Below are 57,494 nucleotides of genomic sequence, written 5' to 3'. Positions count from 1 at the left end.
GGATGACTCACCAGCGCAAGAAGCCGGTCAAGGTGAGTGAGAATTCGAAACGCCAGTGCCAGGTCGGCGTACTGGCGGCGGATAGCCTTCGGGGTCGACGCCAAACGGGAAAATCCGCTGTAGGTGGTCGCATCACCGGATTGGGCTTCATTGTCGAAATGACAATCGAGAAGGTCGCCGACAAACTCGTTGTCCTCGACGATCACCGAGCAAAGCGCGTAAACCGGATTTGCGGAGTAGCTCACGTGAAACAGATCTCGCGTTCGGCTACGCCGCATCAGCGTGCGGAGCTTGAGCACCTCAGTGCAGACGCGCCGGGGCATGCCCCTGCTGCGAGCGCGAAGCCGCACCAACTCCGGGTCCGTCAGGGCACGTCGATCGCGCCATCTGCCGCCACTAAACACACTCGGGTCGGCATCGTCGGGGCACAGCTGCGGCCGCACAACCGACGGCAGATACGCATTGCGCGTTTCAGTGTCGTCCTCGAAGCGTTCCTTCAGCATTTCGTCCGCGTCCTTGTCCGACGTGTCTGGATCGCCGTCCCAGTACCAGCAAGAAAACTCGTACATGAACCAGTCTGGCAAACGGATGAACATCGTCCGAGCCGATGCGCCGCACAACGCGGACATCACCGTCCGGAAGAGCAAGGGATGGACCGACCGAAGTGTCTCGATCGCTCCTTCAAGTGAGTACACCCACTCATCCTCAAGACCGAACCCGAAGAACAGCGGCGTCGGGTCGTCATCGTTGTTCCCGTTACCGATGCCACCGAGAACATCGCGAACCGCATGCGCGTCGAACAGGTGCGGCGTGAATCGGAGCCGGAAAAACCGCCCATACTGGCGTTGCATCCATGCATGAAAGGCCTGCTGAAACGCGTCGCCGGCGTCGGCCGGATCATGAACGTCACCTGCACGCAACGGCCCGTACTGGAAATGCTTCAGCACCAGATCCGACAGGTGCACGTCTTCACGCCACTTCAACCGCACCGCCCCCGGCACCTCCACAGAGAAGGACGGAAGCGTCAGAAGATCAGCGGCAGGTCGACGTCGGGCAGCGGCAGCGCGTGGCGGTTGCCAGGTCGCGGCCGAGCCAGCTGCGACGCTTGAATCAGGGAGTGCAGGATCGAAGAACATTTCCGAATTTCCTCGTCATATAAAAAAACCGGCCTTTCGGCCGGTTCCTGTTGGTTGAAGCCACCATCCGGATCGGACAGGGCTTTGAGCAGAGCGTCCTTACGCATGGGCGCCTTTGGCGCCAGCCGCGCGAACGAACGTGTAGGACATGACCTCGCCCTTGATTTGCGGGCCGTCGACGGCGGCCGTCGTCAGCTCCGGATACTGGGCGGTGTACAGATCCCGCACCTGATCGGGCGAGAACGCCGCGCCGGGATCCATCAAGGCCATGCCGTTGTAGAGGAATTCGCGAACGACCGCTGCGATGCTGATCGACATGAGATATCTCCTTAAATGAGCAAGGACGCGAGATCGGTGCCTGCCGGCTTCGACTCAGCCACGGAATCCTGCGGCACGGACGGTGCCGGCTGATCGCCGTCGTCGTCGTTGTCGTTGTCGTCGTCATTGGCACCGCCTGCTGCGCCGGCCGCCGGCACCTTCGAACCCTTGGTCAGGGCCTTCTGCGCCTTCGTCACCTGCGTAGCCTTCTGCTCGTCCAGGATCGCGTTCGTTGCCGCCACCTGCTCCTCGAGCGACTTATGCGCCGTCGAGTAGGAGGTGACCGCCGCGGCGAACCCTTCGTCCAGCTCCGCAGCCGGCGCCTTCAGGATGAGCGGTTGACGCAGCGTGGCGTCCTTCCCACCTTGCGGCGTCAGGAACACCACCACGTTGTCGCCGTCCATCGCGAGTGACAGCGTCAACTTTCCAGCCGAACGAATCAGCGGTTCAAGTGCTTGAAACATGGAAATCTCCGGAAAATGAAAAAGCGCCGCACGATGGCGGCGCAAATGAAGGACGGGAACGGCGCACGGCCGCCCCGCATGTCAGAACTTGAGGACCTTCGGAATCTTGCCGGCGTAGTCGAAACCGCTGACATTAAGCAGCGCCTCGATTACTTCCGACTTCGACTTCGAGAACACCTTCTTGAAGTCGTCGCCCATCGCAATGCGCAGCCCGATTTCGTCAGCCACGACCATCATCTCGGCCTTGGTCAACAGTTCGAGGAAGGTCTTGTCGAGCTTCCAATGCTTCGCCAGATCCAGTTTGTGTTGCTTGCAAAGCTGGGTCAGGTACAGCACGTCGAGACCTTCGATCGCGGAAAGCAGCATGCCGGTCACGAGATCCACCTGTTGCTGCTCGCTCGTCGCTTGCACCAGATCGATCGCCTTCGCGAGATCGCCAGACGGTACCTTCTCCTCGGTCATCTTCTCGAACACGAGCCGGAAGGTGTCATCCTTGATCTGCCGGGCGTATCCGGCCAGGACGATCGCGATCAGGTACTGGCGTGCGAGCAAGCCGTTTGTCCCGATATCGCGGCGAAGTGCCTTGCGCCAGACGGCGACACGGTATTGCTTCACCTTGTCGGATTCCGCGACGACCGTGACGGCTGCCGGCTCGGACTTCGAGCCGCTCGCCTTCGCGGCGCCCTTGTCGGTCGCAGCCCCCGCATTCGCGGTTGCCGCAGGCTGCTTCGCCGCCTTCGCCGCTTGAATCCGTGCCGCAACCTTCTTCATGTTGCACACGGTATCGAAGCATTGGCCGCGAAACACCTTGCCGATCGAATCCGGCAACGCACTCACCGCGGCGCCATAGTTCTGGCACGAGTGACAAGCCTTCGCCTGGTCTTCGCCCACACCATTGGGTCCATCGACCGCAATTTGCACGCGGGTGTGGTTGTCGCCGGGACGCACGATCCGAACGAGCGGAAACTCGTCGCGAATGCCGGAGGCGATCACTTCGAGTTGCTTCTCGGACTTTTCGTTGTAGCAGCCGCGGTTGGTGCAGTTGCCGTCCGCGATCGACTCGCCAAACAGTGCAGACTGCGTGGACGAGTTGTGCGGGCAGCTGGTGCACTGTTCCTTGTCGAAGATCGCCGCGTTCAGCGAGCACGACACGGACTCGACCAGCTTCTTCACGTCGGCGACCGTCCGCTTCTCATCGACAATGACGGGCAACACCTTGTCCTGATTTTCTTTCGAAATGGCCGCGAGCAGCTCGGCGTGGCCGAGATTGATCTTCCGCGTATTGAGCGCTTCCAGCACGCTCGCGCTGCAGTTCATGAGCGCGAGCCGGCTGTTGAGCGTCGGAAGGCTCCAGCCGATGCGACGGGCGGCGTCTTCCCGGTCGCCCTTGCAGCGGCCGACCATCTTGGCCGCGGCGACCGCCTCTTCGCCAGGTGACATGTCCGCACGCTGGATGTTTTCCACCAGCGCGATTTCCTCGGCCTCGATCTCGTCGACGTACTTGATCGACACCGGCATGTCATAGGTCTCGCCGTGAACGTCCATCGCGGCCTTGTACCTGCGTCCGCCGGCGATCAGCTGAAACGTATCGTCGTCGAGCGGACGCACGAGCACGGGTGTATCGACGCCGCGCGCGCGGATGGACGCTCGCATCTCGTCCATCTCGGCGTCATCGAAGTAGGTTCGAGGGTTCGGACCGAGGACGATGCGACCGAGGGGAACGGTGGGTTGTTGAAGGTTGGCGTGTTGCATGACAGGTTCTCCAGAGTGGGAACCTGCCCCCCGTCGGAAGTGGTTCCCGATGGGGTTGATAGGCAATGAATTGCCGGCGGAGCCGGCGGGGTCGATGCGTCAGTGACGCGATAGATGGGACAACGATACCGCGCGAAATTTCAGCCGGAGACGAGAAAGCCCGGAATTTCGGCTCAGCTTTCAAAAAAAATGCCCGATCACGAGGATCGGGCTGGGTTCAAGAGATGGCCGCTAGAACAACGTCATCTGGTCGATCGCCGCAAAGATCGCGGCGGGACTCGTCTGTTCGACAGCGTCCTCGAACAGGTCGAAGATCGTCCCTCGGTCATAAGCGCGTGCTGAGATCACTTCCGGCTCGGCGACGGCGACATCACCGTCTTCGTCATCGACCAGAGGCGTCGACACGGACGACTCGATCGCGTCGATAATCTCCGGCTCAGGCTCGGGCACGCCGTCGGCGGGCGGGGTGCCCCCCATCTCCGCCCCGAGCGCACGCGCCGCTTCGGCCAGCTCGCGCTCGCGTCGACGCAGTTTCCATCGCCAGCCGCCCATGACGTGAGCCGGCGTATACCAGACGCCCCATACCTCGCCAGTGAGCGTGTTGCCGTGCACGACGATCGCGGGGATATGCAGCAACGACAGCTGCAGATAGGCCATGTGTACGCAAACCGGGTCGATGTCGACGCAGGTCGCATGCATCGTCTGCTGATAGTTGTGACCAGCGGCCGCCAGCGACTCGGCCGTCGCGATGACCATGCCGCCGGCACCACACGCCGGCTCCTGCATCCGCAGGAATCCGTGCTGCCGGATGTGCGGCTGACCGTCGCCGGTCGTCATCATCGCCATCAGGCGCGACACGTGGTACGGGGTGAAGAACTGCCCTGCCCGGGCATTCCCCAGCTCCAGCATCATGTAGGTCTCGCCGAGCACGTCGGTCATACATTCAAAGACAGGTACCGCGTCCGTCCCGGCTTTCTCCGACACCTGCATCCGATGCTCGAATGACAGCGTCAGCGCACCGAGCATGCGGGGAAACCGCTCGACGTCTTCGCGCTTGTACTTCCCGACGATTTCCAGGTAACGCTTCTCGCGCGCCTCAAACTGCGTGCGATCGACGCTGTTGCTGATCGACAGCGCGGCCAACTCGACGAAGTCGGCAAACACCGTATGCGTGTGCTGGCCGTACGAGAAAGCCTTAATCATTTGCACAAACGCGCGCTGATACGGGTCCGCGGTCTGGTCGTGCTTGCGTTCTGCGCTCTTGCGGCTCATGCGAGCACCTCGCGGGCGCAGATATACAGATGGGACATGGTGCTCTCCAGGATCAACGGGAGTGCACGCCCGACGGGAGTGGTCCCGTCTGGGTGATATGGAAGGCCGCCGGCGGCGGACTTTGGTCGATGCGTCAATGACGCGGTAGGTGGATGGATCGTATCGCGTGGTCGCCCGCCACTGGCCGGGCAATGGGCGGGATATCACATGGGCTTTTGCCAGCCGCGCGTAGGGGAACGCGAGCAAGATACTCACAATTTCCCTGAACAACGTTGTGGAAAAGTCCCGGAAGACCGCACCGGGCGTGACGGAGAGCCCCCTGCACACTTTTTAGGCAAGACGCCATCCAGCTCAACCGGTTGAGGGGGCAAACCCAGAAAGCTCGAGAAAAACGTATAGCTTTCGCAGCTTCGACGCCCTCCTATGACGGTTCCGAGAAAGCTGACCGAATTGACGTGTCTTTCCGACTGAGCACGTGGTGGCCACTGGCCAAAATCGAACTGGCGGCCTGTTGGCCCAGCGTCTCGTTCTCAGGAGCAGCCACGTTCCGTTCGATGTCGCATAGCAGGTCAACTGCGCGGTCGACGGCACGATGCAGGAGTGCAACCTCTAGACACGCAAAGACACCACATTCCTAAGCCCGGCTGGTCCTCACGCCAACCGGCTTGCCTTTGGGAACTTCCAATTCGAGCCCAAAACCTTCATGCAACGTCTTGTTCCAATCACGATCATCGTCATGCTAATCGTTGACCTTCTGATGGTCTTCACTCGGCTCAGCCCCCACACCACGATGATCTGCGGATGCGCATTGGCAGGATTGTTCGCCTGCGGGTGGGCGATCGGGGAAATTCTTCGACTCATTGGACATTGGCGCGACCAACGCGACGCCAACGAGAAAATACTGATGGAGCAGCGGTTCCCTTTTTGCCACGTCACCCGCCTGTCGAGCGGCCAATGGTTTCTGACCGAGAAGGCGACCGGTCGCGAATACAACCCGTCCGAGCCGGCCAAGCGCAATGCGCGATGACCGATTGAACTGGAGCTAAAAAAGAACCCCGCCTTGGATACCAAGTGCGGGGCGAGGTGGAGTACAACGAGGAGAAAAAATCCAATTTTCCAACCGGGTTTACGGCTTGGTATCCGGGACCTTGAGCATGCGGAACCACCGCGCGTCGCCCCGTCATTGTTCTGCCTAGGCCGCGAGCCGCTCCTGCTCACTCGGCGCCCCGGACGATTTTCGCCAATATGCATTCACCTGCGCAACGATCCGGGCCACCGTCGCGCGCGGCGCCCGTCTCAGCTGCCGATCGTAGAGCGCCAGCAACCCACCGATCGCGCCTGCCGAGGAACTCGGTGTCACCGCACCTCGTCCTGCGATCACCGCATCCGAGTCGATTTCGTTGATCGCGTCCTGCGCGCCCGCTAACGTCGCCCGACTCTCGCTTCCATCACCTACCCCCGCCTCCAACAGGAAATACGCGGCGACGAGCGCATTGGTCAGCACGGCCAGCGTATGGCGATCGCCCTGACCGGCCCGAAGCGTGCTCAGCGCGAGATAGCACTCGAGTGCGATCCCGTCACGATCCGCGGCAGGGATGGGCAACAGATCGGACTTGGATCGAATCGCGGACTTCGGCAGCTTCATGTAGGAGGCTCAAACGGTTGCAATACCCAGTGATTACGGCATTGCGACGGGCACGCTTTAGCCTACCGGCGGCGACGCACCTTGACATTGCGTAGCTGCGGGCAAGATGGATGCATGCTCAATGCCCATGGAGGCCGATATGCAAGGCAAATCACTCTTTCTCGACCGCGCCGTCTCCCGTTCCCACGACTGGGCGCCGCGCTTTCCCGCCCTGTCGATGGCATGGCGCGAAGCCGGCTCGATCTCGCGCGGCCGCCAGGTGGTAGTCGCGGCCGCCGACGATGACGGCATTCGGTGCACGTTCTTCACGAACCTCGGCGCGGTGCTGGAGTTCAGTGCGACGTGGGCCGAGTTGGAGCGGGCGCGCACCTGGTGGCATTTCGTCCGCCAGTGGAATTTCTGGATCGTCGATCAGACGGACTCGATCCACCGGATTTTCGCTCGCGCGACGAGCGACGAGCGCACCGTGGCCATCATTCCGACGACCGTTACCCGACGCGATACCGACGATTATCTTCGGTACCTGGAGCGCGTCGAAGCTGCCGCGCGCAGCACGGCCGTCTGGTCGACCGCAACCGCCTAAGAGAGCAAGTTACCGAGTCGTGAATCTAATAATGGGGACATTCTCCGTTTAATTCCCCTTTGTCTGTCACAAAAAAGCGGCAATAATGCGCCGGTCTCTACCTTATTTTTATATTACAAATGTTGGAGCAGCTTTATCCCTGCGACCACTGCGGAGGGCGGCCGACGATCGGGCGATCGCAACGGCTGATCGATTGCCGAGAGAACCGCGCGTTTGATTTCAGCCAGTTTGGGCGCTTTGGCGGACCGCCATGCCTGGGAGACGTGCTGCCGCGCCCGCCCGAAGCACCGCTGACCGAAAAGCTCGTCTGCATCCATTGCACCGGCTGCGGCTTGTCGACGCAGTGGGAACCGATCGGCGATGACGAGCTCACCGCCAAGACGCGCTGCGCGGAAACGTGGAACCGGCGCCTGAGCCGTCCGAAGGCGGACGAGAACGACCTGCAAACACTTGTCGAACGTGAGCTCGGCGCATGCGATGCGCAGTTGATCCTCGATCTGTTGTCTCGTGCTGAGGGCGACTGGGCCACGCTCGGCCCCATCTTCAAGATGCTCGCGCAACGCATCGTCGACGCTGCCGTCGTCACCATCGACACGTGGCCGATCTCCCCGGTGCTCGAAGACGCCGCGCGATACCGGAAGCTCGTCCAGCTCGCGAAGTGGGTGGAAATCGACGGCCACGACTACGTGCAGTTCCCGAAGATTGCGTCGCCCAGCGAACACATGGACTTCCTGTTCGAAGACCGGATCGCGATGGCCGTCGACGCGATGCCCGATCGGGATCGCTGGTGAAAAAAAGGTTCATCGCGGAATGCCGGGGAGGAAGGGCGGCGTTCGGCCACAAGCGGTCATTTCGAGCGCACGCGCAAATGGTCGGAGTAGCTGCCGTCGGCCTCGCCAGTGTGTAGCATCATGATGCATCTGCGTTGCTTGGGGGCGATATGACCGAACACAGGACTAAACCACTGGATCGCCAATTGTTGCTGGACGAACTCGCATGCGTGAGCAGCAAGCTAACGCAAGCTGGCATTCGTGAGGCTCAGGTAAGTTTTGGCTGGGACTGCAATCTTCCCATCGACGAAATGTGGCAGGACCACAGTGTTAAGGTCGACGAGATTCTGGAATTCGTCTGCCAGGCGGAGCGGACCGGAGTCGTCGAGATTGGCCGTGGTGACATCTTCGTCGAGTCCCAAGATTTCCGCCTCACCTTGTGCCATGAGGGAGACGCGCATGTTGCGGGCGCGGCTGACCTCGTGCGCGAGACGGTTGAGCGCTGGGAGCAGCTCGATTACGAGCCGTACGAAGTCAAGCAACAACCATAGGATGCTTTGTAGGTGAATCTGGATCGATAGGCGGCTGCAATGGGGGCGGTTTATACCCATTGCATAGCGACTCCCCCGCGACCGTCCGCTATGTGGACAGCCCAATGTCGCTTGTGGGTCGATTTCCGGCAATCGCATCGGGCGGTAGCCGGCCAGAACTTGTCATTCGACACTGCCCCCAAGATCGTCGACAATCGTACCGCCGACGCCGGTGCAACTTGGAAAACGTCCTGGGAGTCACGATAAATGCTGCGCGGATTAGGAAAATTCGCTGTCGTCGTTTTGAGTGTCATCGGAGCGCTGACCGTGCTTCAACTGTTCATGCGCGACCGATTTTCATCGCTCGCAGAACCGAATCCAGATGGTGTGCAGTCTTACACGTCCCCCGACGGACGATACCTAGCAGAGTCGCTCTCATGGGCGGGCGGAAATGCATTTGCCTCCCACTGCGATCAGGTTGTCATCGTTTTTCCTGCTTCTGTAACCCGGGAGCAGGCTCGGCGGGACAAAAGGTATGAGGTCTATTCTGGCCAATGCGACGATTTCGCCGATCACAGTCCTTCGCCGAAGATCGCTTGGCGTTCCGACCGCGCTCTAGACGTATTATTTTCGATTAACCATACTGCCGCATCGGCACGAAGTGTGACGCTGAAGAAGCTTGATTTCACCGGAAACGTAAAGCTCGAGTTCACGGCGAAGGAATAACTGTCGATCAACCGCGTGGAATGACCGCTGCAGAGATTTCTGATGTCCACTTCGGGTCGGTTGCGAAAGTTGATCGCGCGAGCAAGGTGAGCAGTCGCGCAAGCGCTGATGGCCTTCCGAGTTCGACCAGGAACCGCCGTTCGGTGCATTGCGCGAATCCGTGCCGTCCCAGTTTGATCAAACTTGTGCGACGTCGCACGCAAGACCCTCGCTCGGTCCGGATAGTATCTGCTGGTTCGCCGTGGCAGCCGGAAGACGTCAATTTGATCAACCATCGTTTTGCAACGACGGGGGAAGATGACAATGAGAAACGTGATCAGGGCCCGAGTACTCTTGACGTTACTTGTCGCCCTACCGCTGGCGCAGCAGACCTTCTCCCATACCGGCTCTGACAATTCGGCGACTGAAGTCGGCCTGTCGGCCTCGGCCTATTCTTTATCTGCGTCTGGAGCAGATGCGAACGGCTCCCTTACTGCACCGTCGTCGAAGGCAGAAGACACGCATTCAGCTGGCTCGAGAGCGACTGTTGCTCAGATCAAGCGGCTGATCGAATTCGAGCAAGCGCCCGCATTCAATCCCCCAGGTGGCAGTTCCGCCGCGAGCGTGAATACGTGCGTCGAGCATTACCTGCGTGAGGTCGATCCAAACAACCGAGACTGGAACCCCAGCGATCCACGTTGGGACAAGATGCGAGCGGTGATCTCTCAAGGCTGCACAGCGCAGGCCGACGATTACAAGGAACGGGTAGCGCCGGTTCTTCTGAACGCCTATTCCGAGGCGATTGGCAGAAGTTATGAGAACCACCTCAGCAGTGATGGTGCGGATACGCTAATCCGGTTCTACGAATCAGAAGTAGGACAGCGTTACCTCGCGTTTCAAGGGGAGTTGACGGCGGTGGGCGGACGGGGCATGGGTCGACTCTTCGCTGGGATGGCGGGTGCCGATTCTCGGGCCAGCACACCCGAAGCGACGAAGTCAAGAATGCAATTGCTGCGTCTATCGAGGACGTTTTCCATGCTGATAGTGGCGACCGAAGATGCGCGCAAGACCGGAGGTGATGCGTCTGGCGCTATGGCGATCGCAATCATGATGCATGTCACCGCTGAAACTCAGGGATACAGCTTGGACCGGATAGCACGTGAGTATTCAGCAGATTTGCCAAACTTTGTGGAATTCGCTCAGTCGCCGGCCGAAATGGAGGAACTTCGTGCACTTTTTGATGCCACTGACGCAGCGAACAAAGCCGCAGCGAAGGTTGCTGTGGAGGTCAGCCCGGAGTTGAATGGAAACCTGAATAAATGGCGGAACCTTTACCGTTCGCTGCCGCGCAATAAATAGTCTAGATTCACCACAATCGACGCACCAGCCACTGGGCATTCGCGTCGCGCCCGCTTGGTGCTTGGAAAGTGGCTTTATGCGAGCCAGCGTCGGCTGACACACCAGTCGCTTCCCCAATGCATGCAGGCCGGGCACGGGCGGTCGTTGTTGCTTTGTATCGTCGCCGATCGCACGACGGAGATTGTGCGCGGCCATAGAGGCGTTAAACGGCAATTTTTTGGCGTCATCGAATTCTTGCTGACGCTGTTCTTCGGAATCGGAGTTGCTGTGCGCAACCCATACTCGGACGAACTTAGAGGATGACGGCAATGGGGCTGCAATCCATGCCCGCTAGCGTTCCGACGTTGAACGACCGCAATCGGGTGTAACGAATGTCCCTTGTGGGTCGGCAACGGAAGTTGGCGGCTGATGCTGCGGCGCACGATCGGCAGCCAGCAGCGAACTTCCGGGTTCGACCAGGAGCAGTCCGACACAATCCGCTTGCAAAGGTCCGCTTACCAAGGGCAAGCCGTTGTCTGCGCAGTAACCGCGAGCAGCGACGCTACCGTCCGTTGTATAGAGTTATGCTGTCGGGGATACCATGTCCGCGGACGGCGAATTGCCCCCAAAGGCTGCCGCGCGACGCAGGCTGGAGCACGCGCGAATGAACAACAACGCACAATCGAAACCCGCGTCAGACGCGCTGCATAGTCTCACGCGCCGCAAGCTGCTTCAGGCCGGCATGGCCGGTATCGCTGCCGCCACGCTGCGGCCGTCGCTGTCGCGGGCTGCACCATCAGGCGTTCTCGTCAACGACGTGACGCTCCTCAACCCGATCCGCGTAGACCGCCTGCTCACCCCGCATACGACGGTGGAGGTCCAGCAGGCGCTCGCCGCATGGGCTGGGCCGGTCTGCATCGGCGGCGGGCGCTACAGCATGGGCGGACAGACTGCCACCGAGCATAGCCTGCACCTCGATATGCGTCAGTTCAATCGAGTGCTTCATTACTTGCCTGAGGACAGGGTCGTCCGCGTGCAAAGCGGGATACGGTGGCGCGAGCTGCAGTCTGTCATCGACCCCCACGACCTTTCAGTGAAAATCATGCAAAGCTATGCCAACTTCACGGTTGGCGGGGCACTGTCGGTCAATGCCCATGGACGCTACGTCAGGGCAGGCCCAGTGATCAACTCGGTGCGCGCCCTGCAACTCGTGCTCGCAGACGGCTCGGTGGTGGACGCGTCCCGCGACACCAACCCCGACCTGTTCCACGCTGCCATCGGCGGCTATGGCGCGCTAGGGGTCATCACTGAGACTGAATTGGATCTCGTGCCGAATGTCGTCATGGAGCGCCAAGTACACAGCATGCCGGTTGCCGACTACCCCAAATTTTTCAATGACCATGTACGCGGGAACGAACGGGCCGTCTTGCACAACGCCGATTTGGCGCCACCTGGCTTCGACTATGCCACTTCCGTTACTTGGCTCTCCACCGGTAAAGCCCCGACCATTTCAGACCGACTGGTTCCGCCCGGGCAATCGTACAAATTCGACCAAGCCGTTATGTGGGGCGTGGCGAAGCTTCCTGGCGGTGAGTCGTTTCGCAACGATGTGGTCGACCCGTTGCGCTACCTCAGCCACCCGGTCGTGAGACGCAATTACGAGGCGAGTCTGGACGTCGCCTCACTCGGCCCCATTGCTACCGGAAACACCACTTATGCGCTGCAGGAGTATTTTGTGCCGATAGCCCAATTCGATGCCTTCGTGCTGCGCATGGCCACCATACTGCAGACGCATCGAGCACACGCTGTCAACGTCTCCGTTCGCCATGCGCCCGCCGATCACGCCTCCTGGCTCGGCTGGGCACGCGAGGAGGTGTTTTCATTCGTACTGTATTACTGGCAACGGGTGTTCGCCGCGGATCGTGAGGAAGTTGGCATGTGGACACGCGAGCTCATCGACACCGCGCTGTCGCTCGGCGGCACCTATTACCTACCCTATCAGTTGCACGCAACGCCCGACCAGTTTGCACGTGCCTATCCCAACTCGCCGCGCCTTTTCGCGCTCAAGGCACAATTGGATCCGAGCAACCGATTTCGGAACAAACTATGGGATAAGTACTACCCCGCGTAGCGGGACGTCCATCTCATACCGACCGCGGAGCGGACACTCGTAGACTTTCGGGTCGGCAACTGCCGTCGGCGTCCGCGGCCGCCAAGGATGCGGCGCGACCTTTGACGTCGGTCCGAGATCGGCCAGAAGCCGACATCCAGAGAATGTGAGCATCCGGCTGAAAATTGTTTCGTAGCGCACGCTGATGTAGAGTTGCCCGGAATCGGCATGAGACGTTCCTTGCCGCACACTAAACCACATTCGACTTCAATGAATACATCGACCCAAACCGCACCGTCAAATCAAAATGCCCAGCCGTTTCAACACACGGACGTTGTTTTTTGGTATGGCATGTTCATGGTTACATGGTCCATTGTGGATTCGGTAGTTCAAACTGCGATCATGAAGAATCTAGGGATCGGGGCCACCGACGCAGTTATCCTTACAGGAAAAATGCAGTTCAATCCACGTGTACAACTTTTATGTGCGCTATTGAAGCGGGAGGGTGACACACACAAAGATGCAATCAAGCTTCTGAACAAGACCGAGGGGTTCGCACAGCGCAACACGCTGGTGCACGGAAACATCATAGTTGGAGTTCCAGGCGTATTGACGTTCGTCAAATACGACGGCGGGGCTAGTACAAAACAATCGTTCTCGGCCGACGACATGCTCAAGCATGTTCATGCGTTAAACACTCGCATCGTCACGCTTCAGCAACTTCTGAAAATCGCCGATGCGGACATGCAACTGATTGTCGACGCCACCCTCGCAATGGTGAATTAATTAAGCTCATGCTCGATGGACTCGAGCGGCGGATCTCGGCCACTATACGCCGGATGCATGCCAGTCAAGCTTGACCTTAGTGGGTCGCTTTGGTGCGTTCGCGGTTGGCGTTACGGCGCTGATATCGCGACGGGATCGGCTGGTGGAGAGGCTGCCTGATTGGGGTGCGTCCGCTGCTGGCAATCGAGCCCGCTCATGCTCGCCGCCTACGCCTACTGATCGAATAAGCCGCCCCAGATACTCCGGGGCTTTTTCATTCAGACGCCGCCCAACTACAGATAAAATTCACGGGACATTTTGCGCCACGCGTGGCGTTCCACGGGAGCAGGCCTTGGGCACGGAAATACATTTGGAAGTCGGCGGTGTTTCAGTTTCAGGGGCAAAGAATAACCCCGGCCCAGACTATGGCTGCCTGTTTCAAGAAGGCGACCGAACTCAACTGCGCACCGACGAGTTCGATGAACCGGATGCAGATCATATAGAACTGGTATCCGACGATGAAGAGTCGCATCGAAACGAGGCGTTAGCGCGAACGCTCGCTCGGGTGCTTCCGAGGCTAGACTTGCTCGGCCATACAATCGAGTCGGCGCGCGCCGAGTACGACGCTATTTTGGCCGAGCAACGTGAGTTTGCCGACGAAGATAGCCTCGGCACGTTCGATTTAATGTCCTTCGACGAGTTTTGTGAACTGGCTTGCCGTTATCCGCTCGCAGACCTCGACGAGACCCAAATTGACTTTGACCATCCCGATAGGGATACGATTTCCAAGGGTCGATTCCTCGCGGTCGCGGATGAAATCAAAAGGCTGCCCCCCGCGTATGACATGGAACTTTTCTGGTCCGAGAAGAGTTACTTCGAGGCGAAATTTTGTCGGCTTAGCGCTTACTCGATGCTCCAGGTCTTTGGCCTTAGCGAGCAAAACAGGAGCGAGCAAGTCACATGGGACTATGGGCCACTCGTCGAGGCTGGATGGGCGTCCGTCTCGGTATTTACTCCGGGCACGAGTCGGCGACAGACGGTATTGGTAGCGACTGAAGGATCGACGGATTCGAGCATCCTGAGATTCGCCCTTGAAGCGTTGCGTCCCGACGTCGCCGATTTCTTTCGCTTTGTCGACGTGGATGAGAAGCATCCTTTTTGGGGAACCGGAAACTTGGTCAAGTTTGCGGAAGGCCTCGTTCGCATTGATATCCAAAACAAGGTGTTGTTCATCCTCGATAACGACGCGGAAGGCTTAGATGCGTTAAGGCGTCTGGAAAGACTGAGCATGCCCGCCAACATGCGCGCGATGCTTCTACCGGACGACGAGGCGTTTTGCAGTTTCCCAGCCATCGGTCCGGAAGGAACCAAAAACTCGGATATCAACGGACGTGCCGCCGCGATTGAATGCTATCTAGATCTACGTCTGCCCACTTACCCGCCCGCGGTTGTTCGATGGAGTAACTATAAGAAAGACATCGATGCGTGGCAGGGGGCGCTTGAATTCAAGGAGACGTATATGCGTCATTTCTTTGAACAGACACCCGAGACACTCCGTAGCGGAAACTACGACATTTCAAGGTTAGAACGGTTACTAGACAAGATCATCGAGCAAGCTACTTGGTTGCAGCAATATCGAAGCGAGTGAAAGACGGTGAACTGCTCGCATAGCGCACTGCAACGACCACCGACGACAGATCGAAGCAGCGCGCGATATCGACAGTTCAACGAGCGCCATTGCCCCGCATGAACGAAAGGCGGCTGGACAGCTGGAAGCGGACGTAGCAGACCAAGGAATAGCTGACAGCAATGGGTCGGCAAGCGACGTCCATGGAAATCCACGAAGAACCCAAAAAAATGCCGGCGCGAGCCGGCTTCAAGAGAGTTCTAGCCATATCCGAGGGCCGAGCTAGAACCTGAGAGACAAGTCCATCTTACCGAACGTGCCATCCGCCCCGCAGGCATAACACGCCCTATTTCACCCCTCATTTCTCGGGCAGCTCCGCCGATTGCGGCGCCCGAAACGCTCTACCGCATGAGGCACCGACGCACCTTGTACACGCGCGCCGACGCACCCTCGGCAGAACTCCCCCCAGACGGATGTCTCGTCGACTGTCAGAGCGACGTGCACGCGATCCTTCCCAACGGTGCCCTCTTCGATGCTTACTTCCGATCCTGAGTCGATGCGAGCAACCGATAGAGCGCTGCCCTCGAAATCCCGAGCGCTGCCGCTGCATGACTTTTGTTGCCGGCGGCGGCCCGCAATGCGGCCTCAACCGCTTCCACCGTCGGCAGTTGCTTGCGCATTGCCTCCTGCCGCGCGAACGTCGACAGATAGGCATTCGCCTTCGATTCGCGGCTGTGCCCCGCGGCCGCCACGACGCGGCGCTTCGCCTCTTCGTGCGCTTGGGGATCTGGCCGGACCGACGCCCCCTTGATCGGCGCCGGGACCTCGGCAACCTGCTCGTATAGCGTCTGCAGGTATTCGTGGCGCAAGCCGTGACTCGTAATCCCTAGCCCGTTCTTCGTCACCCCATGCTTGCCGAGCACGTAGTAGTACCAGTCTCGCCATTGCTTGAGCGTGCGGCCGGCCGGAATCGTCGAGCCCGATGAACCATTACTGAACCGAGCCGCCTCTTCCAGAATCGAGATCTTCCGCTCGATCGGCACTTCACGTGGGCGACCACCCTTCGTGCCTCGCGTAACAGCCAGTGTCTGCGGATTGCGCACCACCTCGAGCGGCCGCAGCATGAAACTCTCCTCAACCCGCAACCCGAATGCCGCCTGCAGCTTGAGTTGCACCGCCGTATACGGGCAGGTCGACGCGATTTCGTCGATCTTCGCTGCAGCGTCTACATCATGCGCCACCCATGACTTGTCCTCAGTCGCCACGTAGCTACGCACCAGGCCTGCCGCTTGCCGGTCCACGTAATCGCCGAGCGTGCCGACCAGATTGGTCTTGCCCATCCACAGTGCGATTGCGCGCAAGTAGGTGAGCTTGTTCTCGATCCGACCACCCGACTGCCCCGCATCGACCCACCGCGTGACGAGATACTTCACGTGCTTCTCCTTCAGCGACCACGGGGTCTGCAACGCGAAGCCGCCTTCGCGCAGCTCAACAAACGCCTTGCAGAGCGCGGTCGCGCGGTTTTCCTGGGTCCTGATCGAGAGCGTCCGGGTGCTGATGCGTGTAGAGCTATGGATATCTGCGACGTGCGCATTAAACAGCGCGAGCAGCGCGTCCCGAAACTCGGGCGACAACCGATAGCGGCCCACGACCGCACGCACGTTGAGAATCACGGCCATGCATTTGCTCCTTGCGGCCCGCGCCGCGCCTTCGTTGATTCGTTACCGCTGCGCGTTCGCGACGCCCCTACCTGGCGCCGTGCCCCGAACCCGTTGCAGCTCATCCCGCTTCGCGCAATGCGCGGTTGCCGGATTCCGCCGGCTCGGTATTGCGTCTTCCTGTCCTTTAGCGATTTCCATCCGATCAGCCCGGTGCATGGGAAGTACATGCACGCCGACTGTCCAACCTGCTGCCTGAACAACTCGCCTCGCGCTTCGCGCAAGACGTCGCCATTCGTGCGCCCCCTCATCGGTCGCGCTGCGCGGAGAAGCTCCGCACTGGTACAGCTTCGTGGCTACCCTGCAAGCCGACGCGCTCGCGTCGCGACACCCGCCGCTCTCGCGAATGCGGACGCCGGGTTGAATGCCGGGTAATTCCTGTTGAAACCTTTCGGGTACGGCGGCTCAGACCGTTTTTTCTTCCTGTCAGGGAATCGCGATACCGAGCCTTTGCCGGTCGCATGATTTCCCCCACCCCCAAGCACACTCATGTCGGCCGCGGTGTATCGGGCTTCCTGAGTGCACCCAGCATCGATCGCTGAAAGGGCGTGTTCAGACGCGCATGAGAGCTCGTAAAGCGTCCGGTGTCTGGGGCTCCACTTGTTCTCGTGCTGTCCTGCGGCGACAAACCGTCGCCGATCGTATGGATATCGCACTGTCCAGCGGTCCTCACTGTTGACCGCTGTGTACTTGATCTGATTCAGAAAAAGGCCGCTTCGTTGTGCGGCCCGAACACTTGACTGCGTTTTGGGGCCCGTTGCGGGCCAAGAGGACGAGCGAGTGCCTTGCACTCGGTTTCGATGCGTCGATGACGCGGTAGGTGAGAAGAAGAATAGAGCGATTTGCCCCGGCTCACCGGCCGAAAGCTGACGGGAACCGGCGCGCTTTCCGAAACTTGACTTCGCGCATCGCTCGATAGACTGGGTTCAGCAATCTCGGACTTCAACTCGGAGTTGTGCGGGACGCACTGCGCAAACTCCCAGTTCAAGTCGGACTTTGGCGACGCTCATTCGACAAAGTCCGACTTCATGTCCGACTTCGCTTTCTCGCTGCGCTCAATGTCCGACTTCAAGTCCGACTTTAATTTGTGGCACCGTCCCATTCGATCCCATAGGAGTCGCCTTTGAAAACCGCAGTCTTCGCCGTCGATGTCGGCTATGGCAACACGAAATACGCTCACCGCGCCGCAAGTGGAACGATCGCGACCGGCATGTTCCCGTCGCTGACTCCCCTCGCCGCGAGCCGCACGCTATCCGGCTACGGCGAGAGCGTACTGACCGCGCGTAAGGTCTCGACGATCGTCATCGACCAGGTCGAATACGAAGTCGGGCCCGATGTGCCGCTTACCGCAGCCTACGGCAATACCGGCCGAGCACTGGCAGACGACTACGTGCTGTCCGACAACTATGCCGCCCTCTTGTTTGGCGCGATCCACTTTTCTGGCGTCACGCACATTGAACGGTTGGTGCTCGGCCTGCCTGTCCACAACATGAAAAAGTACTCAGCCGACCTGAAGGAACGATTCGCCGGGGAACTGGATTTCGGGGCGGGCCGGGTCACGGTCGACAAGGTCGTGGTGATCCCACAGCCGCTCGGCTCGCTGGTACTGGCGTCGAGCAACCGCCAGCACGAGTTCGGGCGAGACGTCGCCCACCTCGTTGTCGACGTCGGCTACTTCACGACCGACTGGGTGTATGCGAATGGCTTCACGATGGATGACAACCGCAGCGGCGGCATGCCGGGCGGCGCATCGCAGATTTACCAGCGCATCGCCAGCCTCGTCGCGCGCGACCAGGGCGACGCAGTCGAAGACATCGAACGTATCGATAAGGCCTTGCGGGAGCAGACACCGTTCTTCTTCTACGGAACCAACATTGATCTTGCGCCGTACCTCGAGCAGGCCCAACCGCTCATTTCGGGCGTCGTCAAGGAAATGCAGAACAACGTAGGCCGCTTGCCGAACGTGCGGTCGATCATTCTTTCCGGCGGCGGCGCAGCGCTCTATGCGGCGGTCATCCGACGCGCGTTTCCGCGCGTTCTCATTGAGGTGATCGACGCACCGTGCCTCGCCAACGTGCGCGGCTTCCTGATGGTCGGGGAAGCGGGCCTTGCTCGCGAACGTCGCTAAGGAGACGGCATGAGCGACAAGATCGAGATGACTGTCACGATCAATCCGCTCGTGTCGCCGCTGCTCTTCGAGCGACTGAGCGCGTGTACATCAGCCCGCCATCGCGCCACGATTCTGCGGTCGTTGGCGGAGGCAACGCTCCGTCAGGAGCTGACCGGATACGCACGCGCGCCTGCTCAGGCGACGACGCAAGCGTATTCGCCTCCTCCGGCGGCAGCGGCGCGCACGCCGGCGGCGGTCGACAACGAGGGATTCCAGGTGCTTCGGGTGGATGACTCGGGTCACGAAAGTAGTGGCTTCGGTGACGAGCTAGGCGGACAACTTGCGGGCTACTTCGAATAACAGGGCCGCCGCAGCACGCTATCGCAGCTTGACTTTGGATTGGAACTGCAAAGATGGATACATAACACCGGTGTTCATGGCGCGCATCGCGCTATGCACCGGTGCATATAGGATGCACACCATGCTGGAACTCATCGACTGGATTCGCCACGGCGAACTGATCCACAAGCTGTCGTCACCGTACCTCTGGCTCAGCTTCGTTGCAATGCGCATCGCGATCGAATACTTCTTCGCGGGGCTCGCCAAGCTGGAACATGTTTCTGGAGACCACGAATGAACAACAAGGTAATAGCGATCGCGACGGAAGCTCACCAGTTGTACAAGCGCCTGCCGTTCCTGGTCCGACGCTTCATCCTGGCATACGCCTTCGCCTTCGTCTGGCTCTTCGGCATCGTTCTACATGCGCACCACTATGGGAGTCTGGCCGAGCCGTTTCTCATCGGTGGAGCGATTGGCGCGGTGTGGGCTTCGGGCGCCTATAAGCTTTTCCTGCTGATCCTGCGGATCGTGCTGTAGGCTCCGGGAGGCCGTTGCCGATGCAGAATCCATGGACGAAAAAAAACGGCTCACCAAAATGGTGAGCCGCTTTGCTTCAAGTTCAATGTCTACGACTGGCCGCCTTTTGCGCGAGCCATGCCAAACAGAAGTCCACAGCCGGTTCGAATGGCTCGTCCCGCAACACATAGCGGGCCTCGCCCTCGCACTTCCGGTCGATGACGTCGAACGCTTCCGCTTTCGACAACACCGTCGGCTGCCTGCCATTCGCCGCACCCGTGGTCGCGACGATCTCGAACTCTCCCAGCAACATACGAAAGGCCATCATCAGTCTCCGAATGAGGCCCGGCGCAATACGGCCCGGCGGGGACGTATCCCCACCGGGCAAACAAAGCAATGCCGGCGATCGCCGGCGTTCAAGTCAAACTACACGGCACCCTCTGCTGCCATGCACGAGCGCAAGATTCCGCCGGCGCGCTTCATCACGCATCGCTCGTCTCGCGGACGCTCGCTCGTAACGTTGCGTCCTGCACTTGTACTGCTGAGCCCACACGTCGCAGAAATCCACGCCTTCGACCACCGAACGGACAATCGAGACGCGCTTTCCGACGCTACGAAGGCGATCGGCAAGGATATTGGCGTGATGCTCGCCAGGCCGATAGCCGTGGCGCGCATCGACCCGGTCACGGTCGGCGTAGATGATCACGTGGTCGTAATCGTCCCAACGGATGTCAGCACGCTCGAGGCCGCCGCAGTTCAGCAGGCTGCGGACCTCGATACGATTCTGATACCGCGCGACCACCGCGAACCCCGTCTCCGACCCCTCGACCAACGCGAGAGTCCGCGACCGGGTCGTGTTGAGCAGCACCGACGAACCAAAACTTCCGTCGGGCGCGCTCATCTCCAGCTTGGCTCGCTGCTTCCCTTTCTTCGTCAGAAAGGGAACCTTTGTGCCATCAGCCGTGAGATAGGTTCGATGAAGGCGACGCGGCTTTCCTGCCGGCGAACGCGCACGCAGCAGCATGACGGGGAACTTTCCTTGCTTCTTTCCCCATGCATCGACGTACTCCATACCAGCGTGGTAGCGCACATCCTTCCCGATCCATTCGATCCGCAGCCCGGGAATTCGCGTCGACAGATACGTCCATACCGGCGACTCCTCCGTGACCGGCCCGGCGCCATCCCATGCGACCTGCATCTCACGACACTTCTGCTCGTCGCTTTTCTCAGGCCGGACCGGGACAGGTTTCACCTTGCGCGCCACCTCGACGGGAATGCCACCGTTATAGTTTCCGGTCCTGAGCTCGTAGTAGATCTCTCGATACGGCTTGCCCGTCACCTCATGGATGAGCTGCACGCCCGTGCCGCCCTTCGTACAGCGGGCGCAGTACCAGCCGCCCTTCGGATCCTTATCTGGCGAATAGAGCCGAAACGTCTCCTCGCCATCACACAGCGGGCACGCCCACCAACGCTTATTGGCGTCCCCCAGATAACGACTGTCGAGGTAATGCGGAAAGATGTCTGACCAGTTCAGGTCCTCGAGAACCAGCTTCTTCAGCTCTCGCATGATTCAGCCTCCTTTTGCGCTCTGGCAAAAACGTAAGAAGCAGCTGCCCCATCGATCGATGGGGTAGCCAGCACCGGTGGATCAAACGCCCTCTCGCTTTTCACGCTCCCCGCAGTCGCGTCGAATCGACGTGACATGGAAAGCACTGCGCTGCGCGAAAGGTGAAACCACTTCACATTCATCAGTTGCTCTCCTGTTTGGATTGCGGTTTCGGTCGATGCCTGAGACAGGCGTGGAAACGCTTGCTCAACCAAGCCGCGCGGGGGCGTCGGCTTGGTTCAGCAACGTCGTGGGATGAACAGATGGGAGGAGAAGGTCCGCGTGTGACGTGCCGCGAGGCACATCACACGCGAAGGTGAGAAGAAACGGGAGACGTAAAGAGGATCGGTGAGGGTTTCCGGGATCAGATCGCGGCCCACGCTTTGCGCGGGTACCACGATTCGAACGGAATATCGTCGTCCATCTCGTCGAAGCCGCCACCTCCACCGTACGACCTCGTCTGATCTGCCGGGGGAGCCGCAGGCCGCGGGCCCGAGCCATTCGTGCGAGCCGGCGCGCGCGCCGCATTGGCCGGAGCCGGTCGGCGTGCGCCCTGCTCGAACCCATCGTCGTCGCCATCCCGCTGCGCGTTTCCGCCGCGGCCGCCGAGCATCTGCATCTGGTCGGCAACGATCTCGGTCGAGTAGCGGTCCTGACCGTCCTGGCCTTGCCACTTGCGCGTGCGGATGCGGCCTTCGATATAGATCGACGAACCCTTCTTCAGGTACTCGCTGACGATTTCGGCGAGGCGACCGAAGAACGACACGCGATGCCACTCGGTCATTTCCTTGTAATCACCGCTCGCCTTGTCCTTGTAGCGATCGGTCGTCGCAAGACGAATGTTCGCCACAGCGTCGCCGCTCGGCAGGTAACGGACTTCCGGGTCAGCGCCGAGATTGCCGACGAGGATGACCTTGTTGACAGATGCCATGTACAACTCCTTTATTGGGTAATCGACCAGAGCCACTTGTCCCACATGACTTGCTGGCCATTCACGATCTTGGGGGAACCGTCCGACCGCATGGCCGGGACCTTGATCTTCCTGAGACGTTTGACGCTCACGGTGTCGCCAAGGCGACACCCACATTCCGAGATCGCCTCTTTCAAGCCTTCGCCTTGCAGCGTGCGTTCGCCATACGACGTATCGAGACGGATCGCAAAGGACTTGTAGAAGCGTGAGCCGTTCGAACGACGGTCGGGGAATTCGTCCTCGCCCCACCAGGTGACGCGACCGACCACGGCCGCAGACTTGGTAGATTCGTCGCGGCGCGATCGCGCCGGACGTCGAGACGAGTCCCCCGGGCGCTCGACCTCATCGGCCGGCGCCACTTCCGTCGGCGCCGCCTCGGCTGACGACACATTGGAGACGATTGGCATTTGGACACCGGCCGCACGCCGAATGGCGGTTGCGATTGCATCCTTCAGCGCAGACCGGTGCTCAGCACGCATCGCCCAGTGCGGTTCAAGGTCCGGCAAGATCTTGAGACCGAACATCGTGTCGCCAGTGTGATCGTCGAAAGCCGGTTCGAATTCGACGATACAGTCGCCCTCGTCAACGAACAGGTGGGGAATGCCGCCAATCGTGACGTGAGTCTCGTTCGACGCGCCCTTTCCGACCACGCGCTCGCGATCCGTTGCGCACGCACCCGAAGACGACTGGTTGGTCGTCTTCCGCCCTTCGCCGGGGAACGCATTTGCGAGCACGCGCGTGATGAACATCGCTACGCTTGCCATTGCGCCTCCAGGGACAGTTGCCCGCTACACCAGCGGTTAAGCCGCATGTAGTCGAAGTTGAGCAACGGGTTATCTCGGATCACGTCCTGCATCGACCGCGACCGAATCCGGCCGAGCGAACAGACCAGCGGATACGGGATCGCACCGGACCAGAGTTCCATGATCCATCCGAGCGTCGCGTAGTAGTCGGCCTTGTCAACCGGGCGATTGCACAATCGATCCCGGAGGATCTCCGCACAATCCATCAGCGCTTCCGGCACGCTGTCGCCGTGGCGGCTGTCGACCGCGAGGAAGAACACCGCTTCGGCGAGCTGCTCGCGAACGTGAGGTGCCCACTGGGATGGGTCGGGAAGCGGGTCGGGTTTCGGTGGGGGGATAACGATCGGCGACGCGTCGCCGAACATGTCGGGCTGCCAGGCAGCCACATGCGGTTCCATGAGAATGCTCCGGTCGTGCCGGGCAACCTCATCTCCGGAAACCGGGAACGGGGTCCCGGCGGGATGAGGCGTTGACCGCGCGAATGGCTTCGCACGGTCAACGCAATGGCAGGCGCCTTACTTGGTGCCCGTCTTGATGGGAATAACGACAGCCGATTTCGCGTACTGCCGCTTCGGTGTCGATTCGGTTGCGTCGTTCGCCGCAGGTACTTTTGCGGCGCGATGCAACTGTTGAGCAGCGTCCGACGCAGCCGGACGTTCGGCAGCTTCGGGCGTTTGCGCCGCGCGGCGACGTTTGTCGAATTCCGTCTTCGCCCAATGGGCAACTACCAGCATCACAATGCCGGCGACGAAGAACGACATGGTCGCGATATACAGCACCAGGCAAAGCGCCAGCAACTTGAACGGCGATTTGAATGCGCCCTTGAACAGTAGCGTCAACATCTCTCTCTCCAGAAAAGTTATTTACAGAAGGATGTCCGGACAACGTCCGGCGGTTTCGATGCTCGAGACGAGCAAGGAAATCGGCGCGAAGCGCTTTCGTCCGCGGCCGTCGGGCCCGCGCACGAAAATGCTCGGCGTCGATCAGGAAAGATGCGGGCAGGCCGCAAGGGGCGAGACCGTTAGGTCTGGGAGGTCGATGCGTTGGGGAAACGCGTAATAGGCCTAGCGTATCGGGTTCGTACGCGGCGGGCCGCCCGAATGCTCGGCAATCGCGTACAGCTTTGGCGGACCGCGTCCAGTTCAACCGGTTGAGGGGCTTAACCCGGAAAGCTCCAGAAAATCGTATAGCTTTTGCCGGTTCCGAGGACTTGACTTCGCAAATCGCGCGGCAAACTGAAAGTGTCACTTCACTTCAAGGCGCTCATCATGTCTTCGATTCTGATCTTCGCGTTCATCGGCGGCTCGCTCTACATGGCGTTTCGCAAGCGGCGCACCACTCAACCGAGCAAGCCGCCCGTGTCGCGCAGCCATGCATCGGGCGACGCCGGCGAAGCGCGCGTGCGCACGGAACTCGAACGCGTGCTCTCGTGGCTCTGCGGCGACGATTACTACGTTTATCCGACGGCCCTGCTGCTGCATCACGCGCCGGGTACGGACTTCCCGACCGCCGAGGTCGACCATCTCGTCATCGCGCCATTCGGAATTTTCGTAGTCGAAACTAAACACTGGTCTGCTCACATCGCACCAGGCAGCGACGCGACCAAGTTGGTGTGCCATCTGCCCGGCGGCAGGCTCGAGGACCGGCGCTCGCCGCTGAGCCAGAACCGGTCGAAGGTGGCATTCCTGCGCGCCATGCTGCCCGCTATGTGGGACGTACACGGTGTGGGCGTGTTTTCCAGCGACTTCTGCACGCTGTCGCCGGCGCTGCCCATCGATCTCATTCGTGCGCAGGACTTGGGTCACTGGCTGCGCGAAAAGAAGAATCACCACGCGCTCGCCGGCCGGCCTTTGGTCAAGGTCCAGCTTGCCCAGGATGCGATTCGCCGCCTCTGCGTTGACGATCCAACGGGAGCCGCCATCGAAATCCATCGCCGCCACGTTCAGCAATCTTTATCTATTTGAGGAAATGCTCCTAATGTTTCGGTCAATTCTGCCGACAAATTCCTAATTCGTAACAATTCGAGTCCGCTTAAAAGCGGGGTGGATTCGTGCAGCTTTTCGCCGAGACCACGTGAAAACGCGGCGTATGCTGGGTTCGCCACCCGCCCAAACTACTTGTCGCCATTGACGCGCAGCCGAGGAATCCGACCTGCGCGGGCAATGGCTCCAACCGGACATTTCGGAGAGGAAACGTGTCCAAGAATCTGCCCAAACCCATCCAGTCCGACGACGACTTCAACCCGACCGTTCCAGACGACGGTCGCACTCCGGCCGACGATGCCGAATCGAGTGCTGATCTGACAGCGAACTTCGCCCACATTCCGACCCAGCTCGAGCTCGGCGCCGCCGCACGCGAGATGTTCGCCGGCCTGCCCGACTCGCTGATCCGCACGATCATCGAGGAAAGCGAGGAAGTCGCGCACTCGACACGCAAGATCCTGCTTGAGCACATGCGGATCGGCGGCAACTTCGTGCACATTCTCACGGGCGTTGTCGGTCATGAGGTGACGCACAAAGGCGACACTGTCGCCGTGCGGAACCGCGCGAAGGAACTCGTCTACGACTACCTGACGAAATTGTTTCGCAAGTCGAAGTCGTCGGTGCGGCTGTACATCCGCTGTTACGAGAAGTTCGCAAACAACATGCGCGCCGTCGAGATCCTCTCGCACAGCGACATGGCGCTGCTGGTCGGTAACGACATTGGCGACGACGTCGTCGACATGGTCATCGACGCCAGAAGCGAGAACCCGAACCTGAGCAAGCGACAAGTCGAGCAGCTGATCGCGAACTACCAGGACAAGCTCGCCGAGAAGGCCAACCAGGTTGAAATGGTCACGACCGACCTGGCGAATACCGTCGGCCGGCTTGATGACGCCCAGGCGGAAATCGATCGCCTTGCGGCGGAACTTGATCGAACCCGGCAAGAGCAGGCCCGCGAGCGAGAGAGCTCGCAAGCCACCTCCGTCGAGTTGGCAAACGTAAGCAAGCAGGTCAGCACGCTGCAACACGAACTGGCGAAGCGAGAGCATGAAGTCAAACAGATCACACACGATCTTGCCCACCTGAAGGCCAATCCGTTGAAGGAACAGATCCCGGTCCCCACGGTTCCTGACGGATTCACGAATCTCGAAGATGCGCTCGCAACCAAGCTCGCTGAAGTGAAGGAAGCCCGCGCCAGTCTCGAATCCATTCAGGCGGAAAAGCAGGCGCTCGAAGGCGAACTGCAGCAGCAAAAAGCGGCGCTCGAGGCTGGTGAGGCATTGGAAAAGAAGATCCGGGCGCTGATCGAGAAGTTCGGTGCATTCACCCAGGACTATCACAGCGCGCAGTTGCTGGCGACCGCGGACGGCCGTCCCGCGCGCTTCCAGCCGCTGTTTGTGGCGCTCGGCGACCTGATCGGCAAGTTTCACGGGGAAGTGATGGCTGCGACACGCGCGGCATGATGGTTCGGGAGCGGCCGCTCCCGAATTGGCAGGGAAACGAGAGAACTACAAATGGAAAAAAAGAATGCCCGGGAGACCTACCGGTCCGTCGAACGCCTTTACGTGCCTCAATGGCTGACGGAACGGATCCAGGTCACCAATTTCGATCTGGTCGATCACATGAAGTGGCTGCTCCAGAAAGACGGTCGGTTTAACGAGATCCTCGCGGTCGAGCGGAAGGAAATCGAGCACTTCAAGCACAACGAGTCGTCGCTGCGCAACTTGCTCCACACGCCGTTCCTGATGGTCGCGCCGACGCTGCAAACGGTGGAGGACTGGCGCTGCTTCATCGACGAGACCGCGACGACCGTCGCCGTCGACGAGCTGCGCCGCAAACTTCCAGAGTTGGATGCGCTGTCGACGTACTCGGTGCAACAGCACAACCGCATGTTCCTGGACCTCGTCACGAGCGTGATCCACATGAGTGTGCTCGCGGCGCCCCTGCTCGGCATTACGACCGAGCTGGCTGCCTACCTCGTGTCGGTGCCGACTTACAAGCTGCGCCTTGCACTTGGGCGTATGCGTGGCTTGCCACTCTTCCGCTGGCGTTTCAATGCGCCGACCTTCTGGTACCAGTTCACGGCAAGCACGTTGACGGACGAAATGGTCGCGCACCTGATAATGGAAACCTCGCCGATTCGCGTCGGGGAACTGCCCAGCAAGGCGGGTTGGAGCGAGCTGCGCCTGCCGCGCGAACGGAACGAGACCTATGCATACGCGATGATGGCCTACCGGTGCCGGGCATCGACGGCCGCGGCCCTGTTTCGCCTGAACCAGAACGCGATGCGCCAGCGCTACGTCGAGATGCACGGCGTCAGCTCTCCTTGCGGGAACGTGCCGACGTCGCTGACGTGGTTCGTCGAGACGCCGCACAACCGGCTGCATGCCACGTTCTACACGTGGCTGTACCGCGCGGGGCTCGCCGCGGGTGGGAACGCGCCGGAGGCGCTGATCGCGACAAACGACATCTACCAGCAACTGTTCGGCGGCAAGCCGGATATTTCAGCGGATCGCGGCTGCAACCTGACCCGTTCGATGGCGGCCGATTCGCGTCTCACGATTGCCCCGTGCCGCACGTGCCGAACCCACTATGTGGTCAGCAACAACGACGCCAAGATCGAGATGCACCAGAGCTTCGACTGCCCGGCCTGCAACCGGCAACTCGGCGAGAAGAAGCGTCACGCACGTGCGCGGGCCGGCCATGGAAAGTCTTGAGCAGGAACCGACGCTGCCTGCCGGCCTCGTCGTGTTCAGTGCGGACGGCCGTGCCGAGTTCGGTTGGCTGAATCCTGAAACCGAGCAGTACTTCTCCGAGGCAACCGGTGAGGTGATACGGGATGCGGTCGGCGCGGTGCCGTGGGTGGCGAATCGCGCGCACTGAAGGAGCTCTGCGATGGACGATTACGCTTATCTGGTGGCCGAAAGCAACGCCGCGTGGCTTTCCGGGCGAGGTGACGGGCGCTTCGAGCGCTACGAACAGTTCTATCGCGCGCAGGGCGGCGGCGCCGCCGACGGGTTCGATCTCGAGCGAACCAACGAGGAATATGGCGAATGGGTCCACCGCCAGCCTCCGCGTCTGCTCACGTTATTGGGCAAGCCCGTGGTCGGTAAAGTGTTCGTCGCGTTTTTCTGCGTGTACATGGCCGCCCAGTTCGTTCCGATGATGGCGGGACAGGCACCGCGCGCCAGCGGCGTACTACTCGGCGCGACCTTTGTCGGTCTTCGGATCTTCCACTGGCGACACCGCAAACGAAGATGACCGATCCAGCTGACGCCCGCCCTCGCGGCTGGCTTTTTTCTGATCGTCGAACCGGCCCCGGCCAGACCCCATGCAGATCGAGGCGAACTTCAGCCGGAAAACGCGTATATGCCGGACCCTCTGCCGATACCACGGCGGACGCAGTTCTACTGAAACGTTGGAGACCAAAAAATTGAATCGAAAACTCACGTACTTGGCATTGGGAGTCTGCCTGTTTGTAGCGCTGTCCGGCTGCAAACAGTCATCCGTCGATTCGCTTGAAGGCGAATACGCGCGTCGCTGAAAAAGGAAAGATCGTTCCGTTAATCAAGGTGGAGAAGACCGACAAGGGGTACGTCTTTGATAACTATGAGGGCGGGCGGTGGCACACCGCGACCGAAATCGCGCGGCCCATCACACCCGAGGAATTCGAGAAGATTATGGGTGTGAAGCCCCAAGGCTCGTTCGTCGGATACGCGGCAGGGCTCGCGATCGTCGCGAAAGTTCAGCCCGGTCTATCCGTCGGCGACTTCAAGACGTCGACCGGATACATGATGTTGCTTCTCGGGGGACCGATCGAACTCACAAAGATGTGACTGCAACCTTCCGCCGAGTGGGTAAGTGGCCTCCACGGTGCCCGCCTTCGACTCAACCGCACTCCCGATTCAAGTCTTGAGGGAAACGTCCGATATCAGGAACTGGCGTTCTATTGGCTCGGCCCGGCCGCACCAAACACCGACGACCGCCGGCTCAGACTTGACTTCGACCGGGGCTCGATAACATGAAATCGAGGGTATGCGCCGTGCGTACCCGACAACAAAACGAGGAAACAAACAATGAAGAAAATCACGATGATCGGCCTGTCGGCCTTTTCGGTCGCGGCGGTTCTGGCGCTCGCAGCCTGCGGCGGTGGCGGTGACGGCGGCAGCAGCTCCACGGGATCGACCGGCAGCGGTTCCGGTTCATCGGGCGGTGGATCGACGCCGGTCGCCGTTACTGGGACGCTCGCTTCGCCGCAGTATGCACAAGGCAGCGCGCAGCTCGCCGCGTTCAATCTGCTGAACCAATACCGCACGCAATGTGGCTTCCCGACCCTTCAGGACAACACTGTGCTGGACACGGCCGCACAGAACCACGCGAAGTATGAGGGTTTGAACGGGGGACTATCCGACAACGAAGTATCGGGCAACGCTGGTTTCACGGGCGTTACCTACCTCGAACGAGCAGTGCAGGTCGGATTTCCTTCAACGGCCGCTGGTTGGGGCGTTGGTGCCGGCTATGCGACGCTGACGAATGGTTTCTCCGCAAGTCAAGCCGGACAGCAATTTGTTAGTTCGCTGACCGCAGGCGTATATCACTCGGGCGCTGTCATGTATCCCGTTAACACGGTTGGCATTGGCGAATACGAAACGCAGACGACTGCGAGCGGCAATGCCTTCACTAACGCATGGGCCTCGATGAGCTTCTTGAACCCCCAGACGGTGAAGATTGCAAATGCGCCGCTCACGTTTCCGTGCCAGGGTACGACCGGCGTCCCGTACGGATCCGTTGGCGAAACGCCGATGCCGCCAAATGTCTCTGGCACCGGATGGGGCACGCCGGTCGTGGTAATGGCAAATCCGACGGACACCGTCGTACTGCAAGCGGTGTCCTATACGGGGCCGTCGGGTAATGTGGCCGTGCAGATGTTGAACTCGACAACCGACCCGAACAAACTCCTTGGGCAGTATCAAGCGGTGGCCTACCCGACTTCACCGCTCCAGCCGAACACCACGTATTCGGTATCGATCACCGGCACGGTGAACGGCATAGCGTTCTCGCGGAACTTCACCTTCACGACTGGTAACGTCCTCGGTTGATCAACCTCGGCTAAGCCCGCCACCGCATCGCGTGTGGCGGGCTTGTAGTTACGCGCTCAATGCCCGCCTCCGCACGGCCCTCCTGTTGCGTTTTGAGATTGAGATAGTATGAATCCAACAACCTGTGTCGTCCCCGGATTTAGCATACAGGCAAACACTTGGGCGCTCGTACCATAGCCGCCACTGTCGGTGCCAAAGCCGAGTTTGTATACATCGTATGGTCCGTTGGTCGGGGGCCATGATCCGTAAGCTGAACTGCCAAAGCCAGTACCCGGTGCCTCACAAATTAGCGGAGGCGGCTGCGTGTTGACGTCGTTGGCAACTTGATTAGTTGTCTCGGACTGCGGGCCGATAAACGCTGACACCGGACTAATATACTTTCCATAGCCCGCCGCTGCATTGGCGCAAGCCTGCTGCTGATCGGCCGAAGTCGCTTGCGGCGGCGGCGGAAGCGTGCAGCCAAGACCAACCCAGCTTGACCCATTCCACCACGGCGCACTTGTTTGCTGATATCCGCCCGGACACATCGGCGGCGGTTGAAAATTGCACGATGGCGCAGACCACCGAGAGCCAATCCACACCGCCGCCGCCGTGGTCGTCCAACCCGCTCCCGTCGAGCACTGCGGTTGCGGAATCGGCGCCGACGAGATGGGCGTGGTGCAGGTCGAATCCTGGTTCCCGTATGAACAACGGGCCGGCCCTGCGAAAGCCGTGCTCACGCTCACTGCCGCCGCAGACAACAGCGCCGCCCGTACCCCTGTAAGAAATACTCCCAATTTCCGCTCCTAGTAAGCGCAGTACGTCGTCGCGACGGCGGTGACCCAAATGGGACTGCCGCTACCATCGGTAATGACAACCGTCCAAGGTCCCGCGCCGTTCACATTGAAGTTCAAAGCGGCGGTCGGATCGATCTGGACGCCCTGCGGAGCGAGCAAAATCTCCGGCGTCCCGCCAGCGTTACAACTGGGCGCTGGCACCAACGTTCCATACGAGACCACATATCGCGCGTACTGTTGCCATGAGCCGCCGATCGGCAGCCACACGCGCGCGCCGCTGATCGGATCTCGTTGACAGGCAAACGGCATCCCCGACCCGTCATACGCCGATGCAAAGCCGGTGCCCACGCACGCGGCACGCGGCACCGCGACGTTCCCCGCCGTCACCGTGCCGGTGACGGTCGCGTTGCCATTGACGGTTGCCGCCCCGGTGTTGATCGGCGCTGGCGCCGTACCCGCCGCGTTCTGGACATTCAGCGTCCCCGGCGTGCGCACCGCGTTGCTGACCGCGACGTTCGAGGCCGAAAGCGTCGGTGCTGCGATCGTTCCCGTCGCGTCGATACTGTTGACGTTGTGGAGGCTGACACCATTGACGTTCTGATCGCCCGTCCACGTCAGCGAGCCATCACGCCGGATGTAGACCGCATTGCCATCCGTCGCCGGTCCATTCGTGGCCATCACGACGGCAGCCGGTGCGCCGGCTAAGGGATTCGATGCATTCCACGCGCCATTCAACCCATAGACCGTCGACGAGTTCTGTGTCTTCGAAAAGCCGAACCCGTTGCCGGCTGCCTGCGCGACGACACCTGCGCCCGCGGCATCGGGCTGCCCTTTCTTCGTGACCGGCTTGGACGGGTAAAACAGATAGGAAACCTGACACGACGATCCGCTCGTCGAGCAGCCGGCCGGCCCGACGCTCATCTGGACCATGTAGGTTCCGCCCCAGATCGGGCCCGCCGCGTAGTTGGCCTTCAGATAGCCGCCTGAATGCAGTTGCGCCAAAGTCGGCGGAGTCACTGCCGTCGGCCCCGGCGCGACCAGCTGGGCAACGAGTGCACCGTAGTTGTCCGTCACCCAGCTTCCAAGCGCGGAGTTAATGACCGCCTCATTCTGGCCTTCGGCCGTCAGCATCCCTGTTCGGCGCTTCGCCACGTCGTCCTTGATGCCCTGAATGGTCAGAAGCGCCATCGCAACGAGGACGATTGCCATCTCGATGATGCTGAACATGGGCGGTCCTTAATTGTCGTGGGTCGCGTACATCGCGATGCTCGCCGTCGCGCCAGCGGATGCACACGCCTGTCCGGCCGTCGTCCCGTTGAACGTGGTCGATGGGCCGGAGACCGTCGTGTTGTTGACCTTGACCATCGTGTACGCCCCCGCGATCGCACCTGCTGCGAGCGTACACACGGTCGCCGGCACCGGATACGTCAGCACCATTGCGTCGTTGGACGACGCGACCGTGCCAGGTGCCGCGCTCACCGAACCACCGAAGATGCCCGTCAAGGTTCCGGACGCCACATTGATCCGCGACCCTGCTGCATCAAATGCGTGGTTTTGCGCGAGCGTCGTCAGCGACTCGCCCGAAAAATCGATGTCGCCCGAGGTCGCGTCCTGAATACCGCTGCGGAACAGTTGAGCTTCGCTCTTGAACTGGTGCGCGTGGATGCGATCCATCACATAGCCTCGCCCCTGATAAACGATCAAGGCAAGCAGTGCCGCGCCGGCCATCACGGCAGCGGCTTCGATCATCGACAGCTCGCCCTTCTCCTTGCGGCGGCGGACGATACGGGGATAGGGATTCGTTCGTTGAATCGGCGTGTTCTTATTCATGGGGCTTCCTCAGAAAGATTTCGCAGCGGTTGAAGGGGCACTGTCGAAGCTCACCGCACCGGTTGCGACATACGAGCCGAGGCCGAGGGTGAGAAACGCGAGCGCGGCAAAGCCAAGCAGCACGTAGTGGGTGATCTTCGCGTTGCGGCGCACGGTCTCGACCACCCGGTTGAGCGAGTTCTGGCCGAGATCCTTGATCGACTCGACGAACTGGTCGCGCCCGGCCGCGTCGGTCATGATGTCGATCGTCGCCTCCGAGAAGATCCCGGTGTCCAGCGCCCGCATGGGCTGATCGGGATTCGCGGTGAGCCGGGCGCTCATGCGGCGCAGATGCCACCGCAGCCACGGGTCGGCCGACTTCGTCAGCCTGTCCAGCGCGGCGCGCAGCGTGAGGTTCGAATCGAACAGGCCCGCCAACGACACGATCACCAGCGCCGCACGCAGGTCGCGCCGATTGCGCCACATCAAGGGCATCGCATCGATCCGGTTGCGGACATGACCGACCCAACGCTTGAGCGTGTGGAAATAAGCGACCACCAGCCCGGCCACGATGGCACCCGTGAACCACCAGTACTGCGCGCAGAACGTGTCAATCGCGTAGATGATCTGCCCCGCGTCAGACCATTGTTCCAGCGGCTTCACGTCGCGCGCTTCCGGCAGAATTTCGGAGCCGAACAACACGCAGAACGCGTACAGATAGACGAGCAGAAAGGCGGGATAGGCCATCTGCAACGACGTGGTCGCCGCCAGCACGCCTTTCGCGTGCGCCGCCATCTCGGCCAATTCGAGTCCGCGTACCGCCGCGTCGTCGCGCGGCGATTGGCCGGCCAGATCCAGCAACACATATTCGTCGTTCGGGATAAACGACTTGATCGCGGTCGCGAAATCGTCGCCCGCCCGCATGCGCTGCGCGATCTTCTGGAACACCGGCCAGACCCAGTTCTTTCGCGCGCGGTGGCGCTGTTCGAGCGTCATCAGGCGCTCCAGCAAGGTCTCGCTGTTGCGCAGCCCTTTCTTTGCAACATCCAGCCGCGTTTCCCGATAGAACATCTCGCGCATCTTCTTGAAGCGCCATGTCGCAAGCTTCATCCGTTCACTGGCGGGCAATGCCATGAACATCGAATAGGTGATTGACTTGATCATGACGGCAGTACCCCGCCTTGATCCGCGAACACGCGGTATGTGTCGAACGCGCACATCGATTCGTCAATGAAGCGCGGATCGATGAGGCCGCACGCGGCCTTGTACAGCGCATGCTCGTAGACCGTCTTGCCGGTCATGTCCGCGTCGCCGAACGCGGTCTTCCGGCTCGTGCGGAACACTCGCTCCGCTCCGCGCCAGTCCCGCTCGACCACGCGATCCAGGAACTCGGGCGTCGGCTGATACAACTCCATCGCAAGCGTCTGCCCCTTGATCCCGGCCGCCACCTTGCCCGCGCGCGTGAGCAACCCCGGTCGGCGGCAATGCTGGCACCCTTCTTCGTCGCGGCAGGCCATGTTCGACGTGTCGAGCCCGAACTTCGTCTCGAGCGCTGCGCGCTGCCGTGGCGACAGCACGTCGCGCGCCGGCCGCTTGCAGTGCGGGCACAACTTCGGAATCAGCTTCTGGTTACCGACGGCATTGAGAAACTTCCCGGACGCCACCTCATCCATCGGCAGGTTCAGGCGCCCGCCCACCAACCGCATGACCGCGCCAATGATGTTGTCCCCGTGCAGCGTCGCGCGCACCGGGTGGCCCGTCAGCGCGAGTTCGGCAACGAGGCCAGCGAGTACCGCGTCGCGCACCTCGCCGATCGTCAGATCGTCGGGATCCATGCGCATCAGCGTGCGAATCACTTCCACGATCTTGCGGTTCGCATCTGCGTCCGTCTCGCCCGAACGCCGCTGGAGCGAAATATCGGACAACCACGGCGCCGGCACTTCAGACGGCTCGTTGACGGCGAACTGCTTTTTCAGATCACGATTGGGCAACAGATACGACAGCGCACGCAGCAGCGTCGTCTTACCGGAGCCCGTTTCCCCGGTCAGGAACGTCGCTCCACCGCTGACCTTGCCGAGCATCTCGATGATCGCCAGCTGACTCGGCTCCAGTCCCATGTCTTCCGGGAGCAGAACCTTGTAGTTCTTGAAATTGCCGTCGAGCAGGCGCAGCGCGACATCGAACCCGCCGACGAGCGGCGCGCTCTGCCAGCGAATGTTCACGATATCCATGTGTGCCACGAGCGGAATCATCGCGGACTGCGGCGCGGTCGGCTGGAACGTCTCGCCCGAATTGGTATTGCGCTGGACCAGGTCCTGATATGCGGCCGACAGTGCGCGGCGCACCAGTGCCTTTGGCATCTTGCGGTACGAGTAAAGATCACCGTCGACGCGCAGGCGCAGCTCCACATCGTCCGCGTAGTCCCGGTACTCCCAGTGAACGTCACTCGCGTCGTAGGCGTGCGCGGCCTCCAGTACATCGCGGAACGTGCCGATCGCACGGGACGACTCGGGAACCACGTTGGCCGCGCGCTGCCTCTCCTTGTCGTAGAGACCCGCGATAACGTCCTCGTCCGCGACCATTTCTTCGTGGACGGCGATATCCGCCCGCGCGAGATCCTTCAGGTAAGTCGCATACAGCTGGCTCTCATGGAAGCGCTGCGTCGTCACGACAATCGAGATCCCTGCCTGCAATTCGACGGCAATGAACTCGCGGCGCGCCGCATCGGTGATCCGGAGCGCTGCGTTCGGATCGCGCTGGCAGAGTATCCGCTTGAACGTGAGCGCCTCGGCGGAAACCAACCGCGGCAGGCCACTCGCAAGCTCCATCGCGGGGGAGTCGACCAGATCGACGCCGATGCGACGAATCGTCGGCGGCTCGTCGGCGGCGGACGTTTGGCGCTCCATCCCCGCTTCACCGGTGCGAACCGCGGTGTCTGGCGAAGACTCCGTTACGCGGTCGGTCGCGTCCACCCGATCGGCTTCGCGCGGAGCCGCTGTCGTGTCGACGGCGGCTGGCTGCGACTCCGGCGGATTGACGTTAATCGATGAAGCGCCTTCATCAGGATCGGTGCCCGTGACATCTGGAGCGCAATTCGGCTGCACGTCATCACGAGCCGGCGCAAGCGGCGCGCCCTCGACCGATCTGACGTCCTCGATTTCCGCCTGCGCCATCCGCAGACGCATGCCCATCGTCATCGGCTGGCCTTCCGCCGCCTGACGGAGATTGACTGGCTTGCTGGTCGACTTGAACCGGGGTTCCTGCGGTTCGAACGAACGCGGCGGTTCGTCAACATCCATGGGGACCTTGCCCACAATTGGCATCGCGGCAGCCGAGTTGTCCACGAAGCTAGGCTTCAACGCCTTGAGCCGACCGAACAGGCCCCGCTTGGCCGGTTCCGGCGAGTCGAGATCCGCGAACATGCTCATTGTGCACCCCCGATCGGCGTGCCGAGGATCGGGCCACCAGACGGCAAAGGCGAAGCAAGATCAATCAACGACCGGACCGAGTTCGTCGACGCGGACGGCGCCGGGGCGGCGGCACGGATCGGCTCTTTCCAGGTGTGCTTGCCTTCGGCGACCGTGACGGCGTAGCCATCAACCGCTTTCACGTTCCAGCCGTTGAGCAGCGTCGCGCCGACGCGCGCGGGGTAGATCGCATCCTGAAAGAGATACAAGACGTAGGATCCCGATTCGTCGCGCGATGCACCGAGAAACGATACCGGTTCGGCTCGCGCATGCGTCCGGGCGGCCGATTTCGCCGCTGGCTTCGCAGGTCCTGACGCAACAGCACCGCTCGCCACGATGCCGGGCTGCGGCGCTGTCATCCCGCCGATGTTCGGCGACAGCGTCGAGGAGCCCGTTGCGCCACCTGACAGCTGACGCACGACGTTGGCCCGCGCCACTTGATCGATGTCGTCGATCGACAGTCGAGGCGCCGCCGGTTCCGCATAAGCGGTCAGGGCCAGCCCGGCGCCCGCCGCGACGAGTGCGTGTTTAATCAAAAACAAAATATTTCCCCTTCGCGGTGAAATGGACGCCATAAGGCGCATCGCCCGTATCGCTGTTCGTCGTCGCCCCTGCACCCTGGTTGAGGCGCAGTTCGACCTTGAATGATTCGAGCGTCATGTTGGGCGGCAGCTTCGCGAGCAACGGCGCTTGCCATCGAAAGCCCTCGATCGTCCAGTCGCCCTGCTTGATGATTCGGGCGATGTGGCCGCCCCCTTCCCCCGCTACGGGAGCCGGGATGAGCGGGCGCGTTTCTCCCAGCGTGACGGTGTAGCCGTAGGCACGGATTTCGAACGGCTGGGATGACATGCGCTGCGGCGGCGTTTGCACCGTCTCGATGAATGTCTGTTCCGACGGCCATTGGGACGATTCCTTTGCCGAAAGCACGTCCACCTTCGGGATAGCCGGCCCGCGTGCGTTCGACGTGAGTCCGTCGCGCGAGAATGTCACCGGCCGCATTGCCTCGGTCGCCCCACTTTCAAAATCAGCAAACGTGCCGCCCTGCCGCCGAAACGTCATCGTGCAATAGCCGGACGTCGGGCAGTTCGCTTCCTTGAAGGCCCATCCCTTGCGCACCGATTCATTGCCGCCAACCGCCGTGAGCAATGCGGGCCCCAGTGCGGACGCACGCGGGAGCGAACGGGAGAACGTGCTGCGCACGGCGGCCGCGTAGCGTTCCGCATACGTCGGTACATGCGGCGGCGGTGGCGGCGGCGACAGCGCGTCCATCAGCTTCACGCCACCAAAGATGGTCGCGCCCGCGATGAACAGCAGCGGAATCGCAGCCGGGATGGAGACCGGTACCTTCGTGATGCGGCCGGCCTTGCGGTTCGCGAGTAGCTCGCTCGCCTGAAACGGCTCGTCGATGTCGCCGATCCGGTCTCCGGCGCCGAGGGTGTCGAGCGCCAGGTTGCCTTTGAGACATTCCTGCTCGATCTCGAGACGTCGGGCCTGCGCGGTTTCCGGGGACAACACCTCGTCGCTGCGCACAGCCCCCCGCACCACGAACACGGCGTGCACGCGCAGGCCATCCTGCAGCAACACCAATGCCGCGGGCCGGTTCTTGATTCGGTCATGCAGTGCGACGCGTGCCGCGCCCGAATACAGTCGCGCACCCTTGACGTCGGCCGACTCGGGCATCGCGAAGCCGCCGATCAGCTCATCGCCGACCTTGTACTCTACGAAATGCGTCGCGCCGAATGCGTCTGCGTAGCGGCGGCGCTCGGCCCGGCCACCTTTGACCGGATAGGCCCGCCAGTCGAGGCCGAAGACGAGCCGAGCGCGCTTGTCGGTCGGCAGGGGTTCCGTGATGTGCATCATCGCGTCACATCGACGGTACGACCGTCGCCTTGAGCATGATGATCTGGAACGTCTTCGACTTGTTCCATGACCCGGTGAGCCCACCAATGCCCGCATTCGTCGTGCTGTCGGCGTGATCCGTCATCGCGCCGTACAGGACAACCGTCTGCCCATCAGACAACGCGATCGTCTGATCATCCTTGGTGCCGATGGTGTGCGCCAGCTGGATCTGTTGCTGTGTCTGGCCCGAACCTACCCCCGCGCTGGTGAAGGGGCCGTTCAGCTTCGAGCTGTCTGCCCAGTACGCGAGCACGATCTGGTTGTGGTCATTGACCGCCGGCAGCACGTTGACGAAATCGCCGGTGGTGATCGTGCCAGGCGTCAAGCCCGGAACACCACCCGATGTCGCGTTCATGGTACCGGCTGACGGCGACGTCGAGCGCAGGTAGTCGTCGCTCTGGAACGACGCGACCGACACCGGCAGCCCGTTGAGCGTCATCTTGGTCATCGTGTTGTCCTGCACGGTGCGGCCGTACTTGTTCAGCGCGTTGATCGCTGCGTTCGTGCCAGTGAACGGGGCATCCGGCCGCAACACCGAGACGCCCACCGAGCCACCGCCCGTTGCAAGCGACGTCGGCGACGCGAAGCTGATCGCGTAGCGCGCGAGACCTGCATGCATCGCGTTGAATACGATATCCGCGTTCGCTCCCGCCTCGGTGCCCTTACTCAGCGAAATCTGGATCGTGCGCACCGTGACCGCGACCTGACGCGTGGAGATTGCGTTCTCGTGCTGCAACAACTTGCCGATGTTGTCCGCCGCCTCCTTCGTGTCGTACACCATCACGAGGCGACTCTGCGGGTTGACGCTGACGCGGCCCATCGGCGACTTCAGCTTGTCGATCTCGGCGGTGATCGAGGCAATCTGATCGAAGTCGCCCTCGCGACCGGTCGACGTCTGCGCAGAGAACGACCCGGTATTGCCGCCAGAACTGCCGCCGCCACTCGATTGATTGCCGGTCGACGTGTCCATGCCTTTGCTCATCGTCGACTTGATCGAGACTTTGCCGGGGATCGCGGCAATCTGATACATCCGCGTCACGAATCGCGACACGTTGATTGACCCGCCATCGAACGACCAGTCCAGGCCGAGATCGGTGGTCATGTTGCGCATGTACAGGCCGACCTTGCCGGTGAAGGGCTGCCGATAGACCGGCTCTTCGGTCTTCGCTGCGCCGTTGCGGGTCTGTGCCTTTCCGTCTCCCTGACCGGGCACCAGCGCGTCACGCGGGACGAAAACGTCCGGGCTCAGATGAACCGGATAGCCCGTCGCCGTCGAAATCAGCGTCGAGATCTGCCTGATGCCGAGGTTCGCCGGAAGCGTGACGCTTTTCTCGCGGAACACGGCCGGTAGCGTGGCCTCGTAGGCGAGCGGCACGAGCCGGTCGCCGAGGAACGCGGTCGGCACGTCTTCAACGAGTGCCATCGACTCCGGGCCCTTGGCCAGCGCGTCAGAAATCGTGCGGTGCGCGGCGTCGTAGCTGCCGTTCACGTCCTGCTGCGTCACGGCACAGCCCGAGGCCAGCACGGCGGCCGCAATCGCCACGGCGGATTTCAATGGGTGCATGCGCATGGTTCTCAGTCCTGGCAATTGCCCGCGCGCACGATCACGCGGATGACTTGATTGGTATGGCGGCACGCGCGCGTCGGCGTGCGCATGTGGTTCGTCGCCTTCATGACCTGTTGCAGCACGGACGTGAAGTCGCCGGTGAACGTCGCGTTGAATTCCAGCGGCAAATCGTCGTCGATCTTCCACGCGAGCTGCCAACCCTGCTGCTGCAGCCAACGATCGAGGGCATCGCGCAGGTTCACGTCCTGCGGCGTCACTGAAAACGTCAGCGTGCTGGGCGTCGATGGCGCGCTGGCGCCGGGCAAAACTACGGCGGGGACGTAGGTCGAAGTCGACGGGGCAACGGGCGCCGCACTCGCCACTGACGTACTCGCAGGGGTGTTGCTAGCCGCCGGCGCCTGCGGCGTGACCTTCGGAACGGAAGCCAGGATCTGCCACCCGTCGGGATCGACAGCTGCGCGGACATTCACGGTCGTCGCGACCAGGGTCGCGGCGACAAGGGCGCGCGTCAGCGCGCGGGATCGGTGGGTGATCAGCATGGTTATTGGCCCTGCATGAGGCGGCGGTAGATCGCGCTCGCATAGACGAGCTGCTTCGAAGGCGTGACCGCGTTGTACGCACCGACCGCCTTCCAGTTCGGCCCGAATTGCTTGATGTTCGCGGCGAGGATCCATGCGCCGACGTACGCGCTCACGCAGGCGTTGAACAGGTGTTCGCGACGAATCCCGTACTGCGCGAGTTTCGGCAGCCAGGACGAATTGATCTGCATGAGGCCGATGTCCTCGCTGCCATTGGAATTGCGGTTGATTGCGTCGGGACGCATGCCAGACTCGTGCTGGGCGATCGCGCGCAGCAGCCGCGGATTCAGCCGGTGGTACATGGCCGCGTCGTCGATGCAGTCGGCGCGGCACACCGCGGCCGCGCCAAACAGCACACACGCGAGAATCGAACGAAGGCCGATCACGATGCCGCCCCTCCCTTCGATTGAGCAACACTCGGTGCCGCCGCCGCCGCGGCTGCCGGAGCCGGAGCCGGAACTGCCGACGGCACCTCCCGATAGGTCACTTCGTGACGACGCTTCACGTTGACCACATTGCCGTCGGCGGTTACGACGAACTGGTCGTCCGTGCCTTCGAACATGTAATAGCGGCCCTTCTGCTCGCCCATGCCGAGATGCCGCGTGTCGGTCACGCCGACCTTCACCACGGATTCCGCGAACTTGAAATACGTGCGCCCTTCCCGATCGAACACGGCTTCGAGCCGAGCACGGTTTGGCTGGTCGAAGTCGTAGACGGTCTTCGCGTCGCGGCTGACTTCGACACGATTGGATGCGTCAGCCACGACGATGCGCTCGGCGCGATCGATCGTCATCACGTTCGTCGCGGGATCCCAGCCCGGGTGCAATGACTTGCCGCCCGGGGTCAGGAAGGTCACGTCCTTCCCCGGCCGCGCGGCGAATCGAAGCTGCGTGTGCGTATCGTCGCCATCGCGAATCGCCTGCGCGCCGAACCGTTCGGCCAGCTGCGACACCGGCGCCGGCTGCGCAGAAACGCTCGCGACGACCGCTTCCAGTCCGGCCTCGTCCGTCCGGCGCTCGCTCGCCGCATAGTTCAGAGCGGCGGACTTCGGCACGTCGCGATGCAACCGAATGTGGCGCGCACCGAAATCGACGTCGGCGTACAGACCGGTCTGCGTCAGCAGTCGATCCAGCGCCTGCAGCCAGTTCTCTCCGTCATGCGTGTCGAACGCAGCCGCGTTCGTCAGATCGACGTCCTTTTGCGCGGCACCGGTCCACCCTTGCGGTACCAGCGCCTTCACGACGTTCGCCACGGGCGTTGACGTGTGCAGAGGGCGAACGGGCTCGAGCGCACCGCGCGTGCCAATAAGCGTCAGCCGGTTGGTAAAGCCGTCAAACCCGGCCGGCTGATCGTCGTGCAGCGCGGCGAGCGGGCCGGTGCCGCCGATGAACATGTTCGCTTTCTTCCAGCGCGCGGTCGCCGCGCGCCCCGCCACCTTGTAGCTGATTGTCTGCGGCGTGCCGTCGACCACCACGTACGGTCCTTCGTTGTGGCCGCCGTCGGCGGTGATGACCTGACCGGCGCGGGGCTGGATATACGTCTTTGCGCCGTCGTTGAAGATCAATGCCGGACGCTCGGCAATGCCGCCCATGATCTCGTAATCGAAATCGAACGGATCGGTGTTTGCCCCGTGAGCGATCCCATAGGAGAGTGCGACGCATGCGCAAGCGAGGCGTGTGAGCGCGCGCTTCATTGGCTTGCCTCGATCATGGAGAGATGACGCACGAATCGCGCGAGATATGCACGGCCCGGCGTCGGGTTCGCGCTATGGTAATAGGCAATCGCCTTCTCCACGGAACCGGTGCGTTCGTAGTTGTCGTTCAGGATCTGCTCGGCCACACGCACATTGGTCGCTGGCGCGAGCGCGTCCCAGGCAGAGGCGAAGCGCTTGCCATGAAAGCACCAATTAATCTGCAACAAGCCGACGTCAAAATCGCACCGGCCCCGCGCGATCAGCATTTCGATCGCCTTGTAGGCGTCCATCCGGGATTTGAAGAACAGCCCCTGACCGGCAACGTTCAGCGTCCACGGCCAGGGCCGGCCGTTGTAGGCCGATTCGTTCAAAGCGATGCCCGCCAGTACCTTCGGGTCAACACTCGTTCGCAGCAGCTCGAACGGTGCCACGGCCGGCGCACATGCCCAGCCACCACGCCCCTCGGTCACGGCGGCTTGTGCGTCGTCGGACAGCACGGGGGGCTGCAGCCAGCCTCGATCGGCGAGCAGTTGCTCGAGCGAGACATCGCGGCCGTCGATCGTCACGGTGATTCCCGTGTCCGGCGCGCTTCGCACCGGTTGCCCGACGAGGGACACCGCCCATTCGACGAACGGTTCGAGGCCGCAGAAGAACACCGGCTTGCCGGGCAACGTGACAACCTCGCGGGCCTTGCCACTCGAGATCACGACGCTCACCGGACTGATGACCTGAGAAATCGTGGTCGCCGCGTGTGCCCTCGCGACACCGAGCGCCAGCGATGCAATGAAAAGGAGTCGCTTCATCATGGGCGGTACGGTTCCAGGACCATGTCTCGGTTGACTTTGAGCATGAAGTGGCGCTCGCCCGGGTCGGAGTTGATGGTGGGCGGGATGTTCTGGTAGCGGCCCAGCACGGATTGCGCGGTCTGCGCGGCGACCTGCCCGGCCGTACTGCCGACTTGGGTGACGCCGAGCGGGCCGGTGGTCGTGGAGGTATTGCCCCCATCGAAGCGACGTAGCAGGATGGCGGTCAGGACCGACGCACCGTAGATCTTGAGGAAGTGGTTGTTGACATGCCCGGAGAACCCAGCCGCCCCGTTGCCGTCGGCACCCTGCGCGCCGTAAAGCGGCACGTGCTTGCCGTTCGGCAGGCGCATTTCAGCGCCGGCGACAAGGATCGACTCCTGACCGGGTTGTACGTCCGAGCTGTAGGGGGCGGTAACGGTTGTACCCCACGGGATCATGAGGCAGGTGCCAGTGAGGCTGTCATAGACGTCGCGCTCGACTACGAGCGAAGCCGTGCCGGGACGATCGGAGTTGAGCGCCTCGGCCGACAGCACGGGGATTTTGGCAGGCGGCGACAACGTACAACCGCGCGACTGGCCGACGAAGCCCGTACGGGGAAAATCTCGACCGTTCTCGCTTTGCAAGGCGACGTTGCGCATGAACTCGTTATCGCGTTGCTGCGTCGTCATTGCGCCGGGCGCTTGTCCACCCTTGGCAGCGGCAGCAGCCTGTGCGATCGCGGCGTTCGTCGCTGCCTCTTGCGCGGCCGCCTGCTGCAGCATCTGCTGCGGTGTCACAACACCGTTCGGCATTTGCTGTTGCTGCTGAGCATTGGCGGCTGGCGTTTTCAGGCCATCCTTGAAAATAGGCGACGCGTAGATATTGTCCTCAGCCGTTTTCGCCTTGAGGTCCGTGTTTCCTTGATCCGGAACGAGCGAATCCGCCGAGAGATTCGGCTTCTTGTCGGCGACCGGCGCGGAAGCGGCACGCGCTGCCGCTTCGGAGGCTGCGCGGCGCGCAGCGGCCTGCTGATCGGCAATGATCTTGTCGACGTCTTCCGGACGATTGCTCTTGTCGATGCCCTCCGCCGCGCGCTCCTTCTTGAGCCGAAGCGCCTCTTCGTCCGCCTTGCGACTGTCCTGCGTCTGGTAGTAGAAGCCGATCGCGCCAATTGCGATGGCAGCGATGCTGCCCACCGCGATCAAGGCGTTACGCGGCACCTTGCCCTTGACGAGCGAGGCTTGTTCCGGCGACAACGTGTCGGTCTGTTTGGCCATGTCGCGCGCTCAGAATCCGAACAGGCCGCGGCGGCCACGCTTGATCGTGACCACTTCACCCGCGCGCGTCAGCGTGATTTCATCCGACAGCTGCTGGACAACGATGTACGGCCCTCTCCGGATAAAGTTGGGGCTGACGATGTCTCCGCCCTCTCTTACCGTGGGCACCGCGAACGGCGCGTTTTGCGGCAAGCGAATCCAGACGAACTTGCCGTCGTCGAACACGGTCTCTGGCTTGATCACGCCGGATCCGGACACGGTGTACTCGAAATTCAGCTTGTCGGGCGTCACGCCGATCGGGCCGGAGTCGGTTTGCGAAGCGACACCTGGCAGGCTGCCTTCCGCGCCGTCATTGCCGCCGCCCTCGCGCGCACGAACTTTCGCCATCAGCGAATTCGGATAGTTGAAGCGGACTGACTGATAGAACAGGCCGCCGACCGGCGATGACACGAGCGTCATGTCGTACTCGCGCATGTTGGTGGTCAAATGCAGCGTGTTCACGAGGCCGGGTTTGGTCGGCTTCACGAAAACGTGATTCGCGCCGTCGGTATCGATCATCCATTGGATGGAGTCACCGAGCGCGGGCTCCGCGGTCAGCACCTCGCCGCGCGCGAGCTCGATCGTTGTCACCTTGAGCGGTGCCGTCATGACGCGGAAGATCTGATCGCGGCTGTACGGAAACACGGCCATACGCGCATCGCCGGGCATCGTGATCGGATCCGCGCCCGAGTTGTATGGATTCACCGGACTCATCGGATCGCCGATGATCGTCGCAAGATCGAAGTTCGGGGTCGGCGGGAGAACGGGCGCTGCGGGCTTTGCGGCAAGAGCGCTGGCCGTCGCGACCATGGCGAACGCGCCGCACGCAGCAAGGGTACGGAGTCGTTTCATGCGGCGGTCTTCTGCAGTGTCCAGAACGGGTAATAGACCCCGAATGGGTTGTTACCGAGTGCGTCCTCTTGTGTCGGCGCAACGATCTGGTAGCGCACCGTGAGGGCGTAACGCACAACTACGGGCTTGTCGGACGGCGTCTGGGTGGTGGACGTGGTGAATTCAATGATCGCCGTGGAGTCCTCGAGGAGGGACACGTTGGTCACGCGGGACTCACGTACGAGCTTCGGGTTCGTAGTGATTTGCTGGAACGGCGCATCCTGCTTCAACCAGTCAGCAAACTGATTGCGGGCGTTGCCAGTCATCTGCTGCTTGACCGCGTTGATGTTCCTGGCCATGCGCGACGACTGGATGTCATCGGTCAACACAGGCTCAATCGTGAACCAGCGTTCGACGGTTTCGCGCAGGGCCTTCCGCTTTGCCTGGTCGTCTGGCTTGTACGAGGTCAGTTGCGTCACGATGGGGTTGCCGCCGGCATCTGACGAGACACCGTAAGCCTTGACCACGGAGGGCGCAGGATTGCGGGTGTACACGGCACCGCCCGCTACGATCGCGAGGAGGAAACAGAAGGTCTTCCAATGGTTGGCCTCCACGCGCAGGCGCGTGGACTGATCGAAGATGATCTGCTCAGGATCTTCGTTCGAGTAGAAGCCCGGCGCAGGCGACAAGGCGACCTGCTTCTTGCTTCGTGGGAAGAGTCGAGGGAAACGCATCGCGGAGATTCCAATTGGGCCGGTTCAATTGGAACAGCCGGGCCAGCAGCGCAACGCGGCAAAAGAGGTGCGATTTGGGAGACCTTTTTACTTGCCCGCAAACTCACCGCGAATTCGATACGCGCACGTCAACCGGTTGAGGGGGGCAGCCCGAAATGATGTGCAAAAATACCCCTCTTTTGATCCTTTCCGTCGCATCGAAGTGCAATAGACTATTTGCGAGTCGTTTCACAAATTTCACGGCAGATGAGCGTTGGCCTCCAATAACTTGATCAGAACTGACATGGAACGCGAAGAACAGCAGGCAGCTGCAATGGCGATCCATTCGACGCTTCGCAAGGGTGGTGTTTCGCCTGTAGAGCTGGGCCGGTTCTATCGAACGACCCTTGACGATGGAATCTGCTCGAATCAAGTTGAACTTGCCCGGTTGTTCTCTACGTCGACTGGAGTTGTATCGAAGGCCCTACGCGCATCTACCTTGCCTGAGCCTGTTATCACCGCATTGGGCGGTTCCGACCGAGTTACCTTCCGTGTCGCCGAGACGCTCGCAAAACTCTTGACTTCGCTCGGCAACGACGTTGTCTGCCGAAATGCCGAGAAGATTGTTGACGGCAGAACGCTCCCGATTGCGATAGTCCTCGCTGCGCTCGCCAATGAAAGCGCGAACGTACACGGTGGCCGCCTCGTATCGGTCTCGGTCGCGGCCACCGGGAGGTATTTGAAGCTCGACGTCGAACCGAGAGCTATGGCACGGATCCTGAGCCGCTTCGCCGAGTTCTCCGAGGCGATCGACACGTCGGCACGAAAGATATGTACGGTGAGCCGCTCATAACGGCTCGATAGCTTGTGTTGCAGAAATTTCGCACGGCACAGAACGACGTCGTGCGGAATGCATTGCTAATTCAACGGCTTGTATAGGGGTATTTTTAGTACCCCCCTCAACCGGTTGAGCGGCAGGGAGTTAGTCGCGATAAAGCCGGCTACCTTCGTACGGCCCAGACGACGGCTCGATCTCCATCGTGCTATCGCAATTTTCCAACGTGACTCAGCATGGACAAAGTCGAAATTTCAACCTTCCCGGATCTGAATACAGCGATGGCAGCGCATAAAGCGCTTACGGCCACTTGCGCCTCACCGGTGAGAATGGGACGGTTCTATCTGGCGGTGCTGGAACGGAAGCTGTGGCTGACGCAAGCGGCGCTTTCCAACGATCTCAAAGTCTCACCGTCGAAGGTCTCCCGATCAATCGCGGCTGCGTTGCTTCCCGCGCCAATTCTTCGATCGTTCAGTGACGAAGATCACATCACGTTCGAGACTGCCGGTGCAATCTCGAAGTTGATTCGACAGTGCGGTAAACAGTTGGTGACGAGCCGTGCTCGATCCGTGCCGCTGGGCTCATCGCCCGACGTTGTGAGGTCAATATTGTTGTCGGGGAATGGTCCGGTTGAGAGCACTCGGAATGAGGACGCGATCTCGGTCAACCTGTCAGTCTGTCGAGGTCATGGTCGGCGGTATGTGCGAATGGACTCTCCGAACATTGATCGAATCGTCCCATATCTCAGGGATCTGGAAATCCTTGTCAACACCTTCCTTCCGTCGCTGCTGAAATGTTGACAAAGTGTCGCGGGAGGAAGTATCCGGTGCACGAACGATTGGTTTGCGCCTGTGGTTCGATTGAACCTTTGCCCGCGCATTCCCCTTCCTAGTGCGGCCGGTTCGCTTGCGAACCTATAGGCGAAGCCGATCGGACAGGAAGGGGGCTAGCGGGCAGGTTTGCCTTTTGCCTTCTTTGCGGCCGACTCCCGTGCTTGCTCCTCCGTGCCCTGCGCTTCGACCTACGTGTTAGCCTCGCATCATGGAACGCCGCAAGGTCACCATCAAGCTGTCTCCGAATGCTCGTGAGGCAGAACGCCTGACGGGCTGGATTCGCTTGCACTGCGAGCTATACACGCGGCGCTCGAGGAGCGTATCGACGCCTACCGCAAGCACGGTAAGCCAGTCCGCTACTACGAGCAGCAAAACGTGCTGCCCGAGATCAAGGCGGCCCGCCCGGAGTTCGTCGATCTGGACTCTCACACGTTGCAGCAGACGTTACGCAAGCTCGATCCGGCGTTTCAGGCCTTCTTCCGGCGGGTCAAGGTAGGACAGACGCCGGGTTTCCCGAGGTTCAAGGCCAGCAAGCGGTTCGCTGGCTTCTGCTATCCCGATCCCGCTGGCTGGAAACTCATGCAGCACGGCGGACGCGGTGCAACGCTGCGAATCGGTAGCGGCAAGGCAGCCATGTCGATCCGCGCGCGCGGCCAGCATCGGTTCGGTAATGGCGCAAAGCCCAACGATCTGACCATTACGCGCAAGCATGGGGAGTGGTTCGCCTCCGTGACGTTACGAGTCTCGAAGGATGCATGTGCGCGCGCCCGTAGCGATGACGCGCATCGCGGCGTGGACTTCGGCCTCAATGATTGGGCCACGTTCGACGACTGCGAGACGATCGCCAATCCGAGATTCGTTCGCAACGAGATGCCACGCATGGCCGACCTTCAGCGCCAACAGGCACGCAAGAAACGCAGCTCCATTCGGTACAGGCGCCTCGGCGCACAGGTAGCGAAGCTGCACGAGCGCATCGGCAACCTGCGTCGCGAGTTCCTGCACAAGGAAACGACGCGCATGGTGACGGCGTGTGCAGTGCTTGCCACGGAGGAACTGCGCACGCAGAACATGAGCCGTTCGGCCAAAGGCACGCAGGACAAGCCCGGCCGGATGGTCAAACATAAAGCTGGGCTGAATCGCGAGATTCTGTCCGCGGGATTGAGCATGGCGCATCAGATGCTCGCGTACAAAGTGGTGGAGACTGGTACGCGACTGCACGTGGCGAACACGCGTCAGTTAAAACCATCGCAGCGTTGCGCCGCGTGCTGGGAGATCGTTCACAAGACGCTCAGCCACCGCAGGCATGTGTGCCCGTATTGCGGGCACACCGCGCAACGCGATCAGAAGGCAGCGTCGGTCGTCCTGATCGATGCGCACACGCCTGGAACGGGCGTGGCGGCGAGACGGAAACCTCTGTCGAGGCAACGCGCCAAGTCCAAGTCTGTGACCCGCGAAACCCCCACTACAGCGTCGTAAGACGCTTAGCGGTGGGAGAGTTCATTCTTAAGGTTCACGTTTGTGGTTCTCCGATAGGACTGCAGTGGCTGCGACGTCACCCCGAGTCTTGAGGCAATGGCTGGTTCCACATGAGCAAGGCTCCGTAGGTGAACGTCAACGGATCCATATAGTGGCGGGGCACAATGGGTGAATTTCTATGGTTCCGTCTGCCAGCCACGCGCGATGGGTGAACATCCATGGTTCCGTATGCTAGCCGCGCTCAGTGGGTGAACGTCTATGGTTCCGCATGCTAGCCGAGCTCAGTAGGGTGAACGTCTATGGTTCCGTATGCCAGCCGAGCTCAGTGGGTGAACGTCTATGGTTCTGTATGCCAGCCGAGCTTAGTGGGTGAACATCTATGGTTCCGTACGCCAGCTGCGTCCGACGGGTAAACGTCTATGGTTCCATGTATCAGTCGCTCGCCATGGGTAAAAGGCTCTGGTTCTCTATCTTGGAGCACGGGGACGTTTACGTGTTTTCGATAAACACTTTCAACCTTTTAACTACGTTTACGTTGGACGAAATCCTTACCCGATAAGGCTTTCAAGAGGGTCGGGTCTATCGTTATGGTTCCTTGGGTACATTCCTGTGGTTCTATAGGTCGAAGGATATGGTTCCGACCGGTCATACCTATGGTTCCAGAGGTAAATGGATATGGGGCATGGGTGCATCTATATGGTCCATCCGTCAAAGTTGCCCGTGCTGACATCGCCCGATGGCTGTTGGTAGACGTCTATGGTTCCTCATGTATATGAGGAGTCACTTGATGTTCTGTCTACAAGTGTATGATTTAAAACAGTTTTGATTCAGGATCGCCCGGCGCGGGTTCATGTTTATGGTACCCATCTAGCCCTCGAAAACGGGGACTGGTCATGGCTCCTGAGCCGAGGCCTGTAGACCTGGGCGATCAAGAACAGCTTTAAGGTGCATATCTATGGTTCGAACAGCAGGCGAATGCTGCGTGATTTTGGGGGCCTTTCGCGATCGAAGGTCAACGCCCATGGTTCTCTGGTTGAAAGTGAGTGTGTGCTCACACCTGCATAGTGCTTTGATTATTAAATGGATTTCCATTGGCCTAACAAGAATGCCAGTGATCTTATGAGAATGGTGCATGGCTATGGTTCTGATGGACTTGTAGAGGCGCATCTTCTAAGAGAGCGCATCTCCTGAGCGCTTGAAGGTGAATGCGGAACAGGGTATTGTTACCTTTCGTTCATCTTGGCTCCGGACTTGACGTGCCCAAAAAGAAAATCACCGTCCCAACAGACACGAGTCAGATCACGCTGTTCCCGTTGGCGGATCTACCGGAGCCTTTTCGGAAAGCGGTTCCTGCAGTACATGTCGCGCCGCAATCCGGCGCCATTTCGCTACAGCAAGGCAAGATGTTCAACGCCCTGATCAAGAACGCCATCGAGCAAAACAAGCAGGGTGAACGTGTATGGTTCGAATACCAGATCTTGGATCTGATAGAGGACGTCGGCCTGAATACAAAGAACCGCGACTATGTTAAAGCGACAGTCAACTCGTTAGTTGGCTTTGTGGTCAACTGGGACCATCTGTCCGGGAAGTCCGAGTGGAACGCGAGTGGTCTGATTGCCGGTGCAAAGATGTCGGGCTCGACGCTGAAGTATCAGTTCTCGGACAACATGCGCGAACTCTTGATGAACCCGCAGACCTATGCGCGTATCGACATGCGGATCGCACGGTCGTTTAAGCGTGGACATGCTCTAACCCTTTGGGAGAACGTGGTTCGCTACGAAGGAGTCGGCCGGACTCCCAAACTTAGCGTTGAATCCATTAGGGATCTGCTTCTGGGCCTCGACTGGCGGGAAGGCTCGTACTCGCAGTACAAGATTTTCAAGAGCCGTGTCCTTCAGCCAGCTCTCATCGAGATCAACGAGGTTTCTGACCACGAGATCGAGATGGCTGAATTTAAGAATGGGCGCGCGATTGCGGCTGTCCAGTTTTCGATCACGCCTAAGCGCAAGCCCGAAATCACGCAGGAGGCGGATCTGGATCTCGTTGGCGGCATGACGAAGCTTGGAATTCCACTGGCCGAGGCACGCAAGCTCGCATCGACACATAGTAACGATGCGATCCGTAAAGCGATCGATTACACCGAGCAACGCGTTAAGAAAACTGGCGTCGAGCCTGTCGCTCAAGTTGGCGCATATTTCCGAAAGGCCGTTGAGGGTGGCTGGGAAGTGGCCAATTCGACACCCGCCGAAAAGCCGCCGAAAGCACCGATCGAGTCAGGCGATGAGTTGAAGATCAAACTGCACGCTCAGTATGCGGCTCATCGGACCGAGCAGATTCGTGGCTTCTTCAATGAATTGGATGCCACGGAGCAGAAGAAGTATGTATCGCAGTACAACGAGCAGCAGCCATCGGAGATCCTCCGGCTGTCAGATTCCAAGAAGGGGAAGAAATCGGCAGAGGCGGCTTTCTTCGGGTGGCTTGCCACTGCTGTTTGGGGAGAGCCCACGGACGCCGACCTCTTGAGCTTCGTGCTTCAGGGCGCCAAGTCAATCGCGTAAGCCGGGTTCCGGCATGCGAGTAGCGTGGCTATTTGTTCGCTTTGCGCGAACTATCGCGCTGCCCTAATGCGAAGAGGCCAGTTCTTAGCTGGCCAGCCTTGTGTCTGTGCGCACAAACGCACGAATCAGGCGTTTGTGCGGCATTGTTCCGTTAGGTGCTCTCCCCCGCCTGCTCTTCAGCGAGGTGGGTCGCGACGAAATCGCGCACGACTTTCTCCAATTGTGCGACGAGGATGGTCTGCTGATCTTCGTTGAGACTCGTCAGTTTCAGTTCGGTACGTCCATCGCGATAACGCTTGAGCGCACCGATGTCCCGGCCGCTTGCCGTATGAAAAGGAACGTTGCTGCTGTAGTGCGTTTTCGCGGCGCGTGGAGGCGAAGTGCCATCGAGCTTCTTCACATACTCCTCGAGTCGACGTACCGAGTACTCTCCGGCGAGTACTCGCTCGAGGATGGACTCGGCCGTAGCGTGGTCGGCACGCTCGAGGATAAGTTTGATGTTATAGGCATGGGCGAGGCCAACCTCTTCCGCATTCGCCAATCGTTGAAGAAAGTGCTTCGGCAGTTTGCCGACGTGTAGCGTTTTCGAAACCAGCGATTTGTTGATACTGAGGTGTTCCGCGAGCGCTTCCTGGCTCTCAAAGATATCTTGATCAAGGAGGCGTTCCCATGCAACGGCATCATCGAACACGGTTTGTTTGGTTCGATTCTTGTTGATGCTGCTTGCCATGAGATAGAGATCCTTGTCGGACAGATCAGGGACGATCTCTGCATCGATCGACTGCTCGCCAAGGCTCTTTTTTGCGCGGAATCGGAATTCGCCATCGACAATCACGTACTTGCCGGGGAAGCGATGATTGCGTGTGACGGTGATCGCGACATGCTGCCCTTCCCGCCTCATTCGGACAGCCAGGTCATCGATCGCGATCGGGCTATAGAACTCACGCGGATTGAACGGGTTCGAAACGAGTTCATTCAGCAGAATCCGCACGCGAGGTAATACAGCGGACGCATTAGTGCGGCTGCCATACGTACTCGCGAGCGGATCACCCGACACGGCTGCACCGGCAGGCGCAGGGGCTCGCTCCTCTACGGAGGTCACGCCAGTCGCATCGAGGCGCCCGTCCACATCAGCCTTTTCGTTGGCAATGCCCTTGCGAATGGAGGCACCCAACAGTCCCTGCTTCGGTTTAGCTTGATCCTTGTTCGACATTTCACGCCTCCAGCAGGCCCTTGATACCGAGAATTTCCCTTGCAACGGCCATGATCTCCTCTTTGGCTTGCTTGGCAGTTCGTTGTCCCTTCACGGAGAACACCGTCGCACCGATGCCGATCGAAGTTTTGTAGATTTCGCGCAGGGCGATCGTACTTTCGAGAATCGGATATGGATTGTCCTCACCCATTGCGGCGCGGACTTCCGCATAGCCGGTAGTCTTGGTGTTCACGCGATTGAACACAATGCCGCATCCCGTCGGGTCGCTACCGATCGTTCGGCGGACCAGCTGCAGCATGCCGATCGTGCTCCACGCGTCGAGAGCCGAGGCATCCATGGGAACAAGCACAAAGTCTGAAGCGGCGATTGCAATCTCGGTGTTCTTGTCGTGAACGCTGGGCGGACAGTCAACGAGGACAAGGTCATAATCCTGCGCCATCCGCTTGATCTCGCGGCTGAGATTCGATCCCGCCGCGGCCATGTTCACTACGGTGAAGGGATATGGAACATCACCGGCTCCGGTCGCTCGAACGGCTGAGCTCTGAGAATCGGCGTCGATCACGAGGACGCGCAGGTCGGGGGCGTCGTCGCAGTACGCGCCTGCCAGGTTGAGGGTGATCGTGGTTTTCCCGCTCCCGCCCTTCTGGTTGGCAACGGCGATAACTATTCCCATGTCGTCCTCTCTATAAAAGATGATCGCCAAAAATAAATTATTTTGACGAAAAATGCAATAAAAATATGGAGAATATTTCGCTCCAATCGCGATGACATTTGTATTTTTCCGTGAAGATCTTCAATGGAATCGAGAGAGTCCATCTCGCTTGTGATCGCTCTGGTCACGGGTTGATTGAGCAAATAGCACCATGATCGTTCCCGTCGATTGCTCTTGAATGATCAGGTTTCCACGTGGAATCCGATTGCCGATCGCTGTATTCGGTGACGCTATTGATCTCACGTGGCGTCCTACGTTCCGCAATTTTCGAAACTTGCCGACTCCGGTGTGTAGCGGAGCGCCGTACCTTCCGCAGAGATCTATGTTCCAGATCACATCGACCAGCTCAGCTCTTGGGGAATCCTCTGAGGGCTGGCTGTTGCGAGATTGTGGATGCGTCTGCGGCGTGACGTGGCCACATATGCTGAAATTAAGTACGGCGGACAAATGTTCCTCGACGCAGAACGTTCGACTTACCGGGAGGTTTCCACGTGGAAACATCGCGAATATCCGGTTGAATAAGTACACCCCAGTCATATTCAATACGGGTTCATCGTCACGTTCGGACCGGCCACTCGTTCGGCTTCAGGCTAGGTTTCCACGTGGAAACCTCCTGTGCATTTGGGTGGGTGCTTCCGGCCGACTTCAACGTATGTGTCCGAATGCGTTGGGGTGTCACCACTTTCTGTTCTCCGGCGGGTTTCCACGTGGAAACATCGTAGACTTCGGGGTGACTAGTGCATCCCGGTCACATTCAATACGGGTTCGTCCGCGCGTTCGCGCCGCCCATTCGTTCGGCTCCGAGGTGAGTTTCCACGTGGAAACTCACCCCCATTTTTCTGCTTTGACTGTGCAGGGCTTTCTGCTGGCTCAGCCAAATGTGCTCGCCATATCGCAAGACAATGATAAGCATCTGACCTTGAACGCATTCACTCAAAACCAGTTCGGCCCCTGCCATGGCGACAGCATCGCCACGGCGAGAAGTGGCTGAAACGTTGCCTGTTTCGTTGCAGGTACGGCAAGATTCGCGTCGATCGTAGGCGCCACTATTGTGGTGATATATCGAGGTGGAACGGGCGTCGAGAAGGCCGCATGGGTACTGGCCAGCATTGTTCTTCTTCTTGATGCGCAACTGTTGCCAGCAATATCGAAGCCTCTAGGCGAATTCCTCAAAGTTGCTGCGCTACTCTTTTGGGTGCTTTGTCTGGCGGCGACAGCATAGGACCACGCTATCGTCTTTCTTCTCGCTCAGAATCATGCGCGACAACTCCGTGCGTCGACGATCAAAGGCCCTCACAGGGCATGGTTGCCCCACTCGCAGGGTCGAGATCCGACGAAATTGCCAGTGACAAGGCGTTGGGGCAGCGCGAACGGGCATGGATTGGTTTGCAACATTGCCACTAGAGCTGCGACCGCTGGCGTTACTGCCGCGGCGCGGCGTCGGCAGGTTTGATAGCGCTGAATGTCGAGCTAGCACAATCTGAGCGTGGGCAACGCCCTGCCGATGCCCTAGCATCGGAGCGAACGGAGATAAGCGTCAATTGCGCCGCTACCGCGGCTGATCCCGTGACGATACGCTTAGCCCGTCTGATCGGCGCGGACGTCGGTGTTTAAACTTTGTGTGGCGGTTGCGTTGGGATTGTTTTTCCGAGGGAATTGGGAGCCTGTCATGGACAATCGCATTGACGGATCGGGACTTCCGGTCAGCTTGTCCAAAACGAGGCCGGTAGAGTTGGGCGAAGTCCGCGCGACGGTGACCGCTATTCAGAAGTTTTTTCGTTGCTCTCAGAAACGCACGATGTACATCAATCGCGTGTATGCAAGGTGGAAAGCATCATGAATTGATCCGCGAGATTCGATCAGGCCGGGCGAAAGTCACGCCACTGCGACAGTTTTGACGAGTGTCGTGACCAATCAAAGTTTCCACGTGGAAACCCAACGACAGGGTGCCATTACGCCGGCTGTCTACTTCGATGATTAATTTTATTTTTGAGTTTCTATATATCGCTTGCCGAGAGAGCAGGGCAGCCGCCGACATACTTCCTAGCGCGAGTACGAAAGCTGTCTCAGGTGGTAGCCACGCGAAGGATTTTCTCGGCCTCGCAGACCTACCAGCTAATCTTCGCGGTCGCATAGGTCGAAATGGTGTCAAGTGAGTTGTAGGCTGCAAAAAGCTGAGCACTCTCGAGGTTCATGCAGTGGGAGAGGGCGTGTGAGACAAACCTATGCTGGAGCGAATGCATGCTCGTTGCGCTGACTGTGCGGGCGTGCTGTGAGCCTTTGTGCAAGGCGCCGCGTTTGCCATGGCGAAGAAATGCTGCACTTTATGCATGTCTAGATGGATCGGCCTCACGTAGCGAGCGAAGAACGGCAAGCGTCGCGTCGGCGCATCCGCCGTTTTCAGTCGCTTCGTAAGTATGCCGTGCTTATCGAGCAGTGCTGATAGCGGAATGCCGACCGGGCGGATCAGGGGTTCATGCAAGCTGCGCGTGTCGCGGTAGTCGGCGATGGGCTCGAGAACTACCGGGACGAGGGGAGGGAAGCGTTCCGTCGCAATTTTACCGACCACGCGCAGCAAGTAAAAGGTTGCGAATAAGCATGGCGCTTGGTTCTGGCGGTCGCGAAGGCGCTAACAGTCGGGTGATGTGGGCAAAGACGAGCAAACGCATGGCCGTCTGCGCCCCGACGGGACCGCATTTGCGTCCGACTCGAATCCGGACGCCGTCCGTGGATGTTCCTCTGTAGGTACGCTATTTCGCAACTAACAGTCATGTCCGCAGGGCGCACATGTTGCGCCCTGCGGCGCCACATGGCGAGCAGACTGCCTATGACGATGCTCGCAGACTGACGCCCCAATGGGACCGGCTCCGCAATTCTGCGCGTGGTCTTTCTTGGCGACTGATCGGGGCTTACTGGCGATCTGGCTCGAATCGTTCGTTGGTTTGCAGCTGTGAGCTGAAGGGAAAGTTGCAGTACTTTCAGGTGTCAGTTGTTGACGCAGCGAGGGTTCATGTAGGGACCATCATAACTTTCGCTTCATGGCCCACAGAAGCAAGATTCGGAAATGTCGAGTGACGGAAGAGAAAGTCTAAAACGCCACGTGTTATGGGCACCGAGTCGTTCCGTGAAACACTCGGGAGAAACTGCCACAAGCCTGAAATTCAATCCCAGCAAGGGACTGCGACGATTTGGCGGGATTTTTCGCTGTTGTTTCACAACGTGTGGAGCCCGAGGACAGAAAATTCTCTCAAAACCGGCACGTGTCGACTTGCACAGCCACAAACACGATAGACTGTATCAAATGATACGTATTTTGTAGTGATGATCCGCGCGCCAAATTTCAACCGCGCGGCGGTCAGGGTCGGATGGCCCGATGCTTTTGTACTAAAACATGATTGTTGGGCAAAACCGAAACCTTGGCCATGATCCCACCACGTTTTGTGCGTGCGGTCACCAGCACCCGCCCATACGGCGCGCACCGATATGATTTGTTCGGATCAAAGATCGGCCGCCGGCTGACTCTGTTCGGGCGGCACGCGCTGGATCTGCGGCTCCGCCTCGAATCGGATACTCACGTGCTCGCATACTGCGAGCGGCCCCCGTGTATTCCAGACGCGAATCCATCACGGCCCGTCGACTTTTGGATCCGCACGCCCGATGGCGAGAAATTTTGCGTCGTGTGGCGTTCCGCGGAGTCGACTGCGGTTGCGCTGGGAGGCCGCCTGTTTCCGGCATTCGTGGAGCATGGCGTCTTCGTTACAGCTCGACCTGGTTCATCCACATCATCTCGACGATTCGCCGGCCCTGCGCGAGAACAGGAAGACAATGCTGCATCACCTCGCAGCCACTCATTCGATTCCTGTCGGGCAACTGATGCGATGTGCGCCCGACTAGGAACGTGAAGAGCTTGATCTGCTGGCGATCGAGTGCGTCGTGAACGTCGCGGAGCCATTCGTATTTGTTCTCGTTGTAGCGTTGAGTCTCGTTGGAAAAGAGCAGCGCCGTACCGCTGCCGGCGCGGGCGGCGGCCTCGCGAATGCGTAGCGACATGCGCGTGCGTTTGGCCGAAGTCGTACCGGCATTGGGCGCATGATCGCCTACCGCCTCCAGCAGATGTGCGAAGAACGGCCCTTCGGCATGCCGCGGCTTGTGTTCGCACTCCGCATGGTTTTCGTCATCTTCGGTTAGTGAGGCTGACGGCAGGGCAAGTATCGTGCTGCGCACGACGCCATCTTGCGGGCCATCGAGGAAGGCATCGCGCAGGGGCCACGCACG

54 protein-coding genes and 1 pseudogene (1 of these 55 running past the window's edge) are annotated in these 57,494 nt (G+C 60.4%); 25 read left to right on the top strand and 30 right to left on the bottom strand.

Features of this window, described 5'->3' with window-relative positions; genetic code table 11:
* The 5 genes from DIE06_RS27825 to DIE06_RS27805 all read right to left on the bottom strand — a co-directional run.
* On the bottom strand, window positions 1–1,136 hold the 5' portion of the coding sequence (locus DIE06_RS27825; protein WP_124664143.1) for a PRTRC system protein F. It extends 7 nt beyond the left edge of the window; 1,136 of the gene's 1,143 nt are visible here — the first part of the coding sequence; the start codon lies at window positions 1,134–1,136; the stop codon falls past the left edge of the window.
* Window positions 1,137–1,235: 99 nt separating this feature from the next.
* A complete protein-coding gene (locus DIE06_RS27820; RefSeq protein ID WP_012367187.1) occupies window positions 1,236–1,454 on the bottom strand; it encodes a PRTRC system protein C in 219 nt (72 codons plus the stop codon).
* 11 nt (window positions 1,455–1,465) lie between these two features.
* Window positions 1,466–1,918: a PRTRC system protein E gene (locus DIE06_RS27815; protein ID WP_124664142.1), complete on the bottom strand. Its 453-nt coding sequence runs from the start codon at window positions 1,916–1,918 to the stop codon at window positions 1,466–1,468.
* 81 nt (window positions 1,919–1,999) lie between these two features.
* A complete protein-coding gene (locus DIE06_RS27810) occupies window positions 2,000–3,670 on the bottom strand; it encodes a PRTRC system ParB family protein (protein ID WP_124664141.1) in 1,671 nt (556 codons plus the stop codon).
* A gap of 231 nt (window positions 3,671–3,901) precedes the next feature.
* Complete coding sequence (locus DIE06_RS27805) at window positions 3,902–4,942, bottom strand: N-6 DNA methylase (protein ID WP_124664140.1); 1,041 nt, start codon at window positions 4,940–4,942, stop codon at window positions 3,902–3,904.
* A 703-nt stretch (window positions 4,943–5,645) separates the two neighbouring features.
* Between DIE06_RS27805 and DIE06_RS27800 the strand changes: the two genes are divergently transcribed.
* Window positions 5,646–5,969: a hypothetical protein gene (locus tag DIE06_RS27800; protein ID WP_124664139.1), complete on the top strand. Its 324-nt coding sequence runs from the start codon at window positions 5,646–5,648 to the stop codon at window positions 5,967–5,969.
* 165 nt (window positions 5,970–6,134) lie between these two features.
* On the opposite strand, the gene DIE06_RS27795 is transcribed toward DIE06_RS27800, so the two are convergent.
* Window positions 6,135–6,587, bottom strand: coding sequence for a hypothetical protein (locus DIE06_RS27795; protein WP_124664138.1), 453 nt, complete (start codon window positions 6,585–6,587; stop codon window positions 6,135–6,137).
* A 121-nt stretch (window positions 6,588–6,708) separates the two neighbouring features.
* Between DIE06_RS27795 and DIE06_RS27790 the strand changes: the two genes are divergently transcribed.
* From DIE06_RS27790 to DIE06_RS27755, 8 genes are all read left to right on the top strand, one after another.
* The gene (locus tag DIE06_RS27790; protein ID WP_260433794.1) at window positions 6,709–7,170 is read left to right on the top strand and encodes a hypothetical protein; all 462 of its coding nucleotides are present in this window, start codon (window positions 6,709–6,711) and stop codon (window positions 7,168–7,170) included.
* A gap of 119 nt (window positions 7,171–7,289) precedes the next feature.
* Window positions 7,290–7,961 (top strand): Lar family restriction alleviation protein, encoded by a 672-nt coding sequence (locus DIE06_RS27785; RefSeq protein WP_124664137.1) that lies wholly within the window; start codon window positions 7,290–7,292, stop codon window positions 7,959–7,961.
* Window positions 7,962–8,146: 185 nt separating this feature from the next.
* On the top strand, window positions 8,147–8,491 hold the full coding sequence (locus DIE06_RS27780; RefSeq protein ID WP_124664136.1) for a hypothetical protein: 345 nt from the start codon (window positions 8,147–8,149) through the stop codon (window positions 8,489–8,491).
* Between the two features lie 246 nt (window positions 8,492–8,737).
* A complete protein-coding gene (locus DIE06_RS27775; RefSeq protein ID WP_124664135.1) occupies window positions 8,738–9,196 on the top strand; it encodes a hypothetical protein in 459 nt (152 codons plus the stop codon).
* Window positions 9,197–9,529: 333 nt separating this feature from the next.
* Complete coding sequence (locus DIE06_RS27770) at window positions 9,530–10,534, top strand: DUF2059 domain-containing protein (protein WP_124664134.1); 1,005 nt, start codon at window positions 9,530–9,532, stop codon at window positions 10,532–10,534.
* Window positions 10,535–11,177: 643 nt separating this feature from the next.
* The gene (locus tag DIE06_RS27765) at window positions 11,178–12,644 is read left to right on the top strand and encodes an FAD-binding oxidoreductase (protein ID WP_260433793.1); all 1,467 of its coding nucleotides are present in this window, start codon (window positions 11,178–11,180) and stop codon (window positions 12,642–12,644) included.
* A gap of 249 nt (window positions 12,645–12,893) precedes the next feature.
* Window positions 12,894–13,409, top strand: coding sequence for a hypothetical protein (locus tag DIE06_RS27760; protein ID WP_124664133.1), 516 nt, complete (start codon window positions 12,894–12,896; stop codon window positions 13,407–13,409).
* Window positions 13,410–13,488: 79 nt separating this feature from the next.
* On the top strand, window positions 13,489–15,036 hold the full coding sequence (locus tag DIE06_RS27755) for a HEPN/Toprim-associated domain-containing protein (RefSeq protein WP_311767644.1): 1,548 nt from the start codon (window positions 13,489–13,491) through the stop codon (window positions 15,034–15,036).
* 515 nt (window positions 15,037–15,551) lie between these two features.
* Here DIE06_RS27755 and DIE06_RS27750 read toward each other — a convergent pair.
* Window positions 15,552–16,694 carry an integrase domain-containing protein gene (locus DIE06_RS27750; protein WP_124664131.1) on the bottom strand — a complete coding sequence of 381 codons (1,143 nt, stop codon included), beginning with the start codon at window positions 16,692–16,694 and terminating at the stop codon, window positions 15,552–15,554.
* Between the two features lie 1,162 nt (window positions 16,695–17,856).
* On the opposite strand from DIE06_RS27750, the gene DIE06_RS27745 reads away from it, so the two are divergent.
* From DIE06_RS27745 to DIE06_RS27735, 4 genes are all read left to right on the top strand, one after another.
* Window positions 17,857–18,861 carry a PRTRC system protein D gene (locus DIE06_RS27745; RefSeq protein ID WP_124664130.1) on the top strand — a complete coding sequence of 335 codons (1,005 nt, stop codon included), beginning with the start codon at window positions 17,857–17,859 and terminating at the stop codon, window positions 18,859–18,861.
* A 9-nt stretch (window positions 18,862–18,870) separates the two neighbouring features.
* Window positions 18,871–19,203 (top strand): hypothetical protein, encoded by a 333-nt coding sequence (locus DIE06_RS27740; RefSeq protein ID WP_124664129.1) that lies wholly within the window; start codon window positions 18,871–18,873, stop codon window positions 19,201–19,203.
* 121 nt (window positions 19,204–19,324) lie between these two features.
* Entirely contained in the window at window positions 19,325–19,480 is a 156-nt protein-coding gene (locus DIE06_RS38480) for a hypothetical protein (RefSeq protein WP_176323431.1), read from the top strand.
* Entirely contained in the window at window positions 19,477–19,719 is a 243-nt protein-coding gene (locus DIE06_RS27735; protein ID WP_124615433.1) for a hypothetical protein, read from the top strand. Before DIE06_RS38480 ends, DIE06_RS27735 begins: the two co-directional genes overlap by 4 nt.
* Before the next feature lie 82 nt (window positions 19,720–19,801).
* Here DIE06_RS27735 and DIE06_RS27730 read toward each other — a convergent pair whose 3' ends face one another.
* The 6 genes from DIE06_RS27730 to DIE06_RS27705 all read right to left on the bottom strand — a co-directional run bounded on the left by DIE06_RS27730 (window position 19,802) and on the right by DIE06_RS27705 (window position 23,919).
* Window positions 19,802–20,026, bottom strand: coding sequence for a hypothetical protein (locus DIE06_RS27730; RefSeq protein WP_185733493.1), 225 nt, complete (start codon window positions 20,024–20,026; stop codon window positions 19,802–19,804).
* Window positions 20,027–20,119: 93 nt separating this feature from the next.
* Entirely contained in the window at window positions 20,120–21,265 is a 1,146-nt protein-coding gene (locus DIE06_RS27725; protein WP_124664128.1) for a primase-helicase zinc-binding domain-containing protein, read from the bottom strand.
* Window positions 21,266–21,668: 403 nt separating this feature from the next.
* Window positions 21,669–22,235 carry a single-stranded DNA-binding protein gene (locus tag DIE06_RS27720; protein WP_124664127.1) on the bottom strand — a complete coding sequence of 189 codons (567 nt, stop codon included), beginning with the start codon at window positions 22,233–22,235 and terminating at the stop codon, window positions 21,669–21,671.
* Window positions 22,236–22,246: 11 nt separating this feature from the next.
* Window positions 22,247–23,038 (bottom strand): hypothetical protein, encoded by a 792-nt coding sequence (locus DIE06_RS27715; protein ID WP_124664126.1) that lies wholly within the window; start codon window positions 23,036–23,038, stop codon window positions 22,247–22,249.
* Window positions 23,026–23,475: a hypothetical protein gene (locus DIE06_RS27710; protein WP_124664125.1), complete on the bottom strand. Its 450-nt coding sequence runs from the start codon at window positions 23,473–23,475 to the stop codon at window positions 23,026–23,028. The genes DIE06_RS27715 and DIE06_RS27710 overlap by 13 nt, the downstream gene beginning before the upstream one ends.
* Before the next feature lie 117 nt (window positions 23,476–23,592).
* Window positions 23,593–23,919: a hypothetical protein gene (locus DIE06_RS27705; RefSeq protein WP_124664124.1), complete on the bottom strand. Its 327-nt coding sequence runs from the start codon at window positions 23,917–23,919 to the stop codon at window positions 23,593–23,595.
* Window positions 23,920–24,345: 426 nt separating this feature from the next.
* On the opposite strand from DIE06_RS27705, the gene DIE06_RS27700 reads away from it, so the two are divergent.
* The 7 genes from DIE06_RS27700 to DIE06_RS27670 all read left to right on the top strand — a co-directional run bounded on the left by DIE06_RS27700 (window position 24,346) and on the right by DIE06_RS27670 (window position 30,158).
* The gene (locus DIE06_RS27700) at window positions 24,346–25,041 is read left to right on the top strand and encodes a nuclease-related domain-containing protein (RefSeq protein WP_124664123.1); all 696 of its coding nucleotides are present in this window, start codon (window positions 24,346–24,348) and stop codon (window positions 25,039–25,041) included.
* Between the two features lie 230 nt (window positions 25,042–25,271).
* Complete coding sequence (locus tag DIE06_RS27695; protein ID WP_124664122.1) at window positions 25,272–26,522, top strand: hypothetical protein; 1,251 nt, start codon at window positions 25,272–25,274, stop codon at window positions 26,520–26,522.
* A 51-nt stretch (window positions 26,523–26,573) separates the two neighbouring features.
* Window positions 26,574–27,776: a FlhC family transcriptional regulator gene (locus DIE06_RS27690; protein ID WP_124664121.1), complete on the top strand. Its 1,203-nt coding sequence runs from the start codon at window positions 26,574–26,576 to the stop codon at window positions 27,774–27,776.
* A complete protein-coding gene (locus DIE06_RS27685) occupies window positions 27,763–27,942 on the top strand; it encodes a hypothetical protein (RefSeq protein ID WP_124664120.1) in 180 nt (59 codons plus the stop codon). The genes DIE06_RS27690 and DIE06_RS27685 overlap by 14 nt, the downstream gene beginning before the upstream one ends.
* Window positions 27,943–27,954: 12 nt before the next feature.
* Window positions 27,955–28,320: a hypothetical protein gene (locus DIE06_RS27680; RefSeq protein ID WP_124664119.1), complete on the top strand. Its 366-nt coding sequence runs from the start codon at window positions 27,955–27,957 to the stop codon at window positions 28,318–28,320.
* A gap of 257 nt (window positions 28,321–28,577) precedes the next feature.
* Window positions 28,578–28,895: a hypothetical protein gene (locus DIE06_RS27675; RefSeq protein ID WP_124664118.1), complete on the top strand. Its 318-nt coding sequence runs from the start codon at window positions 28,578–28,580 to the stop codon at window positions 28,893–28,895.
* Between the two features lie 240 nt (window positions 28,896–29,135).
* Window positions 29,136–30,158, top strand: coding sequence for a CAP domain-containing protein (locus tag DIE06_RS27670; protein WP_124664117.1), 1,023 nt, complete (start codon window positions 29,136–29,138; stop codon window positions 30,156–30,158).
* A gap of 785 nt (window positions 30,159–30,943) precedes the next feature.
* On the opposite strand, the gene DIE06_RS27660 is transcribed toward DIE06_RS27670, so the two are convergent.
* The 14 genes from DIE06_RS27660 to DIE06_RS27595 are packed head-to-tail and all read right to left on the bottom strand — an operon-like array spanning window position 30,944 to window position 45,613.
* The gene (locus tag DIE06_RS27660; protein WP_124664116.1) at window positions 30,944–32,161 is read right to left on the bottom strand and encodes a hypothetical protein; all 1,218 of its coding nucleotides are present in this window, start codon (window positions 32,159–32,161) and stop codon (window positions 30,944–30,946) included.
* A gap of 9 nt (window positions 32,162–32,170) precedes the next feature.
* The gene (locus DIE06_RS27655) at window positions 32,171–32,764 is read right to left on the bottom strand and encodes a type 4 pilus major pilin (RefSeq protein ID WP_124664115.1); all 594 of its coding nucleotides are present in this window, start codon (window positions 32,762–32,764) and stop codon (window positions 32,171–32,173) included.
* 9 nt (window positions 32,765–32,773) lie between these two features.
* The gene (locus tag DIE06_RS27650; protein WP_124664174.1) at window positions 32,774–33,907 is read right to left on the bottom strand and encodes a type II secretion system protein; all 1,134 of its coding nucleotides are present in this window, start codon (window positions 33,905–33,907) and stop codon (window positions 32,774–32,776) included.
* Complete coding sequence (locus tag DIE06_RS27645) at window positions 33,904–36,171, bottom strand: ATPase, T2SS/T4P/T4SS family (RefSeq protein ID WP_124664114.1); 2,268 nt, start codon at window positions 36,169–36,171, stop codon at window positions 33,904–33,906. The genes DIE06_RS27650 and DIE06_RS27645 overlap by 4 nt, the downstream gene beginning before the upstream one ends.
* Window positions 36,168–36,752 carry a hypothetical protein gene (locus DIE06_RS27640; RefSeq protein ID WP_260433791.1) on the bottom strand — a complete coding sequence of 195 codons (585 nt, stop codon included), beginning with the start codon at window positions 36,750–36,752 and terminating at the stop codon, window positions 36,168–36,170. The genes DIE06_RS27645 and DIE06_RS27640 overlap by 4 nt, the downstream gene beginning before the upstream one ends.
* Window positions 36,739–38,070 (bottom strand): hypothetical protein, encoded by a 1,332-nt coding sequence (locus DIE06_RS27635; protein WP_124664112.1) that lies wholly within the window; start codon window positions 38,068–38,070, stop codon window positions 36,739–36,741. Before DIE06_RS27635 ends, DIE06_RS27640 begins: the two co-directional genes overlap by 14 nt.
* Window positions 38,071–38,074: 4 nt before the next feature.
* Window positions 38,075–39,679, bottom strand: a complete 1,605-nt coding sequence (locus DIE06_RS27630; protein ID WP_124664173.1) for a type II secretory pathway protein — start codon at window positions 39,677–39,679, stop codon at window positions 38,075–38,077.
* A gap of 5 nt (window positions 39,680–39,684) precedes the next feature.
* Window positions 39,685–40,215, bottom strand: coding sequence for a toxin co-regulated pilus biosynthesis Q family protein (locus DIE06_RS27625; protein ID WP_124664111.1), 531 nt, complete (start codon window positions 40,213–40,215; stop codon window positions 39,685–39,687).
* A 2-nt stretch (window positions 40,216–40,217) separates the two neighbouring features.
* Window positions 40,218–40,640, bottom strand: coding sequence for a lytic transglycosylase domain-containing protein (locus DIE06_RS27620; protein ID WP_124664110.1), 423 nt, complete (start codon window positions 40,638–40,640; stop codon window positions 40,218–40,220).
* Window positions 40,637–41,947 carry a TrbG/VirB9 family P-type conjugative transfer protein gene (locus tag DIE06_RS27615; protein WP_124664109.1) on the bottom strand — a complete coding sequence of 437 codons (1,311 nt, stop codon included), beginning with the start codon at window positions 41,945–41,947 and terminating at the stop codon, window positions 40,637–40,639. Before DIE06_RS27615 ends, DIE06_RS27620 begins: the two co-directional genes overlap by 4 nt.
* Window positions 41,944–42,753 carry a transglycosylase SLT domain-containing protein gene (locus tag DIE06_RS27610; protein WP_124664108.1) on the bottom strand — a complete coding sequence of 270 codons (810 nt, stop codon included), beginning with the start codon at window positions 42,751–42,753 and terminating at the stop codon, window positions 41,944–41,946. Before DIE06_RS27610 ends, DIE06_RS27615 begins: the two co-directional genes overlap by 4 nt.
* Window positions 42,750–44,009 carry a TrbI/VirB10 family protein gene (locus DIE06_RS27605; protein WP_124664107.1) on the bottom strand — a complete coding sequence of 420 codons (1,260 nt, stop codon included), beginning with the start codon at window positions 44,007–44,009 and terminating at the stop codon, window positions 42,750–42,752. Before DIE06_RS27605 ends, DIE06_RS27610 begins: the two co-directional genes overlap by 4 nt.
* Before the next feature lie 9 nt (window positions 44,010–44,018).
* On the bottom strand, window positions 44,019–44,900 hold the full coding sequence (locus tag DIE06_RS27600) for a TrbG/VirB9 family P-type conjugative transfer protein (protein ID WP_124664106.1): 882 nt from the start codon (window positions 44,898–44,900) through the stop codon (window positions 44,019–44,021).
* Window positions 44,897–45,613, bottom strand: a complete 717-nt coding sequence (locus DIE06_RS27595) for a type IV secretion system protein (RefSeq protein ID WP_124664105.1) — start codon at window positions 45,611–45,613, stop codon at window positions 44,897–44,899. Before DIE06_RS27595 ends, DIE06_RS27600 begins: the two co-directional genes overlap by 4 nt.
* Window positions 45,614–45,896: 283 nt before the next feature.
* On the opposite strand from DIE06_RS27595, the gene DIE06_RS27590 reads away from it, so the two are divergent.
* From DIE06_RS27590 to DIE06_RS27575, 4 genes are all read left to right on the top strand, one after another.
* A complete protein-coding gene (locus tag DIE06_RS27590) occupies window positions 45,897–46,445 on the top strand; it encodes a hypothetical protein (RefSeq protein ID WP_124664104.1) in 549 nt (182 codons plus the stop codon).
* Window positions 46,446–46,663: 218 nt separating this feature from the next.
* Window positions 46,664–47,227 (top strand): hypothetical protein, encoded by a 564-nt coding sequence (locus DIE06_RS27585; RefSeq protein WP_124664103.1) that lies wholly within the window; start codon window positions 46,664–46,666, stop codon window positions 47,225–47,227.
* Between the two features lie 306 nt (window positions 47,228–47,533).
* Complete coding sequence (locus DIE06_RS27580) at window positions 47,534–48,736, top strand: transposase (RefSeq protein ID WP_311767643.1); 1,203 nt, start codon at window positions 47,534–47,536, stop codon at window positions 48,734–48,736.
* A 1,256-nt stretch (window positions 48,737–49,992) separates the two neighbouring features.
* A complete protein-coding gene (locus DIE06_RS27575; RefSeq protein ID WP_257775939.1) occupies window positions 49,993–51,294 on the top strand; it encodes a replication initiation protein in 1,302 nt (433 codons plus the stop codon).
* A 151-nt stretch (window positions 51,295–51,445) separates the two neighbouring features.
* Here the strand turns inward: DIE06_RS27575 and DIE06_RS27570 are convergent, their stop codons facing one another.
* Both DIE06_RS27570 and DIE06_RS27565 read right to left on the bottom strand, forming a co-directional pair.
* Window positions 51,446–52,507, bottom strand: coding sequence for a ParB/RepB/Spo0J family partition protein (locus DIE06_RS27570; RefSeq protein WP_124664101.1), 1,062 nt, complete (start codon window positions 52,505–52,507; stop codon window positions 51,446–51,448).
* A gap of 1 nt (window position 52,508) precedes the next feature.
* A complete protein-coding gene (locus tag DIE06_RS27565) occupies window positions 52,509–53,180 on the bottom strand; it encodes a ParA family protein (RefSeq protein WP_124664100.1) in 672 nt (223 codons plus the stop codon).
* A gap of 856 nt (window positions 53,181–54,036) precedes the next feature.
* Here DIE06_RS27565 and DIE06_RS38475 point away from each other — a divergent pair.
* Complete coding sequence (locus DIE06_RS38475; RefSeq protein WP_185733492.1) at window positions 54,037–54,210, top strand: hypothetical protein; 174 nt, start codon at window positions 54,037–54,039, stop codon at window positions 54,208–54,210.
* Between the two features lie 2,891 nt (window positions 54,211–57,101).
* On the opposite strand, the pseudogene DIE06_RS39605 reads toward DIE06_RS38475, so the two are convergent.
* Window positions 57,102–57,386, bottom strand: a pseudogene (locus DIE06_RS39605) (ATP-binding protein); the annotation flags it as partial.
* Window positions 57,387–57,494 lie beyond the last annotated feature (108 nt).

It is taken from the genome of Burkholderia sp. Bp8998 (genome assembly GCF_003854235.1).
In the GTDB taxonomy this organism is placed as follows: Bacteria; Pseudomonadota; Gammaproteobacteria; order Burkholderiales; family Burkholderiaceae; genus Burkholderia.
Note: the sequence above shows the minus strand (reverse complement) of the source record. Positions and strands in the feature narration are given on the sequence as shown.

Coding starts and splice junctions, on each gene's coding strand:
- DIE06_RS27820 (WP_012367187.1), bottom strand. CDS start 1,454: ATGTCGATCAGCATCGCAGCGGTCGTTCGCGAATTCCTCTACAACGGC.
- DIE06_RS27815 (WP_124664142.1), bottom strand. CDS start 1,918: ATGTTTCAAGCACTTGAACCGCTGATTCGTTCGGCTGGAAAGTTGACG.
- DIE06_RS27810 (WP_124664141.1), bottom strand. CDS start 3,670: ATGCAACACGCCAACCTTCAACAACCCACCGTTCCCCTCGGTCGCATC.
- DIE06_RS27805 (WP_124664140.1), bottom strand. CDS start 4,942: ATGAGCCGCAAGAGCGCAGAACGCAAGCACGACCAGACCGCGGACCCG.
- DIE06_RS27800 (WP_124664139.1), top strand. CDS start 5,646: ATGCAACGTCTTGTTCCAATCACGATCATCGTCATGCTAATCGTTGAC.
- DIE06_RS27795 (WP_124664138.1), bottom strand. CDS start 6,587: ATGAAGCTGCCGAAGTCCGCGATTCGATCCAAGTCCGATCTGTTGCCC.
- DIE06_RS27790 (WP_260433794.1), top strand. CDS start 6,709: ATGCCCATGGAGGCCGATATGCAAGGCAAATCACTCTTTCTCGACCGC.
- DIE06_RS27785 (WP_124664137.1), top strand. CDS start 7,290: ATGTTGGAGCAGCTTTATCCCTGCGACCACTGCGGAGGGCGGCCGACG.
- DIE06_RS27775 (WP_124664135.1), top strand. CDS start 8,738: ATGCTGCGCGGATTAGGAAAATTCGCTGTCGTCGTTTTGAGTGTCATC.
- DIE06_RS27765 (WP_260433793.1), top strand. CDS start 11,178: ATGAACAACAACGCACAATCGAAACCCGCGTCAGACGCGCTGCATAGT.
- DIE06_RS27760 (WP_124664133.1), top strand. CDS start 12,894: ATGAATACATCGACCCAAACCGCACCGTCAAATCAAAATGCCCAGCCG.
- DIE06_RS27750 (WP_124664131.1), bottom strand. CDS start 16,694: ATGGCCGTGATTCTCAACGTGCGTGCGGTCGTGGGCCGCTATCGGTTG.
- DIE06_RS27740 (WP_124664129.1), top strand. CDS start 18,871: ATGAGCGACAAGATCGAGATGACTGTCACGATCAATCCGCTCGTGTCG.
- DIE06_RS38480 (WP_176323431.1), top strand. CDS start 19,325: ATGCTGGAACTCATCGACTGGATTCGCCACGGCGAACTGATCCACAAG.
- DIE06_RS27735 (WP_124615433.1), top strand. CDS start 19,477: ATGAACAACAAGGTAATAGCGATCGCGACGGAAGCTCACCAGTTGTAC.
- DIE06_RS27730 (WP_185733493.1), bottom strand. CDS start 20,026: ATGATGGCCTTTCGTATGTTGCTGGGAGAGTTCGAGATCGTCGCGACC.
- DIE06_RS27725 (WP_124664128.1), bottom strand. CDS start 21,265: ATGCGAGAGCTGAAGAAGCTGGTTCTCGAGGACCTGAACTGGTCAGAC.
- DIE06_RS27720 (WP_124664127.1), bottom strand. CDS start 22,235: ATGGCATCTGTCAACAAGGTCATCCTCGTCGGCAATCTCGGCGCTGAC.
- DIE06_RS27715 (WP_124664126.1), bottom strand. CDS start 23,038: ATGGCAAGCGTAGCGATGTTCATCACGCGCGTGCTCGCAAATGCGTTC.
- DIE06_RS27710 (WP_124664125.1), bottom strand. CDS start 23,475: ATGGAACCGCATGTGGCTGCCTGGCAGCCCGACATGTTCGGCGACGCG.
- DIE06_RS27705 (WP_124664124.1), bottom strand. CDS start 23,919: ATGTTGACGCTACTGTTCAAGGGCGCATTCAAATCGCCGTTCAAGTTG.
- DIE06_RS27700 (WP_124664123.1), top strand. CDS start 24,346: ATGTCTTCGATTCTGATCTTCGCGTTCATCGGCGGCTCGCTCTACATG.
- DIE06_RS27690 (WP_124664121.1), top strand. CDS start 26,574: ATGGAAAAAAAGAATGCCCGGGAGACCTACCGGTCCGTCGAACGCCTT.
- DIE06_RS27685 (WP_124664120.1), top strand. CDS start 27,763: ATGGAAAGTCTTGAGCAGGAACCGACGCTGCCTGCCGGCCTCGTCGTG.
- DIE06_RS27680 (WP_124664119.1), top strand. CDS start 27,955: ATGGACGATTACGCTTATCTGGTGGCCGAAAGCAACGCCGCGTGGCTT.
- DIE06_RS27670 (WP_124664117.1), top strand. CDS start 29,136: ATGAAGAAAATCACGATGATCGGCCTGTCGGCCTTTTCGGTCGCGGCG.
- DIE06_RS27660 (WP_124664116.1), bottom strand. CDS start 32,161: ATGTTCAGCATCATCGAGATGGCAATCGTCCTCGTTGCGATGGCGCTT.
- DIE06_RS27655 (WP_124664115.1), bottom strand. CDS start 32,764: ATGAATAAGAACACGCCGATTCAACGAACGAATCCCTATCCCCGTATC.
- DIE06_RS27650 (WP_124664174.1), bottom strand. CDS start 33,907: ATGATCAAGTCAATCACCTATTCGATGTTCATGGCATTGCCCGCCAGT.
- DIE06_RS27645 (WP_124664114.1), bottom strand. CDS start 36,171: ATGAGCATGTTCGCGGATCTCGACTCGCCGGAACCGGCCAAGCGGGGC.
- DIE06_RS27635 (WP_124664112.1), bottom strand. CDS start 38,070: ATGATGCACATCACGGAACCCCTGCCGACCGACAAGCGCGCTCGGCTC.
- DIE06_RS27630 (WP_124664173.1), bottom strand. CDS start 39,679: ATGCGCATGCACCCATTGAAATCCGCCGTGGCGATTGCGGCCGCCGTG.
- DIE06_RS27625 (WP_124664111.1), bottom strand. CDS start 40,215: ATGCTGATCACCCACCGATCCCGCGCGCTGACGCGCGCCCTTGTCGCC.
- DIE06_RS27615 (WP_124664109.1), bottom strand. CDS start 41,947: ATGAAGCGCGCGCTCACACGCCTCGCTTGCGCATGCGTCGCACTCTCC.
- DIE06_RS27610 (WP_124664108.1), bottom strand. CDS start 42,753: ATGATGAAGCGACTCCTTTTCATTGCATCGCTGGCGCTCGGTGTCGCG.
- DIE06_RS27605 (WP_124664107.1), bottom strand. CDS start 44,009: ATGGCCAAACAGACCGACACGTTGTCGCCGGAACAAGCCTCGCTCGTC.
- DIE06_RS27600 (WP_124664106.1), bottom strand. CDS start 44,900: ATGAAACGACTCCGTACCCTTGCTGCGTGCGGCGCGTTCGCCATGGTC.
- DIE06_RS27595 (WP_124664105.1), bottom strand. CDS start 45,613: ATGCGTTTCCCTCGACTCTTCCCACGAAGCAAGAAGCAGGTCGCCTTG.
- DIE06_RS27590 (WP_124664104.1), top strand. CDS start 45,897: ATGGAACGCGAAGAACAGCAGGCAGCTGCAATGGCGATCCATTCGACG.
- DIE06_RS27585 (WP_124664103.1), top strand. CDS start 46,664: ATGGACAAAGTCGAAATTTCAACCTTCCCGGATCTGAATACAGCGATG.
- DIE06_RS27570 (WP_124664101.1), bottom strand. CDS start 52,507: ATGTCGAACAAGGATCAAGCTAAACCGAAGCAGGGACTGTTGGGTGCC.
- DIE06_RS27565 (WP_124664100.1), bottom strand. CDS start 53,180: ATGGGAATAGTTATCGCCGTTGCCAACCAGAAGGGCGGGAGCGGGAAA.